51 protein-coding genes (1 of these 51 running past the window's edge) are annotated in these 57165 nt (G+C 59.1%); 22 read left to right on the forward strand and 29 right to left on the reverse strand.

Annotated features, from left to right (window positions below; all coding sequences use genetic code 11):
• Positions 1-166: 166 nt before the first annotated feature.
• Positions 167-1786, forward strand: a complete 1620-nt coding sequence (gene pckA, locus ACR6AS_RS18195; RefSeq protein ID WP_111140873.1) for a phosphoenolpyruvate carboxykinase (ATP) — start codon at positions 167-169, stop codon at positions 1784-1786.
• A gap of 39 nt (positions 1787-1825) precedes the next feature.
• Here the strand turns inward: pckA and envZ are convergent, their stop codons facing one another.
• Both envZ and ompR read right to left on the reverse strand, forming a co-directional pair.
• Positions 1826-3193 (reverse strand): two-component system sensor histidine kinase EnvZ, encoded by a 1368-nt coding sequence (envZ, locus tag ACR6AS_RS18200; protein ID WP_111140872.1) that lies wholly within the window; start codon positions 3191-3193, stop codon positions 1826-1828.
• Complete coding sequence (gene ompR / locus ACR6AS_RS18205; protein WP_003853014.1) at positions 3190-3909, reverse strand: osmolarity response regulator transcription factor OmpR; 720 nt, start codon at positions 3907-3909, stop codon at positions 3190-3192. The genes envZ and ompR overlap by 4 nt, the downstream gene beginning before the upstream one ends.
• A gap of 537 nt (positions 3910-4446) precedes the next feature.
• Between ompR and yjbE the strand changes: the two genes are divergently transcribed.
• The 4 genes from yjbE to ACR6AS_RS18225 all read left to right on the forward strand — a co-directional run bounded on the left by yjbE (position 4447) and on the right by ACR6AS_RS18225 (position 9595).
• On the forward strand, positions 4447-4695 hold the full coding sequence (yjbE, locus tag ACR6AS_RS18210) for an exopolysaccharide production protein YjbE (RefSeq protein ID WP_111140871.1): 249 nt from the start codon (positions 4447-4449) through the stop codon (positions 4693-4695).
• 182 nt (positions 4696-4877) lie between these two features.
• A complete protein-coding gene (gene greB, locus ACR6AS_RS18215; protein WP_111140870.1) occupies positions 4878-5351 on the forward strand; it encodes a transcription elongation factor GreB in 474 nt (157 codons plus the stop codon).
• Positions 5352-5454: 103 nt separating this feature from the next.
• Complete coding sequence (locus ACR6AS_RS18220; protein WP_111140869.1) at positions 5455-7782, forward strand: Tex family protein; 2328 nt, start codon at positions 5455-5457, stop codon at positions 7780-7782.
• A gap of 127 nt (positions 7783-7909) precedes the next feature.
• On the forward strand, positions 7910-9595 hold the full coding sequence (locus ACR6AS_RS18225) for an alpha-amylase family glycosyl hydrolase (protein WP_434163390.1): 1686 nt from the start codon (positions 7910-7912) through the stop codon (positions 9593-9595).
• Here the strand turns inward: ACR6AS_RS18225 and ACR6AS_RS18230 are convergent, their stop codons facing one another.
• Together ACR6AS_RS18230 and bioH are read right to left on the reverse strand one after the other, a co-directional pair.
• The gene (locus ACR6AS_RS18230; protein ID WP_111140867.1) at positions 9596-9865 is read right to left on the reverse strand and encodes a YdgH/BhsA/McbA-like domain containing protein; all 270 of its coding nucleotides are present in this window, start codon (positions 9863-9865) and stop codon (positions 9596-9598) included. It lies immediately after the preceding gene.
• Between the two features lie 170 nt (positions 9866-10035).
• Positions 10036-10812 carry a pimeloyl-ACP methyl ester esterase BioH gene (gene bioH, locus ACR6AS_RS18235; RefSeq protein WP_111140866.1) on the reverse strand — a complete coding sequence of 259 codons (777 nt, stop codon included), beginning with the start codon at positions 10810-10812 and terminating at the stop codon, positions 10036-10038.
• A 34-nt stretch (positions 10813-10846) separates the two neighbouring features.
• Between bioH and gntX the strand changes: the two genes are divergently transcribed.
• Both gntX and nfuA read left to right on the forward strand, forming a co-directional pair.
• Positions 10847-11527: a DNA utilization protein GntX gene (gene gntX, locus ACR6AS_RS18240; protein WP_111140865.1), complete on the forward strand. Its 681-nt coding sequence runs from the start codon at positions 10847-10849 to the stop codon at positions 11525-11527.
• A 58-nt stretch (positions 11528-11585) separates the two neighbouring features.
• Positions 11586-12161 (forward strand): Fe-S biogenesis protein NfuA, encoded by a 576-nt coding sequence (gene nfuA / locus ACR6AS_RS18245; protein ID WP_009087718.1) that lies wholly within the window; start codon positions 11586-11588, stop codon positions 12159-12161.
• A gap of 36 nt (positions 12162-12197) precedes the next feature.
• Here nfuA and malQ read toward each other — a convergent pair whose 3' ends face one another.
• From malQ to glpE, 5 genes are all read right to left on the reverse strand, one after another.
• Complete coding sequence (gene malQ / locus ACR6AS_RS18250; protein WP_434163394.1) at positions 12198-14279, reverse strand: 4-alpha-glucanotransferase; 2082 nt, start codon at positions 14277-14279, stop codon at positions 12198-12200.
• Between the two features lie 9 nt (positions 14280-14288).
• A complete protein-coding gene (malP, locus tag ACR6AS_RS18255; protein WP_434163395.1) occupies positions 14289-16694 on the reverse strand; it encodes a maltodextrin phosphorylase in 2406 nt (801 codons plus the stop codon).
• A 155-nt stretch (positions 16695-16849) separates the two neighbouring features.
• A complete protein-coding gene (locus ACR6AS_RS18260; RefSeq protein WP_111140862.1) occupies positions 16850-17608 on the reverse strand; it encodes a DeoR/GlpR family transcriptional regulator in 759 nt (252 codons plus the stop codon).
• A 31-nt stretch (positions 17609-17639) separates the two neighbouring features.
• The gene (glpG, locus tag ACR6AS_RS18265; RefSeq protein WP_111140883.1) at positions 17640-18461 is read right to left on the reverse strand and encodes a rhomboid family intramembrane serine protease GlpG; all 822 of its coding nucleotides are present in this window, start codon (positions 18459-18461) and stop codon (positions 17640-17642) included.
• Positions 18462-18490: 29 nt separating this feature from the next.
• Entirely contained in the window at positions 18491-18817 is a 327-nt protein-coding gene (gene glpE, locus ACR6AS_RS18270) for a thiosulfate sulfurtransferase GlpE (RefSeq protein WP_199560041.1), read from the reverse strand.
• Between the two features lie 227 nt (positions 18818-19044).
• Between glpE and glpD the strand changes: the two genes are divergently transcribed.
• From glpD to mdcH, 9 genes are all read left to right on the forward strand, one after another.
• Positions 19045-20550 carry a glycerol-3-phosphate dehydrogenase gene (gene glpD, locus ACR6AS_RS18275; protein ID WP_111141800.1) on the forward strand — a complete coding sequence of 502 codons (1506 nt, stop codon included), beginning with the start codon at positions 19045-19047 and terminating at the stop codon, positions 20548-20550.
• 251 nt (positions 20551-20801) lie between these two features.
• Complete coding sequence (mdcA, locus tag ACR6AS_RS18280) at positions 20802-22457, forward strand: malonate decarboxylase subunit alpha (protein ID WP_111141798.1); 1656 nt, start codon at positions 20802-20804, stop codon at positions 22455-22457.
• Positions 22457-23317: a triphosphoribosyl-dephospho-CoA synthase gene (locus ACR6AS_RS18285; protein ID WP_293773348.1), complete on the forward strand. Its 861-nt coding sequence runs from the start codon at positions 22457-22459 to the stop codon at positions 23315-23317. Before mdcA ends, ACR6AS_RS18285 begins: the two co-directional genes overlap by 1 nt.
• An 8-nt stretch (positions 23318-23325) precedes the next feature.
• Positions 23326-23625: a malonate decarboxylase acyl carrier protein gene (gene mdcC / locus ACR6AS_RS18290; RefSeq protein WP_111141794.1), complete on the forward strand. Its 300-nt coding sequence runs from the start codon at positions 23326-23328 to the stop codon at positions 23623-23625.
• Positions 23618-24451, forward strand: a complete 834-nt coding sequence (locus ACR6AS_RS18295) for a biotin-independent malonate decarboxylase subunit beta (RefSeq protein ID WP_111141792.1) — start codon at positions 23618-23620, stop codon at positions 24449-24451. The genes mdcC and ACR6AS_RS18295 overlap by 8 nt, the downstream gene beginning before the upstream one ends.
• The gene (gene mdcE, locus ACR6AS_RS18300) at positions 24451-25251 is read left to right on the forward strand and encodes a biotin-independent malonate decarboxylase subunit gamma (RefSeq protein ID WP_111141790.1); all 801 of its coding nucleotides are present in this window, start codon (positions 24451-24453) and stop codon (positions 25249-25251) included. The genes ACR6AS_RS18295 and mdcE overlap by 1 nt, the downstream gene beginning before the upstream one ends.
• Positions 25252-25382: 131 nt before the next feature.
• Positions 25383-26342 (forward strand): AEC family transporter, encoded by a 960-nt coding sequence (locus tag ACR6AS_RS18305; RefSeq protein ID WP_111141788.1) that lies wholly within the window; start codon positions 25383-25385, stop codon positions 26340-26342.
• Between the two features lies 1 nt (position 26343).
• The gene (locus ACR6AS_RS18310) at positions 26344-26961 is read left to right on the forward strand and encodes a malonate decarboxylase holo-ACP synthase (RefSeq protein ID WP_111141786.1); all 618 of its coding nucleotides are present in this window, start codon (positions 26344-26346) and stop codon (positions 26959-26961) included.
• Positions 26958-27860, forward strand: a complete 903-nt coding sequence (gene mdcH, locus ACR6AS_RS18315; RefSeq protein WP_434163403.1) for a malonate decarboxylase subunit epsilon — start codon at positions 26958-26960, stop codon at positions 27858-27860. The genes ACR6AS_RS18310 and mdcH overlap by 4 nt, the downstream gene beginning before the upstream one ends.
• Here the strand turns inward: mdcH and ACR6AS_RS18320 are convergent.
• The 7 genes from ACR6AS_RS18320 to asd all read right to left on the reverse strand — a co-directional run bounded on the left by ACR6AS_RS18320 (position 27841) and on the right by asd (position 39844).
• Positions 27841-28776 (reverse strand): LysR family transcriptional regulator, encoded by a 936-nt coding sequence (locus tag ACR6AS_RS18320; RefSeq protein WP_434163406.1) that lies wholly within the window; start codon positions 28774-28776, stop codon positions 27841-27843. The two genes, mdcH and ACR6AS_RS18320, sit on opposite strands and share 20 nt — an antisense overlap.
• Positions 28777-28949: 173 nt before the next feature.
• The gene (glgP, locus tag ACR6AS_RS18325; protein WP_111141780.1) at positions 28950-31397 is read right to left on the reverse strand and encodes a glycogen phosphorylase; all 2448 of its coding nucleotides are present in this window, start codon (positions 31395-31397) and stop codon (positions 28950-28952) included.
• Positions 31398-31415: 18 nt separating this feature from the next.
• Entirely contained in the window at positions 31416-32849 is a 1434-nt protein-coding gene (glgA, locus tag ACR6AS_RS18330) for a glycogen synthase GlgA (RefSeq protein ID WP_367395888.1), read from the reverse strand.
• A 63-nt stretch (positions 32850-32912) separates the two neighbouring features.
• The gene (glgC, locus tag ACR6AS_RS18335; protein ID WP_111140383.1) at positions 32913-34205 is read right to left on the reverse strand and encodes a glucose-1-phosphate adenylyltransferase; all 1293 of its coding nucleotides are present in this window, start codon (positions 34203-34205) and stop codon (positions 32913-32915) included.
• A gap of 10 nt (positions 34206-34215) precedes the next feature.
• On the reverse strand, positions 34216-36198 hold the full coding sequence (glgX, locus tag ACR6AS_RS18340; RefSeq protein WP_293773329.1) for a glycogen debranching protein GlgX: 1983 nt from the start codon (positions 36196-36198) through the stop codon (positions 34216-34218).
• Positions 36195-38378 carry a 1,4-alpha-glucan branching enzyme gene (gene glgB / locus ACR6AS_RS18345; protein WP_111140385.1) on the reverse strand — a complete coding sequence of 728 codons (2184 nt, stop codon included), beginning with the start codon at positions 38376-38378 and terminating at the stop codon, positions 36195-36197. Before glgB ends, glgX begins: the two co-directional genes overlap by 4 nt.
• Before the next feature lie 356 nt (positions 38379-38734).
• On the reverse strand, positions 38735-39844 hold the full coding sequence (gene asd / locus ACR6AS_RS18350; protein WP_293773325.1) for an aspartate-semialdehyde dehydrogenase: 1110 nt from the start codon (positions 39842-39844) through the stop codon (positions 38735-38737).
• A 219-nt stretch (positions 39845-40063) separates the two neighbouring features.
• Here asd and ACR6AS_RS18355 point away from each other — a divergent pair, with 219 nt between their 5' ends.
• From ACR6AS_RS18355 to ACR6AS_RS18370, 4 genes are all read left to right on the forward strand, one after another.
• Positions 40064-40657 (forward strand): YhgN family NAAT transporter, encoded by a 594-nt coding sequence (locus ACR6AS_RS18355; protein WP_111140387.1) that lies wholly within the window; start codon positions 40064-40066, stop codon positions 40655-40657.
• A 123-nt stretch (positions 40658-40780) separates the two neighbouring features.
• Positions 40781-41362 carry a hypothetical protein gene (locus tag ACR6AS_RS18360; protein ID WP_111140388.1) on the forward strand — a complete coding sequence of 194 codons (582 nt, stop codon included), beginning with the start codon at positions 40781-40783 and terminating at the stop codon, positions 41360-41362.
• Complete coding sequence (locus tag ACR6AS_RS18365; RefSeq protein WP_111140389.1) at positions 41359-41784, forward strand: hypothetical protein; 426 nt, start codon at positions 41359-41361, stop codon at positions 41782-41784. Before ACR6AS_RS18360 ends, ACR6AS_RS18365 begins: the two co-directional genes overlap by 4 nt.
• Positions 41781-42089, forward strand: coding sequence for a DUF805 domain-containing protein (locus ACR6AS_RS18370; RefSeq protein WP_233498989.1), 309 nt, complete (start codon positions 41781-41783; stop codon positions 42087-42089). The genes ACR6AS_RS18365 and ACR6AS_RS18370 overlap by 4 nt, the downstream gene beginning before the upstream one ends.
• A 33-nt stretch (positions 42090-42122) precedes the next feature.
• Here ACR6AS_RS18370 and gntU read toward each other — a convergent pair whose 3' ends face one another.
• From gntU to ACR6AS_RS18390, 4 genes are all read right to left on the reverse strand, one after another.
• Positions 42123-43463 carry a gluconate transporter gene (gntU, locus tag ACR6AS_RS18375; protein ID WP_111140391.1) on the reverse strand — a complete coding sequence of 447 codons (1341 nt, stop codon included), beginning with the start codon at positions 43461-43463 and terminating at the stop codon, positions 42123-42125.
• Between the two features lie 2 nt (positions 43464-43465).
• A complete protein-coding gene (gene gntK / locus ACR6AS_RS18380) occupies positions 43466-44002 on the reverse strand; it encodes a gluconokinase (protein ID WP_111140392.1) in 537 nt (178 codons plus the stop codon).
• Between the two features lie 140 nt (positions 44003-44142).
• On the reverse strand, positions 44143-45138 hold the full coding sequence (gntR, locus tag ACR6AS_RS18385) for a gluconate operon transcriptional repressor GntR (RefSeq protein ID WP_293773308.1): 996 nt from the start codon (positions 45136-45138) through the stop codon (positions 44143-44145).
• 102 nt (positions 45139-45240) lie between these two features.
• Positions 45241-45936, reverse strand: a complete 696-nt coding sequence (locus ACR6AS_RS18390; RefSeq protein ID WP_111140394.1) for a pirin family protein — start codon at positions 45934-45936, stop codon at positions 45241-45243.
• A 346-nt stretch (positions 45937-46282) separates the two neighbouring features.
• Between ACR6AS_RS18390 and ACR6AS_RS18395 the strand changes: the two genes are divergently transcribed.
• Positions 46283-46774: a GNAT family N-acetyltransferase gene (locus ACR6AS_RS18395; protein ID WP_367395890.1), complete on the forward strand. Its 492-nt coding sequence runs from the start codon at positions 46283-46285 to the stop codon at positions 46772-46774.
• A gap of 68 nt (positions 46775-46842) precedes the next feature.
• Here the strand turns inward: ACR6AS_RS18395 and ggt are convergent, their stop codons facing one another.
• A complete protein-coding gene (ggt, locus tag ACR6AS_RS18400) occupies positions 46843-48594 on the reverse strand; it encodes a gamma-glutamyltransferase (protein WP_434163417.1) in 1752 nt (583 codons plus the stop codon).
• Between the two features lie 207 nt (positions 48595-48801).
• Between ggt and ACR6AS_RS18405 the strand changes: the two genes are divergently transcribed.
• Complete coding sequence (locus ACR6AS_RS18405; RefSeq protein WP_111140396.1) at positions 48802-49089, forward strand: DUF2756 domain-containing protein; 288 nt, start codon at positions 48802-48804, stop codon at positions 49087-49089.
• On the opposite strand, the gene ugpQ is transcribed toward ACR6AS_RS18405, so the two are convergent.
• The 8 genes from ugpQ to ACR6AS_RS18445 form a co-directional block, all read right to left on the reverse strand.
• Positions 49080-49829 (reverse strand): glycerophosphodiester phosphodiesterase, encoded by a 750-nt coding sequence (ugpQ, locus tag ACR6AS_RS18410; protein WP_111140397.1) that lies wholly within the window; start codon positions 49827-49829, stop codon positions 49080-49082. The two genes, ACR6AS_RS18405 and ugpQ, sit on opposite strands and share 10 nt — an antisense overlap.
• Positions 49826-50899, reverse strand: coding sequence for a sn-glycerol-3-phosphate import ATP-binding protein UgpC (locus ACR6AS_RS18415; RefSeq protein ID WP_111140398.1), 1074 nt, complete (start codon positions 50897-50899; stop codon positions 49826-49828). The genes ugpQ and ACR6AS_RS18415 overlap by 4 nt, the downstream gene beginning before the upstream one ends.
• Before the next feature lies 1 nt (position 50900).
• On the reverse strand, positions 50901-51746 hold the full coding sequence (ugpE, locus tag ACR6AS_RS18420; RefSeq protein ID WP_111140399.1) for a sn-glycerol-3-phosphate ABC transporter permease UgpE: 846 nt from the start codon (positions 51744-51746) through the stop codon (positions 50901-50903).
• Positions 51743-52630, reverse strand: a complete 888-nt coding sequence (ugpA, locus tag ACR6AS_RS18425) for a sn-glycerol-3-phosphate ABC transporter permease UgpA (protein ID WP_111140400.1) — start codon at positions 52628-52630, stop codon at positions 51743-51745. Before ugpA ends, ugpE begins: the two co-directional genes overlap by 4 nt.
• Positions 52631-52686: 56 nt before the next feature.
• Complete coding sequence (ugpB, locus tag ACR6AS_RS18430; protein WP_111140401.1) at positions 52687-54003, reverse strand: sn-glycerol-3-phosphate ABC transporter substrate-binding protein UgpB; 1317 nt, start codon at positions 54001-54003, stop codon at positions 52687-52689.
• A gap of 572 nt (positions 54004-54575) precedes the next feature.
• Positions 54576-55289 (reverse strand): high-affinity branched-chain amino acid ABC transporter ATP-binding protein LivF, encoded by a 714-nt coding sequence (livF, locus tag ACR6AS_RS18435; protein WP_111140402.1) that lies wholly within the window; start codon positions 55287-55289, stop codon positions 54576-54578.
• 1 nt (position 55290) lies between these two features.
• Positions 55291-56058: a high-affinity branched-chain amino acid ABC transporter ATP-binding protein LivG gene (gene livG, locus ACR6AS_RS18440; RefSeq protein ID WP_111140403.1), complete on the reverse strand. Its 768-nt coding sequence runs from the start codon at positions 56056-56058 to the stop codon at positions 55291-55293.
• Positions 56055-57165 carry the 3' portion of a high-affinity branched-chain amino acid ABC transporter permease LivM gene (locus tag ACR6AS_RS18445; protein ID WP_293773287.1) on the reverse strand. 161 nt of this gene lie beyond the right edge of the window, so 1111 of the gene's 1272 nt are visible here — the last part of the coding sequence; the start codon falls outside the window, past its right edge — the gene reads right to left on this strand; the stop codon is at positions 56055-56057. Before ACR6AS_RS18445 ends, livG begins: the two co-directional genes overlap by 4 nt.

Below are 57165 nucleotides of genomic sequence, written 5' to 3' on the forward strand. Positions count from 1 at the left end.
CCGGAAGCCCGGGGCCGATGCCTGAACAGCCCGGCTCACATTGCAGCGTTCCGCAACGATATGCCGGGGTGCGTCAGTCATCGGTCATATCCGATGCAACAGCTGGCGGCACGATCCCAACCTATCTCTGCTGTGCAGAACAGACACCGATTTAAGGAGCAGTAAAATGCGCGTTAACGGCCTGACCTCGCAAGACCTTGCCGCTTTGGGCATCGTGGATACCACGGAAGTGGTTTACAACCCTGATTACGACACGCTATTTCAGGAAGAGACGCGCCCGGACCTCGAAGGTTTTGCTCGTGGCACCCTGACGCAGAGCGGTGCGATTGCCGTAGATACCGGGATTTTCACCGGGCGATCGCCTAAGGATAAGTACATCGTACGTGATGACACCACGCGCGATACCCTGTGGTGGAACGATCAGGGCACCGGCAAAAACGACAACCAGCCACTGTCGCAGGAGACCTGGAACGCGCTGAAAAGCTGCGTCACCCGTCAGCTCTCCGGCAAACGCCTGTTTGTGGTGGATGCCTTCTGCGGCGCCAATGCCGATTCGCGTCTGAGCGTGCGTTTTATCACCGAAGTGGCCTGGCAGGCGCACTTTGTGAAGAACATGTTCATTCAGCCGGATGATGCCGAACTGGCCGACTTCACGCCCGATTTTGTGGTGATGAACGGCGCCAGATGCACTAACCCTGACTGGCAGGCGCAGGGGCTGCACTCTGAAAACTTCGTCGCCTTTAATCTCACCGAACGCATGCAGCTGATTGGCGGTACGTGGTACGGCGGCGAGATGAAGAAGGGTCTGTTCGCCATCATGAACTATCTGCTGCCGCTGAAGGGCATCGCGTCGATGCACTGTTCAGCCAACGTCGGCAAAGCGGGTGACGTGGCGGTCTTCTTTGGCCTCTCCGGCACCGGCAAAACCACGCTCTCCACCGATCCCGATCGTCAGCTGATTGGCGATGATGAGCACGGCTGGGACGACGATGGCGTGTTTAACTTCGAAGGCGGCTGCTACGCGAAAACCATCAACCTCTCTGAGCAGGCTGAACCGGAAATCTACCGCGCCATTCGCCGCAACGCGCTGCTGGAAAACGTGGTGGTACGCGAAGATGGCAGCATCGATTACGCCGACGGCAGCAAGACGGAAAACACCCGCGTTTCCTATCCAATCAATCACATCGACAATATCGTGCAGCCGGTCTCTAAAGCGGGCCACGCGAAGAAAGTCATTTTCCTGACCGCCGACGCGTTTGGCGTGCTGCCGCCGGTTTCGCGTCTGACGCCGGAGCAGACGCAGTATCACTTCCTGTCAGGCTTCACCGCTAAACTGGCCGGCACCGAACGTGGCGTCACGGCGCCTGTCCCGACCTTCTCCGCCTGCTTTGGCGCGGCTTTCCTGACGCTGCATCCGACGCAGTATGCGGAAGTGCTGGTGAAACGAATGGAAGCGTCTGGTGCGCAGGCTTATCTGGTCAATACCGGCTGGAACGGCAGCGGCAAACGCATCTCCCTGAAGAATACCCGCGCCATTATCAATGCGATCCTGGCGGGTGAGCTGGATGATGCGCCGACGGAAACCCTGCCGATCTTCAACCTGCAGATGCCGGTTACGCTGGGTGAACTGGACAGTGATACGCTCGATCCGCGTCGTAGCTGGGAGAGTGAAGAGAAGTGGACCGCCGCCGCCAACGATCTGGCGCAGCGTTTTATTGATAACTTCACGAAGTACACCGATAACGCCGCAGGTGCTGCGCTGGTGAAAGCCGGCCCGCAACGCTAAAAAAAACGGCGCGGCAGTGTGCCTGCTGCGCCGCTTTTATCAGTTTGAGATGCTGTTGCCGCCGTTGTTATGGCTCAGTGCCATACTCTCTACCAGCGGTAGCCAGGCGCGAATACGCAATCCCCCGCGTTCGCTCTCGCCAATCTCCAGCGATCCCTGATGCGCATCGATAATACGCTGCACAATCGCCAGGCCAAGCCCCGTGCCGCTGGTGCTGCGGGCGCTGTCGCCCCGCACAAACGGCTGGAACAGATGCGCCAGCTGATCCGGCTTGATGCCCGGGCCATCATCCTCCACCTGGAACCAGGCGCGATGCAGCTCCCGTCCGCTGCTGACCTTGATCCAGCCATTGCCGTAACGTGCGGCGTTGACCACCAGATTGGCCAGCGCACGCTTAATCGACAGTGGATTGATATCCAGCATCAGCTCTTCCGGCATGACCGCATTTTCGATCTCACGCTCGTAGCCGCTTTCCGCAGCGACCACTTCGCCCAGCACGCTGTTGAGGTCGGCGCGCTCCGTCTGCATCTCCTGACCGGTGCGCAGGTAGTCGATAAACTGCTCAATGATGGCGTTGCACTCTTCGATATCTTTGTTAATCGATTCGGCCAGATAGCCATCCTGCTCGCCCATCATTTCGGTGGCCAGACGAATACGGGTCAGCGGCGTGCGCAGATCGTGACTGACGCCCGCCATTAACAGCGTGCGATCGTCAGCCAGTTGCTTCACCCCGGCGGCCATCTGGTTAAAGGCGCGGGTCACTGACCGCACCTCTGACGCACCATATTCGCGCAGCGGCGGTGGAATAATGCCGCGTCCGACCTGCAGAGCCGCATGTTCCAGATCCACCAGGGGTCGGTTCTGGATGCGGATAAAGAGCCAGGCCCCGCCGATCGCCAGCAGCATAATCGCCAGGGTATAGCGGAACAGCGGTGAGAAGTCGCCCTGATGAATCTCCGTCAGCGGCACCCGCACCCAGATATCGGGCGACAGCCAGGTTTTCAGCCAGACGACCGGGGAGTTCTTGTTGACCTCCACCCGTACATCGGTCGGCCCGCCCAGCTGCTGCCCCATCTGCTCGCTCAGAAATTCGTAGTGCTGCGCCCAACGCAAGCCGTTCTCTTCTGCCGCCGCATTGGTAAACAGCGAAATCCCCAGTTCACGGTAGATCTCCCGGCGAAAGGCCGGCGGAACTTCCAGCTGCGTGCCATCTTCCAGCTGCAGCCGGTCGGTCATCAGCATACGGACTTCGTAGGCGAGCACCTTGTTGAACTGCTGCAGGCTGGGAAGGATGGCAAAGTTCAGCACCACCAGATAGGTCGTGACCAGGCTGACGAACAGCAGGGTCACGATCAGCAGCAGCGTGCGGGCGAATGAACTGCGTGGCGAGAAGCGCAGCCGCTTCATGCTTTGCTGCCGTCCGGAACAAAGACGTAGCCCAGGCCCCAGACGGTCTGGATATAACGTGGATGCGCAGGATCTTCTTCCACCATGCGACGCAGGCGGGAGATCTGAACGTCAATCGAACGCTCCATGGCGCTGTATTCACGGCCACGCGCCAGGTTCATCAGCTTATCGCGGGAGAGCGGCTCACGCGGATGGCTGACCAGCGCCTTCAGCACCGCGAACTCACCGCTGGTCAGTGGCATCGGCTCATCTTCACGGAACATTTCGCGGGTGCCAAGGTTCAGCTTGAACTTACCAAAGGCAATGATCGCCTCTTCCTGTGACGGTGCGCCTGGCAGCTCATTGGCCTGACGACGCAGCACGGCACGGATACGCGCCAGCAGCTCACGCGGGTTAAACGGTTTAGGAATGTAGTCATCTGCACCGATTTCCAGCCCGACGATGCGGTCCACCTCTTCACCCTTGGCCGTCACCATAATAATCGGCATCGGGTTGCTCTGACTGCGCAGACGACGACAGATAGAGAGGCCATCTTCGCCCGGCAGCATCAGGTCGAGCACCATCAGATGGAAGGATTCACGGGTTAACAGACGATCCATCTGTTCGGCATTAGCGACACTGCGCACCTGAAAGCCCTGCTCGGTGAGATAGCGTTCCAGCAGTGCACGCAGACGCATATCATCATCGACGACCAGAATTTTGTAGTTCTCTTGCATTTTCAACTCCCAAAGGCGCTATTGCCTGAGCCAACATTGTTAAAAAAAGATGCCTTATAGTGACAGTCATTAATGGTTTATATTCTAGCCAAAATTGTTACAAAGCATATTAAACAGGAGCTTATATTTATTCTGCGCCCCTTTCGGGCCGTTATCGCCCTTTTTACCCGCCGTCCGGGACGGTTACGGCAAATCTGAAAAAAAAGCGAAATTTCTCTGAATGGCTGGCGTCAGAAGCGTACCAGCGTTTATACAGTGAATAAATTCAGCGCGTTAGCAGATAATTTGACTTATAAACAAGCCATCACGGCAACGCCCCTCCAGATAATCCACCTTATCTGCATTCTGACAGCATAATATTCCGGTCAAACCTGTTAAAGCACCACGCCTCTCTCGGATTAATTTGAGCCGGGCTTTCAGCAAGGCCAGCAGAAATTAAAGTCCATTAAATCAATCAGTAAAGCCAACTTTTCGCCCCCCGAATTTTGAACCAGACTGCTCAGGCACCATTCGATGTCTCAACGGGGATTACACACAATGAAAAAAACAATTTTACTGCTCAGCGCGCTGGCTTTCAGCAGCATCAGCCCGGTCTATGCTGCAACAGCAACCGGTGAAGCGGCCGGTGCGGCTGCCACCACTACCGCAAAAGGTAACTCCGACGCCATCGGCGTGGGTGCTGTCGCTGCCCTGCTGGGCGTAGCGCTGGCCACCATGGGCGGCGGCGGTGGTGACGGTCACGGTACCGGCACCTCAACCACCACGGCGACCCACGCCGGAAAATAAGTTCGGACCGGCGAGTCCGGCTTCAGAACACCGGTTTAATTTTGATAGCAAGCTCCAACCCTTTCGCCGCCGGGGAAGTCAACGTGGGTTTTTAGCCTTTAAAAACCCTTTCCCCGACTCTTTTTTGCCGCCGCCTGTTTGCCTTACACTGAGCCTCTTTCGATCTCTCTGGCCGGTATAGCATGAAAACCCGACTGATTACCCGCGAAGGCTTTGACAAACTCAAAGCGGAACTCGACTATCTGTGGCGTGAAGAGCGTCCGGAAGTGACCAAAAAAGTGACCTGGGCTGCCAGCCTGGGCGATCGCAGTGAAAATGCGGACTACCAGTACAATAAAAAGCGGCTGCGTGAAATCGACAGGCGCGTCCGCTACCTCACCAAAAGTCTCGAACAGCTGCGGATTGTTGACTACTCACCGCAGCAGGATGGCAGGGTCTTCTTCGGGGCCTGGGTAGAAATAGAAAACGATGAGGGCGACATCAAACGCTTCCGCATCGTGGGCTACGATGAGATTTTTGGCCGCAAAGATTACATCTCCATCGACTCGCCAATGGCGCGGGCGCTGCTGAAAAAAGAGGTCGGCGATGCCGCAACGGTGGAGACGCCGGTGGGCCCGGCGCGGTGGTATGTCAACGCCATTGATTACCCGCAATAACCATTCAGATTATCGCTGAAAGCCGCCCGCGTCTCTGGCATTTTTAACCATCAATCCGTATAACTGTCGGCTATTTCTCAACCCGGAAAGCAAGACAGTCCTGATGATGAAAGTTCTGAGCCAGATAATTGCCAGTGAGCTTCAGGCGCGTCCCGAACAAGTTGACGCCGCCGTTCGCCTGCTGGATGAAGGGAACACCGTGCCGTTTATCGCACGCTATCGTAAAGAGGTGACGGGCGGACTGGATGATACCCAGCTTCGCCAGCTTGAGACCCGCCTCAGCTATCTGCGCGAACTCGAAGAGCGGCGTCAGTCGATTCTGAAATCGATCGGGGATCAGGGTAAACTGACTGACGACCTCGCCCGCGCCATCAACACCACCCTCAGTAAAACCGAGCTTGAAGATCTCTACCTGCCCTATAAACAGAAACGCCGCACGCGTGGACAGATCGCGATCGAAGCCGGTCTGGAACCGCTGGCAGAGACGCTCTGGCAGGATCCATCCCATCTCCCTGAGCAGCTCGCTGAACAGTATGTCGATGCCGACAAAGGCGTCGCCGACGTTCGTGCCGCGCTGGATGGTGCCCGCTACATCCTGATGGAGCGTTTTGCTGAAGATGCCGCGCTGCTGGCTAAGGTACGTAACTACCTGTGGAAAAATGCCCACCTGGTGTCGCGCGTGGTCGAGGGCCAGCAGGAGGCGGGCGCGAAGTTCCGCGACTACTTCGATCACCACGAAGCCCTGAGCACCGTGCCGTCGCACCGTGCGCTGGCGATGCTGCGTGGCCGTAACGAAGGCGTGCTGCAACTTTCGCTGAATGCCGATCCACAGTTCGATGAAGCCCCGCGCGAAAGCTACGGCGAAACCCTGATCGCCGAACACCTGAATCTGCGCCTGAACAACGCACCGGCCGACAGCTGGCGCAAGGCAGTGGTGAGCTGGACGTGGCGCATCAAGGTGATGCTGCATCTGGAAACCGAGCTGATGGGCACGGTGCGCGAACGCGCTGAAGATGAAGCGATCAACGTCTTTGCCCGCAACCTGCATGACCTGCTGATGGCGGCCCCTGCCGGGATGCGTGCCACCATGGGGCTGGACCCCGGCCTGCGCACTGGCGTAAAAGTCGCGGTGGTGGATGCCACCGGCAAGCTGGTGGCGACCGATACCGTCTATCCGCACACCGGCCAGGCCGCCAAAGCCGCCGCCGCTGTCGCCGCGCTCTGCATGAAGCATCAGGTCGAGCTGGTGGCGATCGGCAACGGCACGGCGTCACGCGAAACGGAACGCTTCTTCCTGGAGCTGCAGCAGCAGTTCCCGCAGGTCACGGCGCAGAAGGTGATTGTCAGTGAAGCCGGGGCCTCGGTCTACTCCGCCTCAGAGCTGGCGGCGCTGGAGTTCCCGGATCTTGATGTGTCGCTGCGCGGCGCGGTGTCGATTGCCCGACGCCTGCAGGATCCGCTGGCTGAGCTGGTCAAAATCGACCCGAAATCGATTGGGGTCGGCCAGTATCAGCATGACGTCAGCCAGAGTCAGCTGGCGAAGAAACTCGATGCGGTGGTGGAGGATTGCGTGAACGCCGTCGGCGTGGATCTCAACACCGCCTCGGTCCCCTTACTGACCCGCGTGGCGGGCCTGACGCGCATGATGGCGCAGAATATCGTCAGCTGGCGTGATGAGAATGGCCGCTTTCAGAACCGTCAGCAGTTACTGAAAGTGAGCCGCCTTGGGCCAAAAGCCTTTGAGCAGTGTGCGGGCTTCCTGCGCATCAATCATGGCGATAACCCGCTGGATGCCTCAACCGTTCACCCGGAAGCCTATCCGGTGGTCGAGCGCATCCTGGCCGCGACTGAGCAGGCGCTGAGTGACCTGATGGGTAACGCGGGCAGCCTGCGTAACCTCAGCCCCCGCGACTTCATCGATGAGCGATTTGGTCTGCCGACCGTAACCGACATCATGAAAGAGCTGGAGAAGCCGGGCCGCGATCCGCGTCCTGAGTTTAAAACCGCGCAGTTCGCGGAGGGCGTGGAAACGCTAAACGACCTGACCCCAGGCCTGATTCTGGAAGGTGCCGTCACCAACGTGACCAACTTCGGCGCCTTTGTGGATATCGGTGTGCATCAGGATGGGCTGGTCCACATCTCCTCGCTCTCTGACCGCTTCGTCGACGATCCTCATCAGGTGGTGAAAGCGGGCGATATCGTCAAAGTGAAAGTGATGGAGGTCGATCTCCAGCGCAAGCGTATCGCCCTGACCATGCGTCTTGATGAGCAGCCGGGTGAAGGCAATGCACGCGGTGGAGCGCGGAGCGGAGCGCCGCGCGATGAGAAGCGTCAGGCCAGCCCGAAAGGTCGTCCGCGTCCGGCCACCGCCGCCGCCGGTAACAGTGCGATGGGCGATGCACTGGCCGCCGCGTTCGGTAAAAAACGCTAAGCTTTTCAGGGGCCATCTTCTGGCCCCTTTTTCACACCGCGCCGTCCGGTTGAAAATCCCCGCCATAACGCTACGCTAAAAAGACGCCTGTCATAAAAACAACACCTGCTGCGGCACCCAATTCACGATGGAAAAAATCACCGATCTGATCGATAAGATTTATGCTGGCACATTTCCGGAGGCGATCCTGGCGCGCCTGCTGGCTGACATCGCCGCCGCCCGTGACACGATCAAGCTGCCGCGTAAGGCACACTGGGATGAGCAGGATGTGGTGCTGATCACCTACGCCGATCAGTTCCGCGAGGCCGATAAACCAACGCTCAGCACCTTTTCCCGCTTCTATCAGCAGCATCTGCAATCTATTTTTCCGCTGGTTCACCTGCTGCCGTTCTACCCCTGGTCCTCCGATGATGGCTTTTCGGTCATGGATTACCATCAGGTCAATCCGCAGTACGGTGACTGGCAGGACATCGCACGTCTGCATCAGGAAACGCGGCTGATGTTTGACTTCGTCTGCAACCATATGTCGGCCGGCAGCGCCTGGTTCAGCCACTTTCTGGCGCAGGATCCCGGCTGGGACGACTTCTTTATCAGCATGCCGCCCGCTACCGATCTCAGTGCCGTGACACGTCCGCGCACCTCGCCGCTGCTGACCCCGTTTACCCTGGCAGATGGCGAGACCCGCTTTATCTGGACCACCTTCAGCGCCGACCAGATCGACCTGAACTTCGCCAGCCCTGAGGTACTGCGGCGCATGGTCAACGTCCTGCTCGACTATCTGATCCGTGGCGCCGACTATGTGCGGCTGGATGCGGTGGGCTATATGTGGAAAACGCCCGGTACACGCTGTATCCATCTGGAAAAGACCCATCAGCTGGTAAAGCTGTTTCGCGCGATAGCCGATCAGGTCGCGCCGGGCACGGTGATTATCACTGAAACCAACGTGCCGCATCAGGACAACATCAGCTATCTCGGCAACGGGCACGATGAAGCGCAGATGGTCTATCAGTTTTCGCTGCCGCCGCTGGTGCTGCACGCTCTCCACACCGGTTCGGCGCGCGCGCTGCGGCAGTGGGCCAGCACGCTGGATCTCAGCAACCGCGACACCACCTTCTTCAACTTTCTGGCGTCACACGATGGCATTGGACTGAACCCGGCGCGCGGCATCCTCCCTGAAGTGGAGATTGTGGCGCTGGTGCGCGATCTGGCGCTGGAAGGCGCCCTGGTCTCCTACAAAAATAACCCCGACGGCACCACCAGCCCCTATGAAATCAACGTCACCTTTCTGGATGCGTTGAATCGTGAAAGCGACGACGACGCCACGCGGCTGAAACGCTTTTTGCTGGCGCATGCGATTCTGCTGGCTTTTCCCGGTGTGCCGGCCATCTATATCCAGAGCATTCTGGGCGGCCGGAATGATTATGCCGGGGTGCGGGCTGCCGGGCACAACCGGGCGATCAATCGTCAGAAGTATGAACTGCAGCAGATAGAGTCGGCGCTGGCGGGCGGGGAGTGGCTGCGTCAGCAGATCTCTATCCGGCTCGGACAGATGATCCAGTTGCGTCGGCGACAGCCGGCTTTTCATCCGGATAATGCGATGACGCTCTATGAGAGCGAAAACGCTGTGCTGGTGCTGCGCCGTCATCAGCCGGAAAGCGGTGAGGGTTTACTCTGCGTGTTTAATCTCAGTGGACGAACGGTGGAGACGCGGTTGCCAATGGCGCATACGCTGCAGGATGTGGTGAGCGGCGAGAAAGTTGATGGCACCCAGCCGGTTAAGCTGGATGCCTGGCAGTTCATGTGGCTGCGATAATTACTTGTAAACTTCAGCGGTGGCGCTGAACTTACCGTGTTCGCGACCGGCGATCACGCGGTAATATTTGCCGCCTTTTTCGTCAGCAAGTTTAGACAGCACTTTTTTGGCATCCATTGGCGACGTGGTTTCCGCCGTGGTGTTCACGGTACCAATCTTCTCCAGTTTCATTGTCTTAACTTCTTCGTTAGTGACTTCCTTTGCTGCCATTGCAGAAAATGAAATCGCGCCCATCATCATTGAAGCCACAACCCATTTTAAAACCTTCATTATGTTTACCCTCATTCATGATCCATTGTGAGATGTAAGCAGCCGCTAAACGCGTAAGGCAGTATGGAACGGCATAGTCATTTCCGTGACTAATCACATAAAATTGCAGCGGCCTTGCTCACAAAGAGAAGTATTGCTGCTGCCAGCGATTTTGCCACCACAAAGCCTGATTATCCCGGCAAATTATTGATAAAACTAACAATATGCTGACAAAATACCCCGGTGTGCGAAATAAAAGGCGCATGTGCTGCTTTTTCAATAACCACCGAAGGCGATGCCGGTAACGTCTCATCCAGTTCTGCAGCAATGCGGCGCGGTACCAGTCCGTCCAGTGCGCCATAGAGCCGCAGAAACGGCAGCGTGATTTGCGGCAGCGCGTCGCGCAGATCGACCTCGCGCAGAATCTCCAGCCCGGCATCCAGCACCGCCACCTCCGGCATCGGCTGCGACAGCACCACGTCTTTCAGCTGCCGCGCATCGGCGCGCGCCGTTTCGGTGCCCAGCGTCTGCAGCGCCAGGAAACGCTCAACCGTGCGCTGGAAATCGTTGCTGAGCATCTGCTGAAAGTTCTGCAGCGTCTCCGGTTTAATGCCGGGCCAGCCCTCTGTGGCGGTAAAACAGGGCGAGGAGGCGACGGTGATCAGAGCCGCCAGCCGGTCAGGGGCGGTCAGCGCCAGCTCCGTGGCCACCAGCCCGCCCAGCGACCAGCCCATCACGATCGCCTGCGGCGGCAGCGACGGCAGCAGCTGCGCGGCCATCTGTTTCAGCGTTAATGCGCCCGCGTTCTGACTGCGGCCATAACCCGGCAGATCGACCAGATGCAGGCGACAGTGCGGCCTGAGTCGCGGAATAATGGTTTGCCAGACTTCAGCATTCAGTCCCCATCCGTGCAGCAGCACAAGATCGCGTTTTCCTTCCCCGCAGGTGTGCCAGTAAAGCGACGTCATCAGTTACTATCCCGAAAATGAAAAGGAGGTCGCTATGCTAGCAATGCCCGCCCTGTGTTGGCTATGCCGGATGCCACTGCGGATCGCCGGGCATGGCCTCTGCAGCCTCTGCCTGCGCGAACTACCGCCGCTTCCCCTGCTCTGTCCGCGCTGTGGCTTACCGGCAGGCTCCGCCACGCTCATCTGTGGTCGCTGCCAGCAAAAACCGCCCGCCTGGCAGGCGCTCATCTGCGTGAATGACTACCGTCCCCCCTTCAGCCAGTGGGTTAATCAGCTGAAGTTTTCGCACATAACCGCACTCAGGGTGATGCTGGCCCGGCTGCTTTTGCTAAGCTGGCAGACGGTGTACCGGCGCGGCGGCGTGCCGCGTCCCGACCTGCTGCTGCCGGTGCCGCTGCATCATCGCCGACGCTGGCAGCGCGGCTATAACCAGACGGGTTTGCTGGCCGCACCGCTGGCGCACTGGCTGGGGTGTGAATGGCGCGAAGGCGTTTCCCGCCCACATCGGGGCGCAGTGCAGCATCAGCTCAGCGCCCGCCAGCGCCGCACCAACTTACGCGGGGCATTCCGCCTTGAAATGGCGGTTCAGGGCCGCCATATCGCCCTGCTGGATGACGTGATTACCACCGGCAGCACCGCAGAGGAAATCAGCCGCCTGTTACTGACGCAGGGCGCGGCCAGCGTGCAGGTCTGGTGCCTGTGTCGTACCTTGTAGAGCGTCTGTGATGGGCGTATTATAACCAACTAAATTAGTCAACTATTGAGCAATCGACATGATCCGAATTACTGACTCTGCCCAGGAACATTTTTCTAAACTGCTATCCAAACAAGAAGATGGCACCCAGATTCGCGTATTCGTGATTAACCCGGGTACGCCAACGGCTGAATGTGGCGTCTCATACTGTCCGCCCGATGCCGTTGAAGCCACCGACACCGAACTGAAGTTTGAAAAGCTGTCAGCCTACGTTGATGAACTGAGCAAACCCTATCTGGAAGATGCTGAGATCGACTTCGTGACCGATAACCTCGGTTCACAGCTGACGCTGAAAGCGCCGAACGCCAAAATGCGTAAAGTCTCCGATGATGCGCCGATGGTAGAACGCGTTGAGTATCTGCTGCAGGCGCAGATTAACCCGCAGCTGGCCGGCCACGGCGGTCGCGTGTCGCTGATGGAGATCACCGACGACGGTTACGCCATCCTGCAGTTTGGCGGCGGCTGTAACGGCTGTTCGATGATCGACGTGACGCTGAAAGATGGTATCGAAAAAGAGCTGCTGGCCGCCTTCCCGGAACTGAAAGGCGTGCGGGACATCACCGAGCACCAGCGCGGCGAACACTCCTTCTACTGATGAACAGCGCGCGGCAGCCTGACTGCCGCGCTTTTTTTACCCCTCTTTCTCGCCTGACTGACGCTGCTGGCTCACCACCTTCAGTAGCGCATTCACCTCCTTGTCCGCAAACATCTCCTCCAGCGTTTTGCTCAGCTTGCGTCGCCAGTTAGGGTACTCATCCACCGTGCCCGGCACGTTGACCGGCGTGGTCATGCCGAGCCAGTCTTCCGGCTGCAGACCCAGAAGCGCACTGTCCGTATCTGCCAGGAAGCGATGTATTGCCCGGTTCAGCGCAGGCGTCATCGCGAGCTTTTCCGCCTTTTTCTGGCTGCGGGCCGGTAAGGCACCCGCCTGATGCAGCGCATCCAGCAGCGCCTGTTTCTGTGTGGCGCGCTGCTCATGCAGCGCCTTCACCGCATCACCCGGATAGAGGCCCAGCTTCTCGCCCAGCGTCAGGTCGCCCTGCTCCCAGAAGCCGGTCAGCGTCGGCAGGTCGTGCGTGCTGGCGCTGGCGATCGACTGGCGCGGATAGTCCTGTGGTGCGCGATAACGCTCATCTTTCTCCTGCTCAAACCAGAGCACCTTCCATGAAAAGACGCCGCTCTTGCGCAGCAGGCTGACGATCTCCTGCGGCACGGTGCCCAGGTCTTCGCCAATGACCATGCAGCGCAGCCGGTGACTCTCCAGCGCCAGGATGCTCAGCAGGTCGTTCACCGGGTAGGCCACATAGGCCCCTTTATCGGCGGTTTCTCCGGCGGGCACCCACCAGAGACGCAGCAGGGACATCACATGGTCGATGCGCAGCGCACCGCAGTCGCGCATGTTGGCGCGCAGCATATCGATAAACGGCTGATAACCACGCGCCTGCATCACATGCGGATCCATCGGCGGCAGCCCCCAGTTCTGCCCCAGCGGGCCGAGGCGATCCGGCGGCGCGCCGACGGAGGCCTGCAGGCGATAGAGCTCAGGGTCGTGCCAGGTTTCCGCGCTGCCTTCCGCCACGCCCACGGCCAGATCCCGGTAGAGGCCGACGCTCATTCCCAGCGCCTGACTGTGCGCCCAGCAGCCAGAGAACTGCTGCTGCGCCAGCCATTGCAGCCATTGCCAGAACGCAATCTCCTCTTCATGCTCTTCACACCACTGCTGCACCTCCGGCGACTGGCTGTTGCGCCACGCTTCCGGCCATGCGGGCCAGCCGCCCTGCTGGCTCTTGTCGGCCTGTCGCGCCAGCTGGATGCCATCATAGGCCGCCTGATAGCGCAGGCTGTCGCCGCCCTCACGGACAAACGCAGCCCAGGACTGCTGCTCCTCGCTCTTGCTGTCCCGCCCCCGGAAGTGTGTCCAGGCGTGGCGCAGCGCCGCGAGCTTCAGCGCCATGACCGCCTCATAATCGACGTGCTCCGCCTCACGCGCCCGGGTCAGCGCCTTTTGCGTTCTGGCGCTTTTCCACCACTTCTGCGCCGCGGCACTTTCCCGGAAATCGCTTACCTGATCGACGTCGATATAGATGACGTTCAGCCAGCGGCGCGACGACGGGCTGTAGGGGCTGGCGAAACCGGGGCTGGCGGGATAGAGCGCATGCAGCGGATTAAGCCCGACGAAGTCGCCGCCGCGTGCAGCCAGCTGCACCAGCAGCCGATCGAGATCGCCGAAGTCGCCGATCCCCCAGTTCTGCTCTGAGCGTACGGTATAGAGCTGCACCAGCGCGCCCCAGCGTTTTTCGCCCGCCTCCAGCGCCGGCGGCAGATAGCAGCGGCGTGGCGCAACGACAATCCGCGTCTGCCAGCTTTTCTTCCCTTTGGTGAGCGTCAGCTGATGATACCCCTGCGTCAGCGGGCCAGGCAGCGTAAAAGGCTCACCTGCGGTCAGTTCGCCGCTGTGCTGTTTGCCCTTTTCCGTCTGCAACTGCCAGTGATAGACGCCGCTGCCCTCTGGCGTCAGCTGGCGTTTGCCGCTGCCGCTGAAGACCGCAACCGGGGGCAGCGGCGATTTTTTTGCCTTCTGCGGCTGGCTCATTATCGCCAGCAGCGCGCGCTTAGTCTCATCGCTGATTTCTGCTTTTTTGCCGTTTACGTCGATGTAATTCAGTGAGATACCCGCGGCACGGGCGGACTGATCGAGTGAATCTTGTTTCATTGCTGCTCCTTAGCGCGGTGCCTGCCAGATACGTTGCTGATAATCACGAATGGATCGGTCCGAACTGAACATGCCGGTTCGGGCCGTGTTGAGAATTGCGGCGCGGGTCCAGCCTTCCGGGTCGCGCCACAGCGCTTCGACCCGCTGCTGCGCCTCGATATAGGCCTGGAAATCGGCCAGCACCAGCCAGGGATCGCCCTGCTTAGTCAGGCTCGCCAGCATCAGGTCAAACGCCTGTTTGTCGCCGTCGCTGAATTTGCCTTTTTCCAGCGCCTTCAGCAGGTCATCCAGCGCCGGGTTCTGCTTACGCACCTTTTTCGGGTTGTAGCCTTTCGCCCGGAGCGCCTTAACCTCCTCCACGGTGTGCCCGAAGATAAAGATGTTCTCCTCTCCTACCTGTTCAGCAATCTCGACGTTCGCGCCATCCAGCGTGCCGATGGTCAGTGCGCCGTTCAGCGCCAGCTTCATGTTGCCGGTGCCGGAGGCTTCATAACCGGCGGTGGAGATCTGCTCTGAAAGGTCGGCCGCCGGGATCATCTGTTCGGCCACCGTGATGCGGTAGTCAGGGATAAAGACCACTTTGAGTTGATCGCCAACGCGCGGGTCGTTGTTAACCACCTCCGCCACCCGGTTAATGGCGTAGATAATGTTTTTCGCCAGGTAGTAGCCTGGTGCGGCTTTGGCCCCAAACAGGAACACCCTTGGCGTGAGGGTCTGATCGTCGGGCTGCTTAAAGAGTTTCTGATAGCAGTAGAGGATGTGCAGCAGGCTGAGGTGCTGCCGCTTATACTCGTGCAGGCGTTTGATCTGCACATCGAACAGCGCCGCCGGATTGACGACAATGCCGGTGTGCCGGGCGATGTAGCGGGTAAGCTGCGCTTTGTTCTGCTGCTTGATGCTGCGATAGCGCTGACGGAACGCCGGATCGTCGGCATAGCTCTCCAGGCCGATCAGCGCCTCCAGATTGTTGGCCCACTCAGTTTTCAGCGTCTCATCGATCAGCCCGGCCAGCGCCGGATTACACTGCTTCAGCCAGCGGCGCGGTGTGATGCCGTTGGTGACGTTGTGGAACTTCTGCGGCCAGAGCTGGTGATACTCGGGAAAGAGATCGCTGACTACCAGCCGCGAGTGCAGCGCCGCCACGCCGTTGACCGCAAACCCGCTGACCACGCAGAGATTGGCCATCCGCACCTGACCCTCCGCGACAACCGCCAGCTTGTGCCACATCGCCTTATCGTCCGGCCAGTGCTGCTTCACCTGCTTTTTCAGCCGCCGGTTGATCTCTTTGATAATCACCATATGGCGCGGCAGCAGCGTGCGCATCAGCTTCTCATCCCAGCGTTCCAGCGCCTCCGGCATCAGCGTGTGGTTGGTGTAAGCAAAGACCCGGCTGCTGATCTGCCAGGCCTCATCCCAGCTCAGCTGATGCTCATCCAGCAGCAGGCGCAGCATCTCCGGGATGGCAATGGTGGGATGGGTGTCGTTGAGCTGGATCACCTCAAAATCGGGCAGGCTGTGAATGCTGCGCCCTGCCAGATGGTGACGCCGCAGGATATCGGCTACCGCGCAGGCGCACTGAAAATATTGCTGCATCAGGCGCAGCCGCTTGCCCGCCTGATGATTGTCGTTGGGATAGAGCACTTTGGTCAGCTTCGCCGCCTCAATGCCGGGCTTCTCGGCCTGCAGAAAGTGGCCATCATTAAATACTGTGAGATCAAACGGCTGCGCGCTGACGGCCTGCCAGAGGCGCAGCGGCAGCGTCACGCCGTTGCGGTAGCCAGTGACCGGCAGATCCCAGGCCTCACCGCGCAGCCTGAAGTCGGGATACCAGCGAACGGTGCCATCCTCCTGCTTTTCGACCCGTCCCCCCATCGCCACCTCGACATCCAGCGCCGCATTGTGGCGAAACCAGGGGTAGTGCTCGCGCTGCCAGTCATCGGGCGCCTCCTTCTGGTGGCCCTCCTCAAAAGACTGGCGGAACAGACCGTACTGGTAGTTAAGGCCGTGACCGGTCGCTGGCTGGCCCACCGTGGCCATCGAATCGAGATAGCAGGCAGCCAGCCGCCCCAGTCCGCCGTTGCCCAGCGCCGGGTCGACCTCCTGCTCCAGCAGCTCCGATAAGTCGAGCTGCTGCTCAGCCAGCGCGGCGCTGACCTCGTTATACCAGCCGAGGTTCAGCAGATTGTTGCCGGTCAGACGGCCAATCAGGAACTCCATCGACAGATAATTGACGTGCCGCTGCCCCTCAGACAGGCGCGGGGCCGGTTGCGCGGCCAGCAGCTCCGCCAGCGCCGCGCTGACTGCCTGCCACGCCTGATGCGGTGTCATCTCCCGGGCTGAACGCAGATTTAACTGTTGCCACTGGCGGGTCAGCGCGGCAGTGAAACGGGCTTTACTGAATTTTTGCTGCGGCATATCACTCCCTTCTGTTAAGCATGAGGTGAAGCAAAAAGAGAACGCGCACAGGCTGACAATCGGCTGCCAGCAACCGATTAAGTAAAGACGCGAGTGAGGAAAAAAGCGACAGCAATCAAAGAAAAACGCCAGCCGGGCGGCTGGCGTGGCAGGAATCAGCAGAGTTCGAGATGGACCTCATGCTGCTCAATCACTTTCATGACGCTGGCGGGCGGCATTTTATCGGTGTAGAGGTAATCCAGCAGGCTCATATTGCCGAGATTCACCATTGCGTTGCGGCCAAACTTGGAGTGGTCCACCACCAGCATGACGCAGCGTGAATTTTCGATAATGGCGCGCTTGGTGCGCACTTCGTGATAGTCGAACTCCAGCAGGGAGCCATCCATATCGATGCCGCTGATGCCGAGAATGCCGTAATCGAGCCGGAACTGAGAGATGAAGTCGAGCGTCGCTTCCCCCATCACCGCGCCATCGCGGGTCCGCACCTCACCACCCGCGATAATGACCCGGAAGTCGGGTTTGCCCATCAGCAGCATCGCCACGTTAAGGTTGTTGGTGACGACCCGGAGATCGCTGTGGTTCAGCAGCGCATGGGCCACCGCTTCCGGCGTAGTGCCGATGTCGATAAACAGCGTGGCCCCATCCGGGATCTGGCTGGCCACGCGCTCGGCGATGCGCGCCTTTTCCGCTGACCACATCATCTTACGATCGTGCCAGGCGGTATTCTCAGAGCTGGACGGAAGCGCCGCGCCGCCGTGATGACGCTGTATCTTATTCTGATCGGCCAGATCGTTGAGATCGCGACGAATGGTCTGCGGACTGACCTCAAAATGGTCCACCAGCTCCTCAGTACTGACATATCCCTGACGACGGACTAAATCGATAATCGCGTCATGACGTTGCGTCTGCTTCACGTTCCTCTCCTGTTAACCTGCATATTCCCGTCTACCGACGCGTGACGTGACGCGTGTCGACCAGCGCCATCGCCAGCCCGACCAGCAGCCCGGCCACATGGGCCGCGTTGGCGATCGCCAGACCAAAGACGCCGAACCAGCCAATGACCAGCCAGACCAGCGCAAAACCGATCAGCCCCCGTTCAAGATAGACGCCACTGTCGGGATCGCGCTCGCCGCGCAGCCAGCAGTAGCCCATCAGGGCATACACCACGCCCGACAGGCCGCCAAACCAGATGCCGCTGAACTTCGCCTGCAGCCAGCCACTGAGCAGGGCCGAAATCAGCATAATCACGAACAGTTTGCCGCTGCCGAGCCGCTTCTCCACGGCCCCGCCCAGATACCACCACCACATCAGATTAAACAGGATGTGCAGCAGTGAAAAGTGCAGCAGCGCATGGCTGAACCAGCGCCAGACCTGAAAATGCTGGTCGGCATCCGGCCAGGAGAGCCAGGCCATCACGGTCTGATCGCCCATCACCTGCATCAGAATAAACACAGCGATGCAGAGCACCATCACGCTCATCGTCAGCGGCCCCGCACGCTCGCGGATGTTCGCCCAGATGTTGCTGCGCTCATAGCGCAGGCCGCTGTCCGTTTTACCGCTGTGCCAGCTGGCCGCCTGATAGCGCGGGTGGTTGGGATCGTGCAGGAACTGCTGAAGTTCGTTTTCGACCACGGCAATTTTGCTTTCATCATCCAGCATGATGACGTAGTGGTTGTCATGCTCGATCCGCAGCGTGACGCCGCGCGTCGCCATATAGTCCACAAACGCCTGCGCCATGCGCGGCTGGTTAAACTGGGTAATGCGCATCAGTAACGCTCCATGTGCCGGGCCGCCATCTACTCACTGCCGAGGGCAACCTGCTGAGGAAAAGCAGCGCGCCAGGCATCAAAGCCGCCGTCGATGCTGTACGCTGCGCTGAAGCCCTGGCCCAGCAGATACTGTGCTGCGCTTTTGCTGCTGTTGCCGTGATAGCACATCACCAGCACCGGCAGGCTGTGGTCAGCACCGCTGATAAAGTCGCTGAGGTTGGTGTTGGTCAGATGCAGCGCGCCGGCCGCATGGCCCAGGGCATAACTCTGTGGATCGCGGATATCCACCAGCAGCGCACCCTGCGCCAGACGCGCCTGCGCCTGCTGCACATCAATACATTCGAACGTTTCCATGAGATCTCTCATAACAGCATCACGATAGCGGATAGTGTAACCCGAGAATCCACGCCGATAACCTGACAATCGTTACGGGTATCGGTTTTTTTGGTGGGCAGAATGTTAGCTATATCACGCAAAATTGTTTTTAGCGGGTTAAAAGCTGGCGTAAATGTTGGTTTGTGATTATGATTATGCTCGAAAACGAACATTAGTGAACTATTACGAACATCGGAGGAGATGACGTGGAAACCAAAGACCTGATCGTGATCGGCGGCGGCATCAACGGTGCCGGCATTGCAGCAGACGCTGCAGGACGCGGACTGTCGGTGTTAATGCTGGAGGCGCGGGATCTGGCTTGCGCGACCTCCTCTGCCAGTTCAAAACTGATTCACGGCGGCTTGCGCTACCTTGAACACTACGAATTCCGTCTGGTCAGCGAAGCGCTGGCTGAACGTGAAGTGCTGCTGAAAATGGCCCCGCATCTGGCGTTCCCGATGCGCTTCCGCCTGCCGCACCGCCCGCATCTGCGTCCGGCGTGGATGATCCGCACCGGCCTGTTTATGTATGACCACCTCGGTAAACGTACCAGCCTGCCGGGCAGCAAGAGCCTGCGCTTTGGCGCGGATTCGGCCCTGAAGCCGGAGATCACGCGCGGATTCGAATATTCAGACTGCTGGGTGGACGACGCCCGCATGGTGGTACTGAATGCGCAGGAAGTGGTGAAGCGCGGCGGCGAAGTGCGTACCCGTACCCGCGTGACCCGCGCCTGGCGTGAAGGCGGCCTGTGGAAGGTGGAAGCGGAAGATGTCGACAGCGGCAAAATCCATACCTGGCAGGCAAAAGGTCTGGTCAATGCGGCTGGCCCGTGGGTCAAACAGCTGTTCGATGATGGCCTGCAGCTAAAATCGCCGTACGGTATCCGCCTGATTAAGGGCAGCCATATCGTGGTGCCGCGCGTGCACACCGAGAAGCAGGCCTATATTCTGCAGAACGAAGACAATCGCATCGTGTTTGTGATCCCGTGGATGGATGAGTTCTCCATCATCGGTACGACCGACGTGGAGTACAAAGGCGATCCGAAAAACGTCCACATCGACGACAACGAAACCGAGTATCTGCTGAAAGTGTTCAACGGACACTTTAAAAAGCAGCTGACCGCCGACGATATCGTCTGGTCTTACTCCGGTGTGCGTCCGCTGTGTGATGACGAATCGGATTCACCGCAGGCGATCACCCGTGATTACACGCTGGATGTGCGCGACGATCATGGTCAGGCACCACTGCTGTCGGTGTTTGGCGGCAAGCTGACGACCTACCGTAAGCTGGCTGAACATGCGATGGAGAAACTGGCGAAGTATTACCCGAATGCGGGCCCGGCCTGGACGAAGAACTGCGTGTTACCCGGCGGGAACATCTCCGGCACCCGTGAAGATTATGCCGCCAGCCTGCGTCGCCGCTATCCGTTCATCAGCGAAAACATGGCGCGTCACTTCTCGCGTACCTACGGCAGCAGTACCGAAACCCTGCTGGCGGGCGCGAAGAGCCTGAACGATCTGGGCGAGAACTTCGGCCATGAGTTCTACGAGGCGGAGTTACGCTACCTGGTGCAGCATGAGTGGGTGCGTGAACTGGATGATGCGATCTGGCGTCGTACCAAACAGGGTATGTGGCTGACCAAAGAGCAGCAGGCCCGTGTCGCCGAATGGCTGGCAGCGAAGGCGAAACCGGTTCTGTCGCTGGCTTCATAAGCAGCCCCCTTGATCATAAAGCAGGCTCCGGCCTGCTTTTTTTATGCCCGTCCGCCGGGGCCACGTTCAGATCCGGCGCAGACCTGAGCCACATCGTTTACGGCTCAGACGCCGTACTTCGCTCTCCCTCCTCCCCATCATTACCTTAAGCCTAACGTTCCGCCTTTTTGCTTAATTGAACAGGGCAGGCATAAGGCACAGACTTTACACAGCAAAAACGTCAACAGATCGATTCCAATCAGGAGGTTGAAATGAACACAGGCCAAACGCCTGTCCGGGAGTGGAACACACGCCGCAGTGAAAAAGCGCGTCGTATGGCCTCCTTTCCCCTCGATGGCAAAGTCATTCCTGTAGAAAGAGCCACAGAAGCACTGGAACAGTTAATCGCCCCGGGCGATCGGGTGGTACTGGAAGGGAACAACCAGAAACAGGCGGACTTCCTGTCCCGCACGCTGGCACAGGTTAACCCGGCAAAGATCCACGACCTGCATATGATTATGCCCAGCGTCGGCCGCAGCGAGCATCTCGATATTTTTGAAAAAGGCATCGCCCGCAAACTCGACTTCTCCTTTTCCGGTCCGCAGAGCCTGCGCATGTCGCAGCTGCTGGAGGATGGCCAGCTGGAAATCGGCGCTATCCACACCTATATCGAACTTTACTCCCGCCTCTATGTTGATCTCAGCCCGAATGTGGCGCTGATTGCCGGTTACAAAGCTGACCGCAAAGGCAACCTCTATACCGGTCCGGGTACCGAAGATACCCCGGCGCTGGTGGAAGCCGCAGCGTTTCGCGATGGGATCGTTATCGCTCAGGTAAATGAACTGGTCGACGATGAAACTGACCTGCCGCGCGTCGATATTCCCGGCTCGTGGATCGACTACGTTGTGGTCGCCGACAAACCCTTCTTTATCGAGCCGCTGTTTACCCGCGATCCGCGCCTGATTAAACAGGAACATATCCTGATGGCGATGATGGCGATCAAGGGCATCTACGCCGAGCATCAGGTGCAGTCGCTCAACCACGGCATCGGCTTTAACACCGCCGCGATTGAGCTGCTGCTGCCCACCTACGGCGAACAGCTGGGTCTGAAAGGCAAAATCTGTAAGCACTGGGCGCTGAACCCGCATCCGACACTGATCCCGGCAATTGAGAGCGGCTGGGTGGAGAGCGTGCACTGCTTTGGTGGCGAGCTGGGGATGGAAGAGTATATCCGCGCCCGTCCCGACATCTTCTTTACCGGCAGCGACGGTTCGATGCGCTCTAACCGCGCCTTCTGTCAGCTGGCGGGCCAGTACGCGGTCGATATGTTTATCGGCGCGACCCTGCAGGTGGACGGGCTGGCAAACTCCTCGACCGTGACCCGTGGCCGCCTTTCCGGCTTCGGTGGCGCACCGAACATGGGCCATGACCCGCACGGCCGCCGCCACGCCTCCCCCGCCTGGCTGAATATGATCACTGAGCCGGACCCGATGCAGCGCGGTAAGAAACTGGTGGTGCAGATGGTGGAGACCTTCCAGGCCGGGGCCAAACCGACCTTTGTGGAAAAACTTGATGCGGTCGATGTCGCCAAAGCCTCCGGTATGCCGCTGGCACCGGTCATGATCTACGGCGATGACGTCACCCATGTCCTGACCGAAGAGGGTATCGCCTATCTCTACCGGGCGGAGAGCCTGGAAGAGCGTCGCGCCATGGTCGCCGCCGTCGCGGGCATTACCGATATCGGCTTGGGCGTCGATGCCGCCCGGGTTGCCGCGCTGCGTAAAAGCGGCAAAGTGGTCTACCCGGAAGATATGGGCATCCGCCGCTCCGACGCCACCCGCTCCCTGCTGGCGGCTGGCAGCGTGGCCGATCTGGTTGAATGGTCAGGCGGCCTGTACAACCCACCCGCTAAATTCCGGAGCTGGTAATGAAACTCCTGTCACCGACCCAGAGCGAGGCGCAGGCCAGCCAGCTGGCCACGATTGCGCGTGATTGTCTGATCGATGAAGCCCGTCTGAGCCCCAAACCGGGTCTGGTTGACAGTCGGGGAAACGGCGCGCATCAGGATCTGACGCTGGCGCTGATGGAACGTTCTGCTCACAGCCTGGTGCCCGTCTTTCTGGCGCTGGCCCGTCACAGCTGGCTGCGTCCCGCCGATATCGCCCTGCGCGAAACGGTAGGCCGCCTGGGCCGCGACGGCGAACAGCAGATGATGGCGGCGACCGGCGGCGTGAACACCCATCGCGGCGCGATCTGGGCGCTGGGCCTGCTGGTCAGTGCCGCAGCCATGCTGGGTGGCACCGGCCGGGCGGCTCAGCTGACCCGCACCGCGGCCGCGCTGGCCAGCCTGCCGGATAGCGGTGCGCCTAAACAGTTCAGCAAAGGGCTGAAAGCGATCCACCGCTATCGGGTGCCCGGCGCACGCGAAGAGGCACAACAGGCGTTTCCGCACATCATGAAACTGGCGCTGCCGCAGCTGATGGCAAGCCGGGCCGTGGGCGCCAGCGAAAGCGCAGCCCGGCTGGATGCGCTGATGGCGATCATGACCTCGCTCAGCGATACCTGCGTGCTGTCGCGGGCCGGTATGACCGGGCTCAACGCGATGCAACAGGGGGCGCGCGCCGTTCTGCTGGCGGGCGGCAGCCACACCGCAGAGGGGGCGGAGGCGCTGGCGCGGCTCGACCGCCGGATGCTGGCTCTCAACGCCTCACCGGGCGGGGCCGCTGACCTGCTGGCCGCGACGCTGTTTATCGATCGGGTCTGTTCGCCTGAACACTCATATTTTTAGAGGCCATTATGGAACACATCACATTATCTCTCCCTGCTAATCGCCTGCTCAGTGGCAGAGCGCTGGCCGGGGTCGTTGGTTCCGGTGATATGGAAGTGCTGTACACCGCAACCAGCGGCCAGACACTGAACATCGCTATCACCACCTCGCTGGATAACAGCGACGCCCGCTGGAAGGCGCTGTTTGACCGCCTGAATCTGATCAGCGGCCTGCCCGCTGGCGAGCTGATTATCCACGATTTCGGTGCGACGCCCGGCGTAGCGCGCATCCGTATTGAACAGGTTTTTGAAGAGGTGAGCCATGCGTAACGATGCCAGCTTTATTGAATTAAGGGCCCGTGAACGCGCCCATGCGCTGCTCGATGCGGGCAGCTATCGTGAACTGCTCGATCCCTTTGAAGGCATTATGTCGCCGTGGCTCGCCCCGCAGGGCGTGGTTCCGCAGTCGGATGATGGCATGGTGGTGGCGCGCGGCACGCTGAACGGTCAGTCTGCCGTGGTGATTGCCATCGAAGGTACCTTCCAGGGCGGCAGCATGGGTGAAGTCTCCGGCGCGAAGATGGCGGCGGCGCTGGAGCTGGCGGCGGAAGATAACCGCAACGGTATTCCGACCCAGGCGGTGCTCTGCCTGGAAACCGGCGGCGTGCGCTTACAGGAGGCCAATCTGGGCCTGGCGGCGATTGCCGATATCCATGCGGCGATTGTCGATCTGCGCCGCTATACCCCGGTGATCGGCATCATCAGCGGCACCGTGGGCTGCTTTGGCGGCATGTCTATCGCCGCCGCGCTCTGCAGCTATCTGATTGTGACGCGTGAAGCCCGGCTGGGGCTGAACGGCCCGCAGGTCATCGAGCAGGAAGCGGGGATTGAAGAGTATGACTCACGCGACCGTCCGTTTATCTGGAGCATGACCGGCGGCGAGATCCGCTACGCCAGTGGCCTGGTCGATGCGCTGGTGGATGACGGGATTAATGCCGTGAAAACGGCCATGCAGGGCTTTATCGCCAGAGGCGTCCCGGCGCAGCATCGCAGCGATAACTATGACGATTTTCTGTCACGTCTGACGCAGTTCGACACCCGCCAGCAGGCGGACACCGCGCAGATTAAACAGCTTTTTGCCCGGGAGGAGAAATAATGACGCAGACAAGCAGCCGCGGTGCCACCTGGCTGGAAAAACTGGCACCCCATGCGCAGCGCCTGAGCGGCCTGTGCGCCTCTGTTCAGGTGGCTGACGGCCAGCTCAACGGCGAAAACGTACGCTTTGTCGCCGTAGTGCCCGATGCGCATAACCACTATCCACGCGCCGCACGGGGCGAAGTCGGCCTGCTGGAGGGCTGGACGCTGGCGAAGGTGGTGAATGAAACGCGGGAAGCGGACAAAAACCGCGCCGTGAAGCGCCCGATTGTGGCGGTGATTGACGTACCGAGTCAGGCCTATGGCCGCCGCGAAGAGGCGTTTGGGATCCACCAGGCGCTGGCGGGCGCGGCGGGTGCCTACGCCAATGCGCGCCTGGATGGTCATCCGGTTATCGGCCTGATTGTCGGCAAGGCGATGTCCGGTGCGTTTCTGGCGCACGGTTATCAGGCTAACCGGCTGATTGCGCTTAACGATCAGGGGGTTCTGGTGCACGCTATGGGCAAAGCGTCAGCGGCCCGTATTACGCTGCGATCCGTGGAGGCGCTGGAAAAACTGGCCGCCACCATTCCGCCGATGGCGTATGACGTCGATAACTTCGCCACTCTCGGCCTGCTCGCCGATCTGCTGAACGTGGCCGATCCCGATGCGCCGTCCGATGCGGATGTCGCGATGGTGGAAATCGCCCTGCAGAAGGCTATCAGTGATGCCCGTCAGGATCCGAGCCTGAAGAACCGCCTGGGGGCAGCCAACCGTCACAGCTCTTCCCTGGTTCGCGAGCGCATGCGCGCGACCTGGTAAAAACATAAAAATAAACCTGCCGAAAACGGTCTGACGGGGCGCATTAAGGCGTGCGCCCCGGTGCAGTGGCCGTGTTCAGAATTATAAACATCGCTGTTTTTAAAGAGTTTTTTCTTATTAACAGGTGATTTATGATCTATACAATTGTTCATGCCCTTGCGCCAATCTTCGTCATTATGCTGCTCGGTTTCTGGGCGGGTAAGGCCGGAATGGTCAATAACAAAGATGTCTCGCTGCTCAATATTTTCGTGATGGATTTTGCGCTACCTGCCGCGCTGTTCAGCGCCACGGTTCAGACACCGTGGTCGGGCATCGTCGCACAGTCGCCGCTGATTGTGGTCTTAACCGGCGCGATGTGGATTGTCTATGCGGCGCTCTATTTCCTGGCGACCCGCGTCTTTAAAAAGTCGCCGCAGGATGCCGCGGTGCTGACCCTGACGGTCGCCCTGCCGAACTACGCCGCGCTGGGCCTGCCGATTCTGGGCAGCGTGCTGGGCGAAGGCTCTGCAACCTCCCTGTCTGTGGCGGTTTCGATTGCCTGCGGCTCAGTGCTGATGACGCCATTCTGTCTGCTGATCCTGGAGCGGGAAAAAGCGCGCAGCGCCGGTGAAAATGCCGGTTCGACACTGGCCATGCTGCCGGTTCTGATGTGGCGCTCGATTAAGAAACCGATCGTCTGGGGGCCGCTGCTGGGCGTGGTGCTGAGCGCATTCGGTCTCAGAATGCCGGAACTGGTGATCTCGGCGATTAAACCGCTGGGTCTGTCGGCCACCGCCGCCGCCCTGTTCCTGACCGGCGTGATCCTCTCTGCCCGCAAACTGAAATTCAATGCTGTCGTAGGTCTCGGCACCGTCGCCAAGCTGCTGATCCAGCCTTTTGTGGCCTGGGGTCTGGTGCTGGTCATGGGCCTTCACGGTTCGGTGGCGATCACCGCTATCCTGATGATTGCGCTGTCGGCCGGTTTCTTCGGTGTGGTATTTGGCAATCGCTTTGGCGTACAGTCACCCGATGCGGAAGCCGTGCTGCTGCTCAGTTCGCTTCTCTCTGTTTTATCGTTACCGCTGTTCATTACGCTGACATCAGGAATGTAATATGTGTGATCCGCGCCCCCACGATTTGCTCTGGCTGCGAACCCGCAGTGCGTTAGCCTCGCTCCAGGAGAGCTGGGTCAGGCAGCAGTGGCATCCCGACCTGCCCGTGGTGGTGCGGCGCGATCACCGGGCGTCCGGGCTAATCCCGATTGGCGTGCGCGGCGAGCGCCGTGAGCAGCGCGCCGCCGGCTGGATCCCGCCAGCCGATATCAGCCGGATCGTGACGCCGGAGAGCCTGGCTGAGCGGGCATCCCTGCTGGCTTCGCCTTTCGCCGCCTGTGCGCCGGTCAGCGCAGCGATAGTGCTCAGCGGAACCCGCTGGCCGTGGCGCTGGGGCATCACCGGCAGCACCGGTTATGCGCTGGCGACACAGCGCCCCACGCTGCACGCCGCCAGCGATCTGGATGTTGTGATCCGCGCCCCGCAGCCGCTGCCCCGTGAGGCACTGCAGCAATGGCAGGCGCTGACCGCGACGCTGGCGTGCCGGACAGATACGCAGGTGGAAACGCCGTCTGGCGCGTTTGCCCTGGATGAGTGGCTGCGGAGAGGCCGGGTGCTGCTGAAAACCGACACCGGCCCGCGGCTGACCGCTTCCCCCTGGAGCAGAGAGGATCAATGAAAATACTCTTTACCTTTCCCGGTCAGGGCACCCAGCGTGCCGGTATGCTGCAGCATCTGCCCGACGGCGATGCGCTGTTAAGCCAGGCGCGCGCGGTACTGGGCGACGAGGCCGATCGGCTCGACAGTGCAGAGGCGCTGCGCCACACCCGTGCGGTGCAGCTCTCGCTGCTGATTTGCGGTGTTGCCTGGGCGCGTGAGCTGATTCGCCGGGGCGTGGCGCCCGATATCGTCAGCGGCCTGTCGATCGGCGCATTTCCTGCGGCGGTGATTGCGGGGGCACTCGATTTTGCGGATGCCCTGCAGCTGGTTGCACGGCGTGGCGATCTGATGGAGCAGGCCTATCCGCAGGGGTATGGCCTGACCGCGATCGCCGGCTTAACGCTGAACCGTCTGGAGCCCCTGCTGTCGGGCAGCCATACCTATCTCGCCAATCTCAACGCCGAGACACAGATTGTGATTGCCGGACGCGATGAGGATATGGCGAGGGTCGCGCAGAAAGCACTGGAGGCCGGTGCCAGCAAAGCGATTAAGCTCGCGGTGAGCGTGCCGTCGCACTGCGCCCTGCTGGACGAGCCTGCCGCCGAACTGGCGCGCGCCTTTGAGTCTGTAACGCTCTCCCGGCCCCGCTGTGCCTACCTCAGCGGGTCCACCGGACGGGTTATCCACGATCCCGCCAGGATAGCCGACGATCTCGCCTTCAATATGGCGCGCACCGTGCAGTGGCACGATGCGATGGTCGCCGCTAATCAGCGCGATGCCCGGCTGGCGATTGAGATGCCGCCCGGCAATGTTCTGACGGGTCTGACGCTGCAGGCGGGCTGGCAGGGAGACGCGATCTGCATGGAGCGCAACAGCATTGAGGTTGCACTTCATCTGGCTAAACGGCTGGATCGGTAAGGGTGCGGGCGTACATCCGCCCTTCTGCCGCCAGCGCCAGCAGATCCTGATCGCGTTCGCGCCGGTGTGAATAGACGATCGCGATCTGCTGACACATCTGATAGGGCTCTGCGAGCGTCAGCAGCTGAATATTGTTCTCATAGACTTTTTTCATGCGCCCCGGAATCAGCGCCAGCCCGATGCCCGCCTGCACCAGACTTATCATTGAGAAGATGTCGTTGACCCGGGTCACCATCCGCGGTTCGAATCCGGCGATCTGAAACGCCTCCTGCGAACCGGTGTAGGTCGCAAAGCCTTCTGCCAGCGAGACAAAATCGCGGTCAGCATAGTCACGCAGGTCGACCGGCCCGCTGCCGTTCCGCGTCTCGCCAGCTGGCGCGGCCAGGAAGATCCGATCTTCAAACAGCGGGATGACATCGAACCGTGTTTCATTCAGCTCGTCCTTATCGGTGGCGATCAGGATCGCATCCAGCACATCATCTTCCAGCATAGCCAGCAGCGTCTGATTGGAACCCATGGTCAGGTCGAGTTCCAGCGTGGGTCGCCGCAGCTTCATCCCCATGATCAGGCGCGGAATGGTCTCCAGCGTCAGCGAGTAGAGCGTGCCCAGCCGCAGCCGTCCGCCGCCGATGCCCGCCACCTTGCGCGCCTCTTCGATACCCTTCCCCATCAGCGTGGTCACATCGCGACAGTACTCCAGCAGGGTCCACGCGGCCGGCATCGGCACCAGGTTGCGGCCCTTGTGGATAAACAGCGGGCAGTCGATCCCCTCCTCCAGCGTGTGCAGTGCGCGATGCACGCTGACGCTGCTCAGATCGAGCGCCTCCGCCGTCCTCGCGATATTGCCCTTACTCATAAACATCATAAAAACGCTGAGCTTACGAAAGGTAATTTCCTGGTTGATGTTGTCACTCATTCGCGGGGGTTCCCTGCAGACGCATCCTGATTGTCCACATAGTAGCGATTCTCAGTCAGGGTGTAATGATCTGGCTCGCACAAGCGGGACGGGAGCGGCTGAAAAAGGGGGAAGCGGTGAGAAGAAGAGAGCGTGCGGCCGGTGGGCTGGCCGCACGGAAATAAACGCCTGACTTACAACCTGACCGGCGTAATGTTCCAGATCTCGTCGGCGTACTCCTGAATGGTACGATCTGACGAGAAGTAGCCCATTCCGGCGATGTTTCTGGCCGCGCGACGCTGCCACTCATCCGGTTTACGGTAGAGCGCGTCCACCTTATCCTGGGTGTCCACGTAGCTGCGATAATCCGCCAGTAACTGGTAGTGGTCGCCGAAGTTGACCAGCGAATCGAACAGATTGCGGTAGCGGCCTGGCTCCTGCGGACTGAAGACGCCCGAGGCAATCTGGGTCAGCACCTGATGCAGCTCCTCATCGCCTTCATAGTAGTCACGCGGGTTGTAGCCCTTTTTACGCAGGGCTTCGACCTGCGGCGTGGTGTTCCCGAAGATGAAGATGTTCTCTTCGCCGACGTGATCCAGCATCTCAACGTTCGCCCCATCCAGCGTGCCAATGGTCAGGGCGCCGTTCAGCGCAAACTTCATGTTACTGGTGCCGGACGCTTCCGTTCCTGCCGTCGAAATCTGCTCGGAGAGATCGGCCGCCGGGATAATGATCTGCGCCAGGCTGACGCTGTAGTTCGGGATAAAGACAACCTTCAGCTTGTTCTTCACCTGCGGATCGTTGTTGATCACGTTAGCGACATCGTTGATCAGATGAATGATGTGTTTGGCGACGTAGTAGGCCGACGCCGCTTTCCCGGCAAAGATGTTGACGCGCGGCACCCAGTCAGCCTGCGGATCGGCCTTGATACGGTTGTATCGCGTGATCACATGCAGGACATTGAGCAGCTGACGTTTGTACTCATGAATACGCTTGATCTGCACATCGAACAGCGCATTCGGATCGAGCACCACATCCAGATTCTTCGCCACCCAGCTGGCCAGTCGCCGCTTATTCTGATGCTTGGCCACCGCCACCTTTTCGATAAAGGCCGGATAGTCGATCTGCGCTTTCAGCTCGCCGAGCTGGCTGAGATCGGTACGCCAGTTGCGGCCAATCTCGTCGTCCAGCACCTCAGAGAGCGCCGGGTTCGCCAGCGCCAGCCAGCGACGTGGCGTCACGCCGTTGGTCTTGTTACAGAAGCGACCGGGGAACAGACGGGAGAAATCGGCAAACAGCGACTGCACCATCAGATTCGAGTGCAGCTCGGAGACACCGTTGACCTTGTGGCTGACGACTACCGCCAGCCAGGCCATACGCACCCGGCGGCCATCGTTTTCGTCAATGATCGAAATGCGCGACAGCAGATCGATGTCATCGGGATAGTGATCCTGCACGGTCTTCAGGAAGAAGTCGTTGATCTCAAAAATGATGCTGAGATGGCGCGGCAGGATCTTGCCGATCATATCTACCGGCCAGGTCTCCAGCGCCTCGCTCATCAGCGTGTGGTTGGTGTAGGAGAAGACCTGACAGCAGACGTCGAAGGCGCTGTCCCAGCTGAACTTATGCTCGTCGATCAGCAGGCGCATCAGTTCGGGGATCGCCAGCACCGGATGCGTGTCATTCAGGTGAATGGCAATTTTATCCGCCAGGTTGTCCCAGGTCTGATGCATTCGCCAGTGGCGATTCAGGATATCCTGCACCGTGGCAGAGACCAGGAAATATTCCTGACGCAGACGCAGCTCGCGCCCGGAGTAGGTCGAGTCATCCGGGTAGAGCACCCGTGAGACGTTTTCGGAGTGGTTTTTATCTTCCACCGCCGCGAAGTAGTCACCCTGGTTGAACTTGCCGAGATTGATCTCGTTGCTGGCCTGCGCCCCCCACAGCCGCAGCGTATTGGTGGCGTCGGTGTCGTAACCCGGGATGATCTGGTCATAGGCCATCGCCAGGATCTCTTCGGTCTCCAGCCAGCGCACTTTGGTGCCTTCATGCTGAACACGGCCACCGAAACGAACTTTGTAACGGGTGTTGAAACGCTGGAACTCCCACGGATTACCATATTCCAGCCAGTAATCCGGCGACTCTTTCTGCTCACCTTCCACGATGTTCTGTTTGAACATGCCGTAGTCATAGCGGATGCCGTAACCCCGGCCCGGCATACCCAGCGTCGCCAGTGAGTCGAGGAAGCAGGCCGCCAGACGCCCCAGGCCGCCGTTGCCCAGCCCCGGATCGTTCTCCTCTTCCATCAGCTCGGCCAGATCCAGACCCATCTCATCCAGTGCCTGGTTGAGATCGTCATAGATCCCCATCGCCAGCAGCGCATTGCCCAGCGTGCGGCCCATCAGGAACTCCATCGACAGGTAATAGACCTGGCGGACATCCTGAGAGAGCTGGGCACGGCTGGAACGCAGCCAGCGCTCGACCATCCGGTCGCGCACCGCCAGCAGTGAGGCGTTGAGCCACTCATGTTTATTGGCGATAGAGGGATCTTTGCCGATGGTAAACATCAGCTTGTAGGCAATCGAATGCTTTAAGGCATCAACCGTCAACGTTGGTGAGGCGTAAGTGAAAGGTGCGTTCATATCCAGTTTCCCAATCCGTTACATCAAACGTTGGTAGAGATCACGGTAGGCTTGTGCCGCCACCTGCCAGCTAAAGTCCATACCCATCGCCTGGCGCTGAACGTAACGCCAGAGTGACGGACGGGACCACAATACAAACGCGCGCCGGATAGCCCGAAGCAGCGACCAGGCATTGGCGTCTTCAAAACTGAATCCGCTGGCGATACCGTCGGCCAGGTTCTCTAACGAACTGTCGTTGACGGTATCGGCCAGGCCACCCGTGCGGCGCACTAAAGGCAACGTACCATACTTCAGGCCATAAAGTTGTGTCAGACCACAGGGCTCAAAGCGACTTGGCACCACGATCACATCCGCCCCGCCGACAATGCGGTGAGAGAACGCCTCGTGATAGCCAATCTGCACACCAACGCTGCCCGGATGCTCTGCTGCCGCGGCCAGGAAGCCCTGCTGCAGCTCGGCATCGCCCTGTCCCAGCAGCACCAGCTGACCGCCCTGCGCCAGCAGGCCGGGCAGCGCCTCCAGCACCAGGTCCAGCCCTTTCTGTTTGGTCAGACGGCTGATAACGCAGAACACCGGCGCTTTGTCATCGACCTTGAGACCCATCGCCACCTGCAGCTGACGTTTGTTTTCAGCCTTTGCTTCCAGCGTGTCGCGGTTGTAGCGCGCGCTGAGCAGCAGGTCGTGCGCCGGGTCCCAGATAGAGGGATCGACCCCGTTAAGGATCCCGCTCAGACGCCCTTCCCGCATCCGCTGTGCCAGCAGGGTCTCCATGCCGTAGCCATATTCTGCCGAGGTAATCTCATGGGCATAGGTCGGGCTGACCGCCGTCACATGGTCGGCGTAGAAGAGTCCCGCTTTCAGGAAGGAGATCTGGCCGTAAAACTCCAGCCCATGCATGTTAAAGAACGACCACGGCAGGCCAATCTGGTCCATGTGGTGCGCCGAGAACAGCCCCTGATAGGCCAGGTTATGCACGGTAAAGACCGATTTGGCCGGACGACCGCGCGTTTCCAGATAGGCGCAGGTCAGGCCGGCATGCCAGTCGTGAGCATGCACGATATCGGGACGCCACATGGAATCCATGCCGCACGCCAGTTCACAGCCGACCCAGCCCAGCAGCGCAAAGCGCAGGTAGTTGTCGACATAGGCAAACTGCGACTCGTCATGATAGGGACTGCCGGGACGGTCGTAGAGATCAGGCGCATCGATTAAGTAGATGCCCACACCGTTAAATTCACCAAAAAGCAGACGCATATGACCGGCAAATGTCTCTCGCTCTGTCACTACCTGGAGATCAGGTATGCCTTTGCGCAATGCGGGAAAAGCGGGCAACAGTACCCGCGTATCCGTACCACCCGCAATCTGCGCCTGAGGTAATGCCCCGACTACATCAGCCAGTCCGCCCGTTTTCAGCAGCGGGAAAAGTTCTGAACAGACATGTAAAACCTGCATCCTCGACCTCATTAAGTTATCCGGCACGCTCCGCGTGCCGATTGCGTAAGTTCCGCTTATCGCTTACAGCCCCGCTTTGGCCAGTCTGGCCAGCATGGCGCGGGTAACCAGCACGATTCCTTCATCCGAACGGTGAAACCGACGACTGTCTTCATCAGGGTTTTCGCCAATGACCATGCCTTCCGGCAACTCGCAGGCGCGATCGATCACGCAGCGACGCAGACGACAGGAACGGCCAACAACCACATCAGGCAGCAGTACGGTTGAATCAATATTGCAAAATGAGTTCACGCGAACCCGGGGGAACAGGACAGAATTGACCACCACCGACCCGGAGATGATGCAGCCACCCGACACCAGCGAATTCATGGTCATCCCGTGACTGCCGGAACGATCCTGAACAAATTTGGCGGGCGGCAGCGGCTCCATATGGGTACGGATCGGCCAGGTAACGTCATACATATCGAGCTCTGGCATCACAGAGGCCAGGTCGAGATTGGCGCGCCAGTAGGCTTCCAGCGTGCCGACATCGCGCCAGTAAGGCGGCGCGTTGTCATCATTCTGCACGCAGGAGAGCGCAAAGGAGTGCGCGTAGCCTTCACCGCTGGCTACGATTTTCGGCAGGATATCTTTGCCGAAATCGTGGTTGGAGCCTGGCGTCTGCAGATCCTCTTCCAGCAGTTCATAGAGATAATCCGCGTTGAACACGTAGATCCCCATGCTGGCGAGCGACTGCGTGTCATCACCTGGCATGGTGGGCGGCTTCGCGGGTTTTTCCACGAAGTCGATCACCATGTTCTCTTCATCCACCGCCATCACGCCAAAGGCGGTGGCTTCATGCACCGGTACGGGCAGACAGGCGATGGTACATTTCGCTTCGTTCACCACATGGTCCAGCAGCATGCGGGAGTAATCCATCTTATAAATGTGGTCCCCGGCGAGGATCACGATGTACTGCGCCTGATAGCGGCGAATCACATCAAGGTTTTGCGTCACCGCATCTGCCGTGCCGCGATACCACTGTTCGGTCGAAAAACGCTGCTGCGCTGGCAGCAAATCGACAAATTCATTCATCTCTTCGTTGAAGATCGACCAGCCGCGCTGGATATGCTGAGTCAGGGTGTGAGACTGATATTGCGTAATCACGCCAATCCGTCGGATACCGGAGTTGACGCAGTTGGAGAGGGCAAAGTCGATAATGCGGAATTTGCCGCCGAAATGCACCGCCGGTTTGGCACGCTTGGCCGTTAAATCGACCAGTCGTGTGCCGCGTCCGCCGGCGAGGATCAGAGCAACCGTCTGTGTAGGGAGCTGGCGAGCCAGCATCAGGTGATCTGTTCTATCTAACTTAACCATGTCTGACTCCTTATGATTGCTTTTGGAACACGCACACGCCGTGTGCGGGACCATGCCAGACAGTTAGCAGGATGGGGTTGTCGTCCCCGGCGAAAGGAGGAAGGGCACGCCATTCTCCGTCTGGTAACACGATGTCATTCACCTTATCCGTGGCGTTTATTGTTATTAACCAGCGGCCGGACAGCAGGATCTGCAATCTGTGCATCCCCTGCGCCCATTCATCGTGTTGCAGTGGCTGGCCACCGGCATTGAGCCACTGCACATTGCCGTCACCGTCCTGCCACCAGCGGTCTGCAGTCAGCGCCGGAATGCGCTGACGCAGACGAATCAGTGCGGCGGTAAATCCGACTAATCCCTTCTCATCCGCCCGCCAGTCAAGCCAGCTCAGGGCGTTGTCCTGACAGTAGGCGTTGTTATTGCCACGCTGCGTATGGCCACGTTCGTCGCCCGCCAGCAGCATGGGTGTGCCCTGCGACAGCAGCAGCGTGGTCAGCAATGCCCGCACGCTGCGGCGACGCCGCTCAACCACGTCATACGTGACGTTCAGCCCCTCTTTGCCGTGGTTGTGGCTGTAGTTATCGCCGTGACCATCGCGGTTATCTTCCCCGTTCGCTTCGTTGTGTTTGCGTTCGAAGCTCACCACGTCCCAGAGCGTAAAACCGTCATGGGCGGTAATCAGGTTAACCGTCGCGTGCGGCGCCCGGTCATCGTGCTGGTAGAGATCGCTTGAGGCAGCAAAGCGGCGGGCAAACTCGCCGTTACTTAATGCGCCGTGCAACCAGTAACGACGTGCGGTGTCACGAAACTGATCGTTCCATTCGGCAAACGGCGGCGGAAAACGGCCTGCCTGATAGCCGTCAGGACCGATGTCCCAGGGTTCGGCTATCAGCTTGACCTGAGAGAGCAGCGGACAGGCGCGAATCGCGGCAAAAAAGGGCGCATCGCGCTGGTAATCAGGTGTGCGGCCCAGTACCGGGGCCAGGTCGAAGCGGAAACCGTCGACATGGCAGACCCTGACCCAGTAGCGCAGCGCCTCTAACGTCCACGCCATCACCTGCGGATGGTGGATGTTCAGCGTGTTGCCGCAGCCGGTCCAGTTCTGATAACCGCCCTGCTCATCCAGCCAGTAGTAGCTGGCGTTATCTATGCCCCGCATGGAGAGGGTCGGGCCAATCTCATCCAGTTCGGCGGTGTGGTTAAACACCACATCCAGCACCACTTCGATGCCCGCAGCGTGCAGGTTTTTCACCGCCTGCTGAAACTCCTGCAACGGCGTTACCCCCGGCTGGCCGGAGCCGTAACGGGGGTCAACGGCCCAGAGCGCAAAGGGGTTGTAACCCCAGTAGTTGCTGAGGCCGAGCTGCAGCAGCCGCGGTTCGCTGGCGAAATGCGCCACCGGCAGCAGCTCCAGGGTGGTAATCCCGAGCTGACGCAGGTAATCCACCATAACAGGATGACCCAGCGCCGCGTAAGTCCCGCGCAGCGTTTCCGGAATTTCCGGATGCAGCAGCGTCAGACCGCGAACGTGGGCCTCATAGATAATCGTATTGCCCCACGGGATGCGTGGCGCGACATCGTCCTGCCAGTCAAAGTCTTCCGCAACGACCCGTGACTTCGGCGCAATCGCCGCATTGTCATGCGGGTCGGGCTGCGTGTCACCGCCATAAAACAGCGGATCGTCCGGTACATCGCCCTCAACCGCACGAGCGCAGGGATCGACCAGCAGCTTCGCCGGATTAAAGCGGTGCCCCTGCGCCGGTGCCCAGGGGCCATGCACCCGATAGCCGTAGCGTTGTCCGGGCTTGAGTGCCGGAATGTATCCATGCCAGATATCCCCACTGCGGCCAGGCAGGTCAAAGCGCACTTCTGCGCCCTCTTCATCAAACAGGCAGAGCTCTACGCGCCCGGCGTGCTGGGAAAAGAGGGTGAAGTTAACGCCTTTGCCATCGTAACTGGCACCCAGCGGTTCGGGATCGCCGGCAGTGATGATCATTCCGCCTCCCGCACCAGCCAGACCGTTGCCAGCGGCGGCAGATTAAGGCTCAGCGACTGTGGTCGCCCGTGGCTGTGCTGCTCATCGGTATGCACCCGGTGAATGCGCACATCGCTGCCGTGATATTCATGCTGATCGGTGTTCAGCACTTCACGCCAGTAGCCAGGCTGGTTTACGCCAAGGCGATAGCCCGGACGCGGCACCGGCGTAAAGTTACTGATCACAATGATTTCGTTACCTTCACGGTCACGGCGCACAAAGGCGAAGACCGAGTGCTCCGCATCATCCACGACCAGCCACTCAAAGCCTGCCGGATCGAAGTCGAGCTGATGCAGCGGCGTGTAGTGCTGATAGGTGTGGTTGAGGTCGCGCACCAGACGCTGAACACCGTGATGCCAGTTGTCATCGCCTTCCAGCAGATGCCAGTCCAGGCTGACGTCATGGTTCCATTCGCGGCCCTGCGCAAATTCGTTGCCCATAAACAGCAGTTTCTTGCCGGGGAAGCCCCACATCCAGCCGTAATAGGCGCGCAGGTTGGCGAACTTCTGCCAGGCGTCGCCCGGCATCCGATCGAGAATCGAACGCTTGCCGTGCACCACTTCGTCATGCGACAGCGGTAGCACAAAGTTTTCGGTGTAGTTGTACATCATGCCGAAGCTCATCAGGTTGTGATGGTGCTTGCGGTAGATGGGATCGACCTGCATGTAGTCGAGGGTGTCGTGCATCCAGCCCAGATTCCATTTGAACCAGAAGCCCAGCCCGCCGCCTTCGGTGGGACGCGTCACGCCAGGGTAGTCGGTTGACTCCTCCGCCATCGTGACCGAACCGGGTGCTACGGTGCCGAGCGTGCGGTTGGTGTAGCGCAGGAATTCGATCGCCTCGAGATTCTCGCGGCCACCATACTGGTTCGGCACCCATTCGCCTTCGTTGCGGCTGTAGTCGCGATAGATCATCGACGCCACCGCATCCACGCGCAGGCCATCGATCCCAAAGCGTTCTGTCCAGTAAAGTGCATTGCCTGACAGGTAGTTACTCACTTCCCGGCGGCCAAAGTTGTAGATCAGGGTATTCCAGTCCTGATGGAACCCTTCGCGCGGATCGCTGTGCTCATAGAGCTGGGTGCCATCAAACCGCGCCAGACCAAAGTCATCGCTGGGGAAATGGCCCGGCACCCAGTCGAGCAGCACGTTCAGGCCCGCTTCGTGGGCGCTGTCGATAAAAGCGCGGAACTCATCACGGGTGCCGAAGCGGCGGGTCGGCGCATACATGCCCAGCGGCTGATAGCCCCAGCTGCCGTCAAACGGATGTTCGTTGATGGGCAGCAGTTCGATATGGGTAAAGCCCATCTCTTTAACGTAGGGGACCAGCTGTTCAGCCAGCTCTTTGTAGCTCAGCCAGAAGTTGTTGTCGGTGTGACGACGCCAGGAGCCGAGGTGCACTTCATAGATGGAAATGGGCGCGTCAAAACCATTGGCGGCTTTACGCTCCTCTTTCATCTCAACCGGCTCTGGCAGGCCGCAGATCATCGATGCGCTCTCCGGACGCATCTGCGCTTCGAACGCATAGGGGTCCGCCTTGATACGCAGTTCGCCATTCGCATCGATAATTTCATATTTGTAGAGCTGGCCGTTGACGGCACCCGGCACAAAGAGTTCCCAGATCCCCAGCTCCTGACGCAGACGCATCGGATGACGGCGGCCATCCCAGAAGTTGAAGTCGCCGACCACCGAGACGCGACGGGCGTTGGGTGCCCAGACGCAGAAACGGGTGCCGGTGACGCCATCGATCACGTCGCCATGTGCGCCCAGTGTTTCATAAGGACGCAGATGCGTACCTTCCGCCAGCAGCCACAGGTCCATCTCCTGCAGCAGCGGGCCGAAACGATAGGCGTCGTCCACCAGGTTCTGCTGGCCGTGCCAGTTGACCGCCAGCTGATAGCGGAACGGATTTTTACGGCGTGGAATGACGCCACTGAAGAAGCCGCGCGCATCCTCACACGCCAGCTGAGCCAGTTTGCGCCCGGTAGAGGTTTCAATGACCCAAACTTCGAGCGCTTCGGGGAGCAGCGCCCTGACTTCAAGACCCTGCTGAGTTCGGTGCATCCCTAGTAACGAAAAAGGGTCAGCATAATTACCCGCAAACAGGGCATTGATCGCCTCGCGATCGGGAAGCTCTGACATGACTTTCTTCCTGTGATAATTGGCAGCCGAAATGAACGCAACATAGCCTGTGGCGCTTCATCTGCGCTGCTCTTCATTGAGCCATACGTACGACGGCAAAAGGAGTCAGGCCATTCCATGGAAAAGGGTTTTGCCGTGTACCACAACATTTAGTCCAAAAAGCAAAAGCGTTACCTGTGGCACATCATGGTTAAATCATAGCTTGGTCCCGGCAGTTGCCATGGACTTAAGCAAAATATTCTTTGTCGATCGGCAAAAAACGGAAGCCGATCACTGAGTAAGCGAAACGGCAGGTTATTTCGCATACGGTAAAGACAAAAAAGGCCGGATAAATCCGGCCCTTGAAGAAATTTAACTCAGTCGATTAACAACCGCAGCATACGACGTAACGGTTCGGCTGCGCCCCACAACAGCTGGTCGCCCACCGTGAAGGCGGAGAGATATTCCGGCCCCATATTCAGTTTGCGCAAGCGGCCAACCGGCGTGGTCAGCGTGCCGGTGACGGCGGCGGGTGTCAGCTCACGCATGGTCAGCTCACGGTCATTCGGCACTACTTTGACCCACTCATTGTGTGACGCCAGCAGCTGTTCAATTTCCGCCAGCGGCAGGTCACGTTTCAGTTTCAGCGTGAAGGCCTGGCTGTGGCAGCGCAGCGCGCCGACGCGCACGCATAATCCGTCAACCGGGATGATGTCGGTGGTGGCGAGGATCTTGTTAGTCTCCGCCTGACCTTTCCACTCTTCGCGGCTCTGGCCATTCTCCAGCTGTTTGTCGATCCACGGGATCAGGCTGCCAGCCAGCGGCACACCGAAGTTATCGGTCGGCAGCGTGCCGGAACGGGTGAAGTCGGTGACGCTACGCTCGATATCAAGAATGGCGGAAGCCGGATTCTGCAGCGCAGGCGCAACGTGGTCGTGCAGCATGCCCATCTGGGTCAGCAGTTCGCGCATGTGGCGCGCGCCGCCGCCAGAAGCGGCCTGATAGGTGGCGACCGAGGCCCACTCCACCAGGTTATGCGCAAACAGGCCACCCAGCGACATCAGCATCAGGCTGACGGTGCAGTTCCCGCCGACAAAGGTCCTGATGCCCTGGTCGATGCCCTGGCGGATCACAGCATGGTTGACCGGGTCCAGGATGATAATAGCGTCTTCTTTCATGCGCAGCGTGGAGGCCGCATCAATCCAGTAGCCCTGCCAGCCGCTTTCGCGCAGTTTTGGGTAAACGTCGCTGGTGTAGTCGCCGCCCTGGCAGGTAATAATGATATCCAGTGCACGCAGTGCCTCGATATCAAATGCATCCTGCAGGGTGCCCTGCTGCTTACCGGCAAAGGCGGGAGCCGCCTGACCGTGCTGCGACGTTGAGAAGAAGACCGGATTGATTGCATCAAAATCGCGCTCTTCGCTCATGCGGGACATCAGCACAGAGCCGACCATACCGCGCCAACCAACAAAACCTACATTCTTCATGTCGTGTCCGTCTCAGGCAGTTTTACACCTGCTTTTCATTTCAGAGGAGAGAGCGGCATGCTATTTTCACGCCGCTCTGCGTAATAATAAGATTTACCTGTCTCTGCTCACTCTACAAAATGCAGAGCGGGTAGCAAGTGAATTAATTCGATTACGCTAACTTTTTCAGCAGTGTAACTAATAACCCCGCTTTTTCGCGAACAACTGGGTGCCAGACCGATGACTGAAATGATTTCAGCGACAATATTATTGTTGTTAATTATGGATCCGCTGGGCAATCTGCCGATTTTTATGTCGGTTTTAAAGCATCTGGAGCCGAAACGGCGGCGAGTAGTGCTGATCCGCGAAATGCTGATCGCCCTGATTATCATGCTGCTGTTCCTGTTTACCGGTGAACGCATCCTGGCGTTTCTGAATCTGCGCACCGAAACGGTGTCGATTTCCGGCGGCATCATCCTGTTTCTGATCGCCATCAAGATGATTTTCCCCTCGGCCGAAAGCAGCAGTTCTGGCTTACCGGCGGGTGAAGAGCCTTTCCTGGTGCCGCTGGCGATTCCGCTGGTCGCCGGGCCGTCGCTGCTGGCAACGCTGATGCTGCTGTCGCATCAGTATCCGAATCAGATGTCGCATCTGGTGGGCGCGCTGCTGATCGCCTGGGGCGTAACGGTCGCTATTCTGCTGATGTCAGGTCTGTTCCTGCGTCTGCTGGGCGATAAGGGTGTGAATGCGCTGGAACGTCTGATGGGCTTGATACTGATTATGCTGGCAACCCAGATGTTCCTGGACGGCATCCGGGCCTATCTGAAGTTATAAGCGCACCTTTGTCCTTTTGAACTGACAAGCATGCAGCCACATCAATTCAGCCTGTTTATCACAAAGTTACGACATTGAAATGAACAATAATATTAATGTAATGTTGTAAAAAAGGAGATTGCTATGGCGGGTAGTATCGAAAATTATGCCGGGACAGGCGTCTTTATTATCGTTGAGCGGCTTTATAGCAGGGATGCACCGAACTGGCACGGTGTTGGCGCCTCCATGATGCAGATTCACAAAATGGTTTACCAACTTTATCATAAACAAGATGTTTATCTGGAAGGCGCAAAGATCGAACCCGACAGCGCGACGGTCTGGCAGCGTTTAAAAATCCTGTTTGGCGCGGATTTGGTACAGAAAAATGCAGCCGATAGCAGTACCTGCTTTTCTCTCGATTATGCAGGTTCCCGCTTTGTCACTACGCCTTTCTCAGGCGTCAACTCAAAAAAAATCCCGGAATTTTTGACCAGAGAATATACCCTGCCTGGCCGAAACGTGCTGGCCTTTGGCAGCGATCCCTTCCCGCATGTCGGCCTTTATGGCCGTGCAGATGCACGCTTTGTGATGGCGGAGGGCGGTAAAGGTGACCCGACCGCCGCCGCGAAATACGATGCAAAAAGTAAACAGCTGGTGATGGTGGACCCCGGAAAAGAGCTGCCGCAGCTGATGCAGCGGCTGAAAACCCGGAGGGAAATGCAATGAGGTTGTTATTACCCTTTTTCTTTGGCGCGCTCTATCTGATAACAGGTTATCTCTCCCTTCAGGAAGTCCTGGAGTATGCCAGCAGCGGCCATTCAGGGGTGATCACAGATATGCGCAGTTATCTGGTTGCCCCGCTACTCTGCGCGTTACTCTGGCTACTGGTTTATCTGGTAGCCTGGTGGGGTTTCAGAAAAATAGCCACCCTGTCCGTGGCTAAAGAAACAACCTTTCAGTCGCTATTTTTTCTGGCAAATATACTCTGTTTAGCTGGCCTGACCGTTTTATCCGTCCCGGGCCAGAAAGCGGCGTTAAATGACGTGCAACTGATGCAAGTTGACGTCACTGATTTTGCCTGGATTTACTTGCTTGCCGCCGCCATCACGCTGGTTTTTTTTGCTCTGATAAGAAGAAAATGGGCATGAACAGTCTGCCGCAGATGATCAAAAGCTGTCTGCTGCGCACGTTTAACTATGAAGGGCGTGAAGAAAGGACGAGCTATTTTATTTTCCTGCTGTTTCAGCTGGTCTGGTTCTGCAGTTATCTGCAATGGTTTACCGGGCCAGAGCATGAAATAGGCTTAATCGCGCTGCTGCTGTTTATTTTGCCTCTATTTTCCTGCGGGGTGAGAAGAATAAATGACGCTGGCTATTCACGCGGCGTCATTGTCCTTTTGGTAGTAGCACCTTATCTGCTGTTCCCTTTTTTAATCTTCCCCCGCTCGCGGTAAAGAACCTGACGGGCAGATAGCCCGTCAGACTGGTCAGGAAAGCAATTCAAAAGCAATCATCCCGATGACCGCCCCCACAGTGCCGAGAATGGTCTCCATCAGCGTCCAGGTCTTCAGCGTTTCCGCTTCGCTGGCCCCGGTAAAGCGGCCAAAGAGCCAGAAACCGGCATCGTTGACGTGGCTGATAATGATAGATCCCCCGCCGATACAGATCGACAGCGCCGCCAGCTGGGCACCGCTGTAGTGCAGCGGTTCAATCACCGGCATGATCAGCCCGACCGTGGTCAGACAGGCGACCGTCGCCGATCCCTGAATAACCCGCACCGCACCCGACAGGATAAAGCAGGCCAGCGCGATCGGCAGGCCCGCGCCGGTCAGCGCATTGCCCAGTACCGGACCCACGCCAGAGTCCACCAGCACCTGCTTAAACACGCCGCCTGCTCCAATCACCAGCAGGATAATCCCGGCGGGCTGCAGTGCACTGCCGCATACCTGCATCACCCGCTCTTTATCCATGCCCTGACGATAGGCCAGGCCATAGATGGCCACCAGCAGCGCCAGCAGAATAGCGGTGAAAGGATGGCCGATAAATTCCAGCCACTCATACAGCGTGGTGCCTTCGGTCGTGAAGCGTGCGCCAATGGTTTTCAGCCCCACCAGCACCAGCGGGAACAGAATCAGTGAGAGGCTGAAGCCAAACGACGGCAGCTTGCTCTCATCAACATCGGGTTGATGATCTTCCGGCGGCGCGCTGAAGGTGACATGTTTGCCGATGAAGTTGCCAAACAGCGGCCCGGCAATCAGCATACCGGGGATAGCTGCGCAGAGCCCCAGCAGGATCATCCAGCCAAAGTCCGCGTGCATCTGTGATGCCAGCAGCATCGGGGCCGGTCCGGGCAACAGAAACGCCGCCGCAGCCGCCACACCGGCAAACAGTGGGATGACCAGCTTCACCAGATTGCCCCCCGTGCGCCGCGCCACCGCAAACGCGATGCTGATCAGCAGCACGACGGCCACCTCAAAGAAGAGCGGCAGCGCGCAGATCAATCCGGCAATGCCCATCGCATAGTGCGCACGGCTCTGCCCAAAGGTTTTCAGCATCCGGATAGCGATCTGATCCACCGCGCCGGTTTCATGCAGGATTTTGCCGAACATCGCACCCAGCGCCACCACGATAGCAAGGAAGCCGAGCGTGCCGCCCATCCCCTTCTGCATGGTTTCAGCAATTTTATTGAGGGGCATGCCGGAGAACAGCCCGGCACCGATGGAGACTAACATCAGCGCGACAAAGGCGTGCATACGCGCCTTCATCACCAGAAAAAGCAGCAGCAGGACAGAGCCTGCTGCGGTCAGAACAAGTGTTGCGGTATTCATCTCTAACCCTGGCTGATTGCGTCCCGGATCGTCGCAACTGTCGCCGCCACAACCTCGTCCAGTGAATGGGTGATATCCACGACCAGCACATCCTGCTCGTCGCTGCCCGGCTCTTCCAGCGTGGCAAACTGCGTCACCAGCATCTGCGGCTTAAAGAAGTGGCCCTTACGCGCTTTCAGACGGGCTTCGATGGTGTCGAAATCGCCTTTCAGGTAGATGAAACGCAGGTTGTCATTTCCCTGACGCAGAATGTCGCGATAACTCTTCTTCAGGGCTGAACAGACAATCACGGAGATCGCCTGAGTACGCTGCATCGCAAAAGCGGCATCGTTCAGCGCCTGCAGCCACGGCTGGCGATCATTGTCATCCAGCGGATGACCATCGGCCATCTTCATGATGTTGGCGCGGGGATGGAGAAAATCACCGTCAAGAAAGGCTGTGTTCAGCTGGTGAGAAACCTGGTTGGCGACGGCAGACTTTCCGCTGCCTGAAACGCCCATCAGGATAAAAACGTGATGCGACGGGGATTGCGTAGTCATTTTTCTGCTCCGGCAGGTGAGAATTTGCCAATGTTACCGATAACAATGTCATTTCTCATTCTCCTGGCCGCTTAACAGCCTGGCAACCTTTTTACCGGGAAAAGCGTGAAAGTGTGAGCTGACTCATAAAAACATCACAATCAGATGCTGCCACCTTCACTGATCTCAAAGCCGACATCGTGCAGCCGGTTATCGCTGCTCTCACCGGCGATCCGCGCCAGCAGCAGCGCCGCCGCTTCGCGCCCCATCCGGTCGCGCGGCGTCAGCACGGTGGCGAGCTGAGGCGTCACGACCTGACTGATATCATGGCCGTGAAAGCCGGCAATCGCCATCTGTGAAGGCACCTGTAATCCCTGACGCTGGCACTCAAACATCGCGCCGACCGCCAGGTCGTCATTGGTACAGAACAGGCTGTCCGTTTCAGGATAGAGACGCTGCGCCTCTCGCAGCAGATCGCCACCGGCACTGAAGGAGGAGGCATCCTCCATCATCACGCTGCGTGGCGTCAGTCCCGCTTCGCGCATCGCGATTTCATATCCGCGCTGCTTCTGCAGCGTACGTTCATCCAGACGCGCGCCGAGGTAGACCGTGTAGCGATGACCTTTGCCGAGGATGGCCCGCGTCATCTGCCGCGCGGCCTCGACGTTGTCAAAGCCCACGGCCATATCCAGACAGGGCGTCACGCTGTCCATCACCTCAATCACCGGAATCCCGGCCACCTCCAGCATCCGCAGCGTGCCCGGCGTATGGGTACGTTCGGTGAGGATGACGCCATCAATGTTCCAGCCCAGCAGCGAGCGCAGCTGCAGCTCCTCCTTTTGCGGGTTGTAGCCAAAGTGGGCGACCAGGGTCTGATAGTTGGCTTCGTCAGTGACGGCTTCGATGCCGCGCAGCACGTCGGCAAACACCTGGTTGGTGAGAGAGGGCAGCAGCACGCCGATGGCGCGGCTGGTGGCGTTAGAAAGCATATCGGGGGCGCGATTGGGGATGTAGCCCAGCTCATCCAGCGCCACCGCGATCTTATCCCGCAGGGCAACGGAGACCTGCTCAGGATTGCGCAGGTAGCGGCTGACGGTCATTTTTGTAATGCCGACGCGATCGGCAACGTCCTGTAATACCGGTCTTTTCTTCTTCATCGTAGCGCCTGAGATCGCCCTGAAAGCTAAAGTACGATGAGTCTATCACTTTTTTGTCACAACATTGCCAACCGGGCGCGACAAGGCGCGCCCGTCATCGGCTTAAACCGGTGGCAAATCAAACAGCAGAACTTCTGCTGCGGAGCTGGCTTCGAGAGTCAGCGCGCTTTCGTCCCAGATAGCCAGCGCGTCGCTGGTGGTGACCGGATGACCGTTAACGGTCACGTCCCCTTTCACGACCTGGATCCAGATCCGGCGGCCCGTCTCAATCGCGACGTTATCCTGTTCACCCGCTGACAGCACCCAGCGCGACAGCGTCATATCCTGATAGACCTTCAGCGATCCGTCACGCGCATCCGGGCTGAGCACCAGCTGGCGACCCTGCACATCCGGGAAGCGGCGCTGGTCATAGCGCGGCTCGATGCCGTTGCGCTCAGGCATGATCCAGATCTGATAAAGGTGCAGCGGTTCGCTTTCGCTGGCGTTGTACTCGGAGTGACGCACGCCGGTGCCGGCGCTCATAATCTGGAACTCACCCGCCGGGATCTGCTCTTTGTTACCCATGCTGTCCTGATGCTCAACCGTACCGGAGAGTACGTAGGTCAGGATCTCCATATCTTTATGGGGATGAGTACCAAACCCCTGACCGCCATCGATCACATCTTCGTTGATGACCCGCAGCGCGGAGAAGCCCATAAAGTTGGCGTCGTAGTAGCTGGCAAAAGAGAAAGTGTGCCAGCTATCCAGCCAGCCATGGTTTGCGTGACCGCGTTCTTCAGCTTTACGTACATAGATCATGTTCAAATCTCCTCAATGTTTTTTGTAGTGTGTTCCTGAGGGGGTCAGATTGATAGCTGAAAAACTTCACTCCTCTGTTCAAAATAGTTGAATAAGGAATAGGCAGTGGCTGAAAAGCACTGAAGGAGAGCAGCCAAAAAAAAGCCAGCTCGCGGCTGGCTAAAAATACTGGAAGCAATGTGAGCAATGTCGTGCTTTCTCAGGCTGTCATGCGACATCCCGCGAATGCATGGCAATAATAATCATTATCATTCTCGTCTGTAAAGCCTTTTCCGATCATTCCTGCTTGATTAACCGGATGATTTCCATGATGTTTAAAAGGTTTCTGCCGATTAGAGGAGCGCTCATGGAAATCACTGTCCGCCACGTTATGCCCGACGATGCCGCTGCGCTGCACCGGATCTACAGCCAGCCCGATACGCAGGCCAGCACACTCCATCTTCCCCATTCGTCGCTTCAGATGTGGCAGAGTCGTCTCGCCGCCCCACAGCCCAATGCGCATCTGCTGGTCGCCTGCATCGGTGAGGAGATCGTGGGTCAGTGTGCGCTGCAGGTGGAAGAGCGCGCCAGACGCCGCCATGTCGCCTCCCTGGGGATGGGCGTGGATGCGCGTTACCGGCAGCGCGGCGTGGGCACCACGCTGATGCGTGAAATGGTTGCGCTGTGCGACGACTGGCTTCAGGTGCGCCGGATGGAGCTGACGGTGTTTGTCGACAATGGCCCGGCCATCGCGCTTTATCAGCGTTTTGGCTTTGAGATTGAGGGAACGGCGAAGGGCTTTGCGATGCGGCACGGCGAGCTGATTGATGCACACTATATGGCGCGGGTTAAGGCCTGACGGCTGAAAGCAGCAGAGGCACCGGCGTGCCCCTGCTGCGGATACTCCCTGTCAGTTAGCGTCCGGGCTCAGTAGCCGGCGCTCAGATCATCAACGCTGCGCGGATCGGAGGCACCATACAGCATACCGTCCGGCCCGATCATGATGCTCTGGGTGCTGCCCATCGACGGCAGTACCTTCACATGCTGACCTTTATTCTCCAGCAGGCGCAGCGTGTCCGGACTGAAGCCCTTCTCAACGCGCAGCTGATCCGGCAACCACTGATGATGGAAGCGCGGCGCATTGGTGGCTTCGGCCACGTTCATGCCGAAATCGATGCTGTTGACCACCATCTGCAACACCGTGGTGATAATGCGGCTGCCGCCAGGACTGCCGGTAACCAGCCAGGTTTTTCCGCCTTTGGCGACGATGGTTGGCGACATGGAGGAGAGCGGCCGTTTCGCCGGCTGCACGGCGTTCGCTTCGCCGCCCACCAGCCCGTAGACATTCGGCGTGCCCGGCTTGGCGGAGAAGTCATCCATCTCGTTGTTCATCAGGATGCCGCTGTTGCCCGCCACAATCCCGCTGCCAAAATAGGTGTTAAGCGTATAAGTGACCGCGACCGCGTTACCCTGCTTATCCACCACCGAGAAATGGGTAGTCTGATTACTCTCATAAGGTTCCAGCTTGCCCGGTTTGATCTCGCTGGAAGGGCGCGCCTTCGCCACGTCGATCTGCTGCGCCAGCGTTTTCGCATAGGCCTTGCTGGTCAGCGCCTGCCAGGGCACCTTCACGAAATCGGGATCGCCGAGGTATTCCGAGCGATCGGCATAGGCATATTTTTCTGCTTCTGCCATCACCTGCATGGCGTCGGCGCTGCCGAAGCCCATCTTCGCCAGATCGAAGTTCTCCAGGATATTCAGGATCTGCACGATGTGAATTCCACCGGATGAGGGCGGTGGCATGGAGAAGACTTCATAGCCCCGGTAGGTGCCGCTGACAGGCGTTCGTTCGACCGCCCGGTAGGCCGCCAGATCCGCTTTGCTGATCAGGCCGCCATGCTGCGCCATCTCTCCGGCGATCTCATCGGCGATCTCTCCCTTGTAGAACGCATCCGGCCCCTGACGGGCGATAAGCTGCAGGCTGTGCGCCAGTTTTTTCTGAACCAGCCGATCGCCCTTCTGCCACGGCGTACCGTCCGGCTTATAGAAGATCGCCTTGCTGTTGGGATGAGTAATCAGGACCTCTTTGCCGTAGGTTTTGAGATCATCTGCCAGCGCGTCGTTGACCGGAATGCCTTCACGCGCCAGTTTGATCGCCGGGGCCAGCAGGGTGCTCAGCGGCAGTGTGCCATATTTCTGTGCGGCCAGCGCCAGTCCGGCAACGGTGCCGGGCGTCCCGGAAGCGAGGTGTGAAGTCAGCGACAGTTTGCTGTCGGCGTTGCCCTGCTTGTCCAGGAACATATCGCGCGACGCGTGTCCCGGTGCCATTTCACGAAAATCGATGGCGGTGGCGCGGCCTGAGGCCGTGCGCAGCAGCATAAAGCCCCCGCCGCCCAGGTTGCCCGCCTGCGGATGGGTTACGGCCAGCGCAAAGCCCACGGCGACGGCGGCATCGACCGCATTGCCGCCCTGGCGCAGGATCTCTACGCCCACCCGGGTCGCCATCGCATCCACCGACGCGACCATGCCGTGCTGCGCCTTCACCGGATGAAACGTATCGCTGTCCACCCCGTAAGAGACCGGCGGAGCCTGCACTGCCGCAGCCTGAGCGCCAGCCACCACGGTCATGCTCATCACCAGCGACCAGCTCAGCTGACGCACCCTTTTCTGCATTTTCATCCTGCCACCATCCTGTGTTGTTATTTACATTTTTTTATCATTTCTGCAAGTGCCTACAAATACAGCAAAATAACCGGGGTTAAGTCAAATCCGGAATACATCTGAAAGTAAGGTCTGTGATATCGGGTAAACTTATGGCTGCGACCCCGATGTCGGTGTGCGGTATTGCGCACCCGGAACCCTGTCGCGCTTGAGAAAGGAGGAGTGATGAAAAAGTGGATGATGGTTTTAGCCGCCCTGCTGCCTTTCGCCAGCCAGGCGACCACGCTGAACAGCACCAACGATCCAAACAGGCCGGGCTATAACCCCAGCCAGCAGCGGATGCAGTCGCAGATGCAGAGCCAGCAGCAGCAACAGCAGCTGAAGCTGCGTCAGGATCAGCAGCGTCAGACGCAGGATCTGCAGCGTAAAATGCAGGAACAGCGCGACAGCGCCCGGCAGCGGGTTATCGACGCGCAGCCGGGACACCAGACGCAGAACCCGAATCAGAACTGATTAAAATCGGGGCCGATGATGTCGATACTGTCGGTACAGATGGCATCGACGCCCCATTTCAGTAAGGTTCTGGCGCGATCCGGGTTGTTGACGGTGTAGACCAGAATCCTGAGGCCAGCGGCTTTGAGTTCGGCTACCCGCTCAGCGGTCAGCACGTTGTGATTCAGGTGGATCGAGACGCACTCCAGCGCAGCGGTTTTCGCCTGCCATTCCGGGTCCCAGCTGTGCGACAGCAGGCCGCGTGGCAGTTGCGGCTCGGCCTGCATTGCCGCCTCAAGGGCTTCGTAAGAGAACGAGGAGAGCAGCGGAGGCGTCTGATCCTGCCACAGGATTGCCGCAGCCTGCGCGATCGCCCGTCCGGTCTCCACTTCACTGCCAGTGGTGGGTTTGATTTCGATATTCGCCATCATCTGATGCTGGCGACAGCGGGCCGCGACCTCGTCCAGCCGCGCCAGCTTTTCGCCCGAAAACGCCCTGCCAAACCAGCTGCCCGCGTCGAGCTGAGAGAGTTTTTCCCACGGCAGCTGCCCCGCCACGCCCCAGCCGTCGCTGGTGCGGTCCAGCGTGTCATCGTGCAGCAGGAAGATCTGCGCATCTGCTGATAATTTGGCATCAAACTCAATCATCTGATGGCCATACTTCGCGCCGATGTCGATCGCCGCCAGGGTATTTTCCGGTGCCAGTTTGCCGCCGCCGCGATGGGCGACGATACGGGGATAAGGCCAGTGTTGTGTGCTCATTCCAGACGCTTTCCATGGGTTGAATCAAAAAAGTGTAACGCATCTGCTGGCAGATGCAGCCACAGCGTAGTGCCCGGCTGTGGCCGTTCGCTGTGGGGTAAGCGTACCACCAGTGGCGTCTCACCGATGCGGCCGTGCACCAGATTATCGGCACCCAGCATCTCCAGCGTATCAACCCGCAGAGGCACGCCGCCCTGCTCGCGGCTGCTCTGGCGGATATGTTCGGGCCGGATGCCCAGCACCACGGATCGGTTAGCCCACTTCGCTTTCATGTCGCTGAGCGGCAGTGCATGGGAGGCGTCGAGGTTAAAGCGTGAGCCGTCGCTGCTGAACTGCCCTTTCAGCAGATTCATCGCGGGTGCGCCGATAAACGAGGCTACAAACTGGCTGGCGGGACGTTCATACACCTCGGCCGGTGAGCCAATCTGCTCCACCACTCCTTTGTTCATCACCATCACCCGCTGCGCCAGCGTCATCGCCTCAACCTGATCGTGCGTCACATAGAGGCTGGTGGTCTGCAGGCGGCGATGAAGCTGCTGCAGCTCCAGCCGCATCTGCACCCGCAGGCGGGCATCAAGATTGGAGAGCGGCTCATCGAACAGAAACACCGCCGGTTCGCGCACGATGGCGCGGCCCATCGCCACGCGCTGGCGCTGTCCGCCGGAGAGTTCACGCGGACGGCGCATCAGCAGGTGATCCAGTTCCAGGCTGCGCGCCGCATCAAGCACCCGCTGGCGGATCTGCTCTTTGCCCATGCCGCGGATTTTCAGGCCATAAGCCATATTCTGCTCCACCGACATGTGGGGATAGAGCGCATAGTTCTGAAACACCATCGCGATGCCGCGATCTTTCGGCTCTTCCTGCGTCACGCGACGATTGTCGATGTAGATATCCCCGGAGCTGACGCGCTCCAGCCCGGCCACCATCCGCAGCAGCGTCGATTTACCACAGCCGGAGGGGCCAACCATCACCATAAATTCGCCATCATTGATCGTGACATTCAGCGGCTGAATGATCTGATTCTTGCCATCGTAGGATTTGGTTACTGCCTGAAGGGTTACGCCCGCCATCTTATTTCTCACTCTCAACCAGGCCGCGCACAAAGGCACGCTGCATGACTAACACCACCACCAGCGGTGGGATCAGGGTTAATAACATCGCCGCCATCACTTCGTTCCACTGGGTCGGCGAACCGCTGGTGGAGATCATGCTTTTGATCCCCGCCACCGCCGTGCCGAGACTGGCGTCATTGATGATCAGCAGCGGCCAGAGATACTGGTTCCAGCCGTAGATAAAGGTGATAACAAACAGCGCCGCCAGATTGGTTTTTGACAGCGGCAGAACGATGTCGATGAAGAAGCGCATGGCACTGGCACCGTCGATGCGTGCCGCCTCCACCAGCTCATCCGGCAGTGACATAAAGAACTGGCGGAACAGGAAGGTGGCGGTGGCGGAAGCCATCAGCGGCAGGGTTAATCCGCTGTAGCTGTCGAGCAGATTGAGATCGGCAATCACCTGCACGGTAGGGAAAATACGCACCTCCACCGGCAGCATCAGAGTGACAAAGATCAGCCAGAAAAAGAGCGTGCGCAGCGGAAAACGGAACCAGACCAGCGCAAACGCCGACAGCATCGAAACGGTGATTTTGCCGAACGTGATCCCCAGCGCCATGATCATGCTGTTAAGCAGCATCAGGCCAAACGCCGGGCCGTTGCCGTTGACGCCGTGGGTCCAGATGCGCGAGATGTTCTCCCACAGGTGCGTGCCGGGCACCAGCGTCATCGGCACCTGATAGACCGCCGCGTTATCCAGCGTGGCCGCCACAAAAGCGACATAGAGCGGAAACAGGATGGTGAGCACGCCCAGCACCAGTACGATGTGGCTGAAGAGATCCAGCCCGCGTCGATTCTCAATCATTGATATTGCACCTTACGTTCAACAAAGCGGAACTGGATCACCGTCAGCCCGATCACCAGCAGCATCAGCACCACCGACTGCGCCGCCGACGCGGAGAGATCCAGCCCGGTAAAGCCTTCGCGATAGATTTTGTAGATCAACGTCGTGGTCGCCTGCACCGGTCCGCCGCCGGTTGCAGCATCGATCACCGGGAAGGTGTCGAAGAAGGCGTAGATCAGGTTGACCACCAGCAGAAAGAAGCTGACCGGTGCTATCAGCGGCAGCGAAAGGTTGAAGAAGCGCCGTACCGGTCCCGCACCGTCAATCGCGGCGGCTTCCACCAGGGATTTTGGGATCGATTGCAGGGCGGCAAAGAAGAACAGGAAGTTGTAGCTCATCTGCTGCCAGATCGACGCCAGCACAATCAGGAACATCGCCTGGCCGCTGTTCTGCGCGTAGTTCCAGTTGTAGCCCAGGTGGTTCAGCAGGTAGCTGAACAGGCCCAGTCCAGGATTAAACAGGAACATCCAGAGCACCGCCGCCACCACCGGCGCTACGGCGTAGGGCAGCAGCAGCAGCGTCTGATAGAGGCGGCGCAGGCGCACCACATAGTCCACTAGCGCCGCCAGCAGCAGAGACGAGAGCATACCGAACACCGTCACCATCCCGCTGAATTTCAGGGTGGTCCAGAAGGTGTCGAGATAGTAGGGATCGGCAAACAGCCGCCTGAAGTTTTCCAGTCCGACAAAGCGGCTGGAGATGCCAAAGGGATCGAGACTTTGCAGCGAGTACCATAACGCTTCACCGGCGGGCCAGAGAAAGAAAATGGCGGTAATCAGCAGCTGCGGCAGCACCAGAAGATAGGGTAACAGGCTGGTGCGAAAGACGGGACGGGATGAAGACATGGCGTACCTGGCGTCAGAAAGAGGCGGGCCAGCCGGGGCTGACCCGCAAGGAGAGATTACTTCACCTGCTGTTCAAAGCGGCGCAGCAGCGCGTTGCCACGCTTCACGGCGTTATCCAGTGCGTTCTGCGGCGACTGTTTACCGGTCCAGACGCTTTCCAGCTCCTCGTCGATCACGGTACGGATCTGCGGCATATTGCCCAGACGCATGCCTTTCGTGAACGGCAGCGGCGGCTTATTCATCATCTGACGAGTGGCGATATCCGCGCCCGGATTTTTGTCGTAGAAGCCCTGCTGCTTTGTCAGCTCGTAGGCGGCGGTGGTGATCGGCAGATAACCGGTTTTCTGGTGCCACTCAGCGGCGATTTCCGGCTTAGCCAGAAACTGCATGAATTCGGCCACGCCTTTGTAGGTTGCCGCGTCCTTACCTTTCATCACCCACAGGCTGGCACCGCCGATCAGGGCGTTCTGTGGTGCCTCCGGCACGGTGTCGTCATATGGCATCATGCCCACGCCGAAGTTGAATTTTGCGTAGTGGCGGATATCCGCCAGCGATCCCGATGAGGCGGTTGTGATGCCGCAGTCACCGTTGTAGAACTTGGCGGTGGACTCATCCTTACGGCCAAAGTAGGTGAAGTCCCCTTTTTTGTTCATCGCTTCCAGCAGTCCGATGTGGCGAACCTGCACCGGCTTGTTGAACTCCAGAACCGCGTCCAGCCCGTCAAATCCGTTGTTTTTCGTCGCCACCGGCAGGGCATGCCAGGCACTGAAGTTTTCAATCTGGATCCAGCCCTGCCAGCCGCTGGCGTAGCCGCAGCTCATGCCCGACTTGCGCAGTGCGGCGGCATCCGTCGCCAGCTCCTGCCAGGTTTTCGGCGGCTGATCCGGGTTCAGGCCCGCTTTTTTAAAGGCGTCTTTGTTGTAGTAGAGCACCGGCGTCGAGCTGTTGAACGGCTGAGAGATCAGCTGACCTTTGCTGTCGCTGTAGTATCCCGCCACCGTGGGCACGAACTGCTTCTCGTCAAAGGGGATGCCCGCCTCTTTAAAGACCTGATGCACCGGCACGATCGCCTGGGAGGCCATCATGGTCGCCGTGCCGACTTCATAGACCTGCAGCACCGCAGGCGCTTTACCGCTGCGCACTGCCGCAATCCCGGCGGCAAGGCTCTGCTCGTAGTTACCTTTGTAGGTCGGAACAATTTTGTAATCGGGATGGGTCTGATTAAAACGCTGTGCCAGCGAATCGACTTCTTTGCCTAACTCGCCTTCCATGGAGTGCCAGAAAGGGATCTCAGTGGCGGCAAGCGCCTGGCCGCTGATCGCCAGACCGAGCAGCGCGCTCATCAGGCTACGACGAAAGGTAACGACGGACATAAAGTTTTCCTGTGCAGGTAAATACGCGTGAAATCACGGATTTCTGGTTCGCGAAGTAACATGACACGGAAAAATGACGGATTAATAACGGAGAGATGACAGCCGGATGACAGGCACAGAAGAGGAAAAGGCAGCGCGGTTAACGCAGGGTGAGAAGGATGATAACCCTGGCTGGGGTGCGGTCAGACTGAGTATGCACAGCGAACGGGGTCAGAGCGGAAAGACGCTAAATCCGTCATCCATGACATGCTGAGCCCGCGCGATTACGCACCTCATTCCTGAAATGCGCCCGTATACGGCCCGGCGCGTTGCGTTGTTCAAAACGCTCCCGGCGTTGTTGTCCATAGCGCGGGACGCTTTCCTCTTCTGCCCCTGTTCCCTGCGTCTTAAGCTTATTTGCTGCGGCCAGATTCGCCTGATTTGAGTTTGTCAGCCGCCTGAGCTGCTCTGCCCCCCACGCCGACACCCGGAGCCGTGGACGGACAGCGCAGCCACCGGAACGTACACGTCGTACGTAAGGATAGCGAGCGCTGCCCAGCCGGAACCTGGCCAGCAGGCCAGGCCGTGCCCCATCAGGCGCCTAAGTAAGCGCTGCGGACGGCTTCGTTAGAGAGGAGTGCTGCGCCTGTGTCTTCGAGCACCACATGGCCGTTCTCCAGCACATAGCCCCGATCCGCCAGCTTCAGCGCCTGATTGGCGTTCTGCTCGACCAGGAAAATGGTCATCCCTTCGCTGCGCAGCTGCTCAATGGTGTCGAAAATCTGCTGAATAATGATCGGTGCCAGCCCCAGCGAGGGCTCATCCAGCAGCAGCAGGCGCGGCTGACTCATCAGCGCACGGCCAATCGCCAGCATCTGCTGCTCACCGCCCGACATCGTTCCGGCGCGCTGGATTTTACGCTCCTCAAGCCGTGGAAAGAGTTCGTAAACGCGCCGGATGCGTGTCAGATACGCCTGGCGGCTGGCAAAAAAGCCCCCCATCGCCAGGTTCTCTTCCACCGTCATACGTGAAAAGACCCGTCGTCCTTCCGGCACGATGGCAATCGCTTCCCGCATAATGCGCGACGTCTGCCAGTCGGTAATGGCTTTGCCATCAAAGGTGATGGTGCCCTGGGTCGCGCGGGGTTCGCCGCACAGCGTGCCCAGCAGCGTGGTTTTCCCGGCGCCGTTGGCCCCGATCAGGGTGACGATCTCCCCCTGGTTGATGTAGAGGCTGACGTTATGCAGCGCCTGAATCTTGCCATAGTGCGCGCTGACGTTTTCAATGGTTAACATCGTATTTGCCATCTCAGGCCTCTCCTAAATAGGCACGAATGACATCCGGATTGTTACGAATCTCCTCCGGCGTTCCGTTAGCCAGTGGCGTTCCCTGATTCACCACATAAATACGGTCAGAAATTCCCATGACCAGCTTCATATCATGTTCAATCAGCAGCACGGAAACCTTGTGTTCGCCCCGCAGCTCCGCGATCAGCGCATCCAGCTCATGCGTCTCTTTAGGGTTCAGGCCCGCAGCCGGTTCATCCAGCATCAGGATCTCCGGGCGCGTCACCATGCAGCGTGCGATCTCCAGCCGGCGCTGCTGACCATAGGCCAGGTTGCCCGCCTGACGGTTTGCCAGATCGAGCAGGCCGACCCGCTCCAGCCAGGTTGCGGCACGGTCCAGCGCCTCGCTCTCACTGCGGCGAAACGCCGGGGTTTTCAGCAGGCCGGAAAACACGCCGCTTTTGAGATGCTGATGCTGCGCGACCAGCAGGTTCTCAATCACCGTCATCTCACGGAACAGACGCACATGCTGGAAGGTCCGCACGATGCCCATCCGCGCGATCTTCTGGCCCGGCAGACCTTCCAGATGCTGTTCGCGCAGTTTAATGCTGCCGCCGGTGGGCTTGTAGAAGCCGGTCAGGCAGTTAAACACGGTGGTTTTACCGGCACCGTTCGGCCCGATCAGCGAGACGATCTCCTGTGGACGCAGCTCCAGCGCCACATTGTTCACGGCTAACAGACCGCCGAAGCGCATCATCAGGCCTTCAACGGCTAATAAAGGCTGAATCATGCCTGCTCTCCTTTTTTACCGGTTCTGAGTTTCAGATGCGGACGTTTCATCGGCAATAATCCCTGTGGCCGCCAGATCATCATCAGCACCATCAGGCCACCCAGCACCAGCATGCTGTACTCATTCAGATCGCGCATCAGTTCGCGTGACACCACCAGCAGAATGGCCGCCAGGATCACCGCAAACTGGGAGCCCATGCCGCCCAGAACCACAATCGCCAGCACAAAGGCGGATTCGACGAAGGTAAAGGATTCCGGGCTGACAAAGCCCTGACGCGCCGCGAACAGACTGCCGGCAAAGCCCGCAAAGGCGGCGCTGATAGTAAACGCGGTGAGCTTGATACGGGTCGGACTCAGGCCCAGCGAACGACAGGCAATCTCATCTTCGCGCAGCGCTTCCCAGGCACGGCCCAGCGGCATCCGCAGCAGCCGGTTGATGACAAACAGCGTCAGCACCACCAGCAGCAGCGCCACCATGTAGAGGAAGATGATGCGATCGCTGGGGTCATACTTCAGACCAAAGAAGTTGTGGAAGGTATCCCAGCCACCCTCGCGCGGCGTGCGGCCAAACTCCAGACCAAACAGCGTCGGTTTCGGGATCTGGCTGATGCCGTTTGGCCCACCGGTCAGAGCGGTGTTGTTCAGCAGCAGAATACGCACGATCTCGCCAAAGCCCAGCGTCACAATCGCCAGATAGTCGCCACGCAGTCGTAGCACCGGGAAGCCCAGCAGCAGGCCAAACAGTGCGGCAACCATGCCGGAGAGCGGCAGACACTGCCAGAAGCCGAGACCGTAATAGTGGTTCAGCAGCGCAAAAGTATAGGCGCCGATGGCATAGAAACCGCCATAACCCAGTACCAGCAGGCCCGACAGTCCGACCACCACGTTCAGGCCCAGACCGAGCATCACGTAGATCAGCGTCATGGTGGCGATATCGACGGTGCCGCGTGACACCAGGAAGGGCCAGGCAATCGCGGCGACAATCAGCACTGCCATCACCAGCTTCTGCTTCGGCGTCGAACCATCCAGGCCCGGTAACAGCAGCGCCGGACCAGACATTTTCTTCAGACCGCGTTGCCACACCGGACGCAGCAGCTGGAACAGAAAC

Source organism: Pantoea phosphatilytica (genome assembly GCF_051025615.1).
GTDB lineage: Bacteria > Pseudomonadota > Gammaproteobacteria > Enterobacterales > Enterobacteriaceae > Pantoea.

Excerpts from the sequence above, each read along its gene's own strand:
- ACR6AS_RS18390 (WP_111140394.1), bottom strand. The coding sequence starts at position 45,936 with ATGATCTATGTACGTAAAGCTGAAGAACGCGGTCACGCAAACCATGGC.
- glgP (WP_111141780.1), bottom strand. The coding sequence starts at position 31,397 with ATGAACGCACCTTTCACTTACGCCTCACCAACGTTGACGGTTGATGCC.
- yjbE (WP_111140871.1), top strand. The coding sequence starts at position 4,447 with ATGAAAAAAACAATTTTACTGCTCAGCGCGCTGGCTTTCAGCAGCATC.
- gntK (WP_111140392.1), bottom strand. The coding sequence starts at position 44,002 with ATGACTACGCAATCCCCGTCGCATCACGTTTTTATCCTGATGGGCGTT.
- ugpQ (WP_111140397.1), bottom strand. The coding sequence starts at position 49,829 with ATGAGCACACAACACTGGCCTTATCCCCGTATCGTCGCCCATCGCGGC.
- nfuA (WP_009087718.1), top strand. The coding sequence starts at position 11,586 with ATGATCCGAATTACTGACTCTGCCCAGGAACATTTTTCTAAACTGCTA.
- ACR6AS_RS18415 (WP_111140398.1), bottom strand. The coding sequence starts at position 50,899 with ATGGCGGGCGTAACCCTTCAGGCAGTAACCAAATCCTACGATGGCAAG.
- ugpB (WP_111140401.1), bottom strand. The coding sequence starts at position 54,003 with ATGTCCGTCGTTACCTTTCGTCGTAGCCTGATGAGCGCGCTGCTCGGT.
- ACR6AS_RS18360 (WP_111140388.1), top strand. The coding sequence starts at position 40,781 with ATGGCGGGTAGTATCGAAAATTATGCCGGGACAGGCGTCTTTATTATC.
- ACR6AS_RS18365 (WP_111140389.1), top strand. The coding sequence starts at position 41,359 with ATGAGGTTGTTATTACCCTTTTTCTTTGGCGCGCTCTATCTGATAACA.
- ompR (WP_003853014.1), bottom strand. The coding sequence starts at position 3,909 with ATGCAAGAGAACTACAAAATTCTGGTCGTCGATGATGATATGCGTCTG.
- glgX (WP_293773329.1), bottom strand. The coding sequence starts at position 36,198 with ATGATCATCACTGCCGGCGATCCCGAACCGCTGGGTGCCAGTTACGAT.
- glgA (WP_367395888.1), bottom strand. The coding sequence starts at position 32,849 with ATGCAGGTTTTACATGTCTGTTCAGAACTTTTCCCGCTGCTGAAAACG.
- gntR (WP_293773308.1), bottom strand. The coding sequence starts at position 45,138 with ATGAAGAAGAAAAGACCGGTATTACAGGACGTTGCCGATCGCGTCGGC.
- ACR6AS_RS18225 (WP_434163390.1), top strand. The coding sequence starts at position 7,910 with ATGGAAAAAATCACCGATCTGATCGATAAGATTTATGCTGGCACATTT.
- ACR6AS_RS18310 (WP_111141786.1), top strand. The coding sequence starts at position 26,344 with ATGTGTGATCCGCGCCCCCACGATTTGCTCTGGCTGCGAACCCGCAGT.
- ugpA (WP_111140400.1), bottom strand. The coding sequence starts at position 52,630 with ATGTCTTCATCCCGTCCCGTCTTTCGCACCAGCCTGTTACCCTATCTT.
- gntX (WP_111140865.1), top strand. The coding sequence starts at position 10,847 with ATGCTAGCAATGCCCGCCCTGTGTTGGCTATGCCGGATGCCACTGCGG.
- pckA (WP_111140873.1), top strand. The coding sequence starts at position 167 with ATGCGCGTTAACGGCCTGACCTCGCAAGACCTTGCCGCTTTGGGCATC.
- mdcH (WP_434163403.1), top strand. The coding sequence starts at position 26,958 with ATGAAAATACTCTTTACCTTTCCCGGTCAGGGCACCCAGCGTGCCGGT.
- ugpE (WP_111140399.1), bottom strand. The coding sequence starts at position 51,746 with ATGATTGAGAATCGACGCGGGCTGGATCTCTTCAGCCACATCGTACTG.
- livG (WP_111140403.1), bottom strand. The coding sequence starts at position 56,058 with ATGATTCAGCCTTTATTAGCCGTTGAAGGCCTGATGATGCGCTTCGGC.
- livF (WP_111140402.1), bottom strand. The coding sequence starts at position 55,289 with ATGGCAAATACGATGTTAACCATTGAAAACGTCAGCGCGCACTATGGC.
- gntU (WP_111140391.1), bottom strand. The coding sequence starts at position 43,463 with ATGAATACCGCAACACTTGTTCTGACCGCAGCAGGCTCTGTCCTGCTG.
- malP (WP_434163395.1), bottom strand. The coding sequence starts at position 16,694 with ATGCCGCAGCAAAAATTCAGTAAAGCCCGTTTCACTGCCGCGCTGACC.
- ACR6AS_RS18220 (WP_111140869.1), top strand. The coding sequence starts at position 5,455 with ATGATGAAAGTTCTGAGCCAGATAATTGCCAGTGAGCTTCAGGCGCGT.
- ACR6AS_RS18405 (WP_111140396.1), top strand. The coding sequence starts at position 48,802 with ATGAAAAAGTGGATGATGGTTTTAGCCGCCCTGCTGCCTTTCGCCAGC.
- ACR6AS_RS18230 (WP_111140867.1), bottom strand. The coding sequence starts at position 9,865 with ATGAAGGTTTTAAAATGGGTTGTGGCTTCAATGATGATGGGCGCGATT.
- greB (WP_111140870.1), top strand. The coding sequence starts at position 4,878 with ATGAAAACCCGACTGATTACCCGCGAAGGCTTTGACAAACTCAAAGCG.
- glgC (WP_111140383.1), bottom strand. The coding sequence starts at position 34,205 with ATGGTTAAGTTAGATAGAACAGATCACCTGATGCTGGCTCGCCAGCTC.
- glpE (WP_199560041.1), bottom strand. The coding sequence starts at position 18,817 with ATGGAAACGTTCGAATGTATTGATGTGCAGCAGGCGCAGGCGCGTCTG.
- ACR6AS_RS18355 (WP_111140387.1), top strand. The coding sequence starts at position 40,064 with ATGACTGAAATGATTTCAGCGACAATATTATTGTTGTTAATTATGGAT.
- ACR6AS_RS18320 (WP_434163406.1), bottom strand. The coding sequence starts at position 28,776 with ATGAGTGACAACATCAACCAGGAAATTACCTTTCGTAAGCTCAGCGTT.
- ACR6AS_RS18295 (WP_111141792.1), top strand. The coding sequence starts at position 23,618 with ATGCGTAACGATGCCAGCTTTATTGAATTAAGGGCCCGTGAACGCGCC.
- ACR6AS_RS18395 (WP_367395890.1), top strand. The coding sequence starts at position 46,283 with ATGGAAATCACTGTCCGCCACGTTATGCCCGACGATGCCGCTGCGCTG.
- ACR6AS_RS18285 (WP_293773348.1), top strand. The coding sequence starts at position 22,457 with ATGAAACTCCTGTCACCGACCCAGAGCGAGGCGCAGGCCAGCCAGCTG.
- bioH (WP_111140866.1), bottom strand. The coding sequence starts at position 10,812 with ATGACGTCGCTTTACTGGCACACCTGCGGGGAAGGAAAACGCGATCTT.
- mdcC (WP_111141794.1), top strand. The coding sequence starts at position 23,326 with ATGGAACACATCACATTATCTCTCCCTGCTAATCGCCTGCTCAGTGGC.
- envZ (WP_111140872.1), bottom strand. The coding sequence starts at position 3,193 with ATGAAGCGGCTGCGCTTCTCGCCACGCAGTTCATTCGCCCGCACGCTG.
- glgB (WP_111140385.1), bottom strand. The coding sequence starts at position 38,378 with ATGTCAGAGCTTCCCGATCGCGAGGCGATCAATGCCCTGTTTGCGGGT.
- ACR6AS_RS18370 (WP_233498989.1), top strand. The coding sequence starts at position 41,781 with ATGAACAGTCTGCCGCAGATGATCAAAAGCTGTCTGCTGCGCACGTTT.
- ACR6AS_RS18305 (WP_111141788.1), top strand. The coding sequence starts at position 25,383 with ATGATCTATACAATTGTTCATGCCCTTGCGCCAATCTTCGTCATTATG.
- asd (WP_293773325.1), bottom strand. The coding sequence starts at position 39,844 with ATGAAGAATGTAGGTTTTGTTGGTTGGCGCGGTATGGTCGGCTCTGTG.
- malQ (WP_434163394.1), bottom strand. The coding sequence starts at position 14,279 with ATGAAACAAGATTCACTCGATCAGTCCGCCCGTGCCGCGGGTATCTCA.
- ggt (WP_434163417.1), bottom strand. The coding sequence starts at position 48,594 with ATGAAAATGCAGAAAAGGGTGCGTCAGCTGAGCTGGTCGCTGGTGATG.
- mdcA (WP_111141798.1), top strand. The coding sequence starts at position 20,802 with ATGAACACAGGCCAAACGCCTGTCCGGGAGTGGAACACACGCCGCAGT.
- glpG (WP_111140883.1), bottom strand. The coding sequence starts at position 18,461 with ATGCGCATTACCCAGTTTAACCAGCCGCGCATGGCGCAGGCGTTTGTG.
- mdcE (WP_111141790.1), top strand. The coding sequence starts at position 24,451 with ATGACGCAGACAAGCAGCCGCGGTGCCACCTGGCTGGAAAAACTGGCA.